Source organism: Moorena sp. SIO3E8 (assembly GCF_010692445.1).
GTDB lineage: Bacteria > Cyanobacteriota > Cyanobacteriia > Cyanobacteriales > Coleofasciculaceae > Moorena > Moorena bouillonii.
In genome coordinates this window covers 1-57671 of record NZ_JAAHHM010000004.1, presented here as the reverse complement: position 1 = coordinate 57671, position 57671 = coordinate 1, and the positions used below count along the sequence as shown (strand labels likewise).

At 43.7% G+C, this 57671-nt stretch carries 45 protein-coding genes (1 of these 45 running past the window's edge); 15 read left to right on the top strand and 30 right to left on the bottom strand.

Features of this window, described 5'->3' with window-relative positions:
- The 8 genes from F6K46_RS03125 to F6K46_RS03090 all read right to left on the bottom strand — a co-directional run.
- Positions 1–280 carry the start of an ABC transporter ATP-binding protein gene (locus tag F6K46_RS03125; RefSeq protein WP_364305586.1) on the bottom strand. It extends 470 nt beyond the left edge of the window, so 280 of the gene's 750 nt are visible here — the first part of the coding sequence; it begins with the start codon at positions 278–280; its stop codon lies off the left edge, out of view.
- A gap of 714 nt (positions 281–994) precedes the next feature.
- Positions 995–1519 carry a chemotaxis protein CheW gene (locus F6K46_RS03120; protein WP_293055261.1) on the bottom strand — a complete coding sequence of 175 codons (525 nt, stop codon included), beginning with the start codon at positions 1517–1519 and terminating at the stop codon, positions 995–997.
- Positions 1520–1817: 298 nt separating this feature from the next.
- Positions 1818–5603, bottom strand: a complete 3786-nt coding sequence (locus F6K46_RS03115; RefSeq protein ID WP_293055259.1) for a response regulator — start codon at positions 5601–5603, stop codon at positions 1818–1820.
- Between the two features lie 88 nt (positions 5604–5691).
- Complete coding sequence (locus F6K46_RS03110) at positions 5692–8733, bottom strand: methyl-accepting chemotaxis protein (RefSeq protein WP_293055257.1); 3042 nt, start codon at positions 8731–8733, stop codon at positions 5692–5694.
- 205 nt (positions 8734–8938) lie between these two features.
- On the bottom strand, positions 8939–11983 hold the full coding sequence (locus F6K46_RS03105) for a methyl-accepting chemotaxis protein (protein WP_293055255.1): 3045 nt from the start codon (positions 11981–11983) through the stop codon (positions 8939–8941).
- Between the two features lie 133 nt (positions 11984–12116).
- On the bottom strand, positions 12117–12662 hold the full coding sequence (locus F6K46_RS03100) for a chemotaxis protein CheW (RefSeq protein WP_070393289.1): 546 nt from the start codon (positions 12660–12662) through the stop codon (positions 12117–12119).
- Positions 12663–12691: 29 nt separating this feature from the next.
- Complete coding sequence (locus F6K46_RS03095) at positions 12692–13057, bottom strand: response regulator (protein ID WP_070393290.1); 366 nt, start codon at positions 13055–13057, stop codon at positions 12692–12694.
- Positions 13058–13160: 103 nt separating this feature from the next.
- Positions 13161–14369, bottom strand: a complete 1209-nt coding sequence (locus F6K46_RS03090; protein WP_293055252.1) for a response regulator — start codon at positions 14367–14369, stop codon at positions 13161–13163.
- A 672-nt stretch (positions 14370–15041) separates the two neighbouring features.
- Here F6K46_RS03090 and F6K46_RS03085 point away from each other — a divergent pair.
- Positions 15042–16295, top strand: coding sequence for an FtsX-like permease family protein (locus tag F6K46_RS03085; RefSeq protein WP_293055250.1), 1254 nt, complete (start codon positions 15042–15044; stop codon positions 16293–16295).
- Between the two features lie 227 nt (positions 16296–16522).
- On the opposite strand, the gene F6K46_RS03080 is transcribed toward F6K46_RS03085, so the two are convergent.
- The 5 genes from F6K46_RS03080 to F6K46_RS03060 all read right to left on the bottom strand — a co-directional run bounded on the left by F6K46_RS03080 (position 16523) and on the right by F6K46_RS03060 (position 22087).
- The gene (locus tag F6K46_RS03080; RefSeq protein WP_293055248.1) at positions 16523–17872 is read right to left on the bottom strand and encodes an NB-ARC domain-containing protein; all 1350 of its coding nucleotides are present in this window, start codon (positions 17870–17872) and stop codon (positions 16523–16525) included.
- Positions 17873–18844: 972 nt separating this feature from the next.
- A complete protein-coding gene (locus F6K46_RS03075; RefSeq protein ID WP_293025335.1) occupies positions 18845–19423 on the bottom strand; it encodes a hypothetical protein in 579 nt (192 codons plus the stop codon).
- 72 nt (positions 19424–19495) lie between these two features.
- A complete protein-coding gene (locus tag F6K46_RS03070; RefSeq protein ID WP_293025336.1) occupies positions 19496–19645 on the bottom strand; it encodes a hypothetical protein in 150 nt (49 codons plus the stop codon).
- A 107-nt stretch (positions 19646–19752) separates the two neighbouring features.
- A complete protein-coding gene (ftsZ, locus tag F6K46_RS03065) occupies positions 19753–21024 on the bottom strand; it encodes a cell division protein FtsZ (RefSeq protein WP_075900138.1) in 1272 nt (423 codons plus the stop codon).
- A 220-nt stretch (positions 21025–21244) separates the two neighbouring features.
- A complete protein-coding gene (locus F6K46_RS03060; protein WP_075900140.1) occupies positions 21245–22087 on the bottom strand; it encodes an FtsQ-type POTRA domain-containing protein in 843 nt (280 codons plus the stop codon).
- Between the two features lie 436 nt (positions 22088–22523).
- On the opposite strand from F6K46_RS03060, the gene F6K46_RS03055 reads away from it, so the two are divergent.
- The 3 genes from F6K46_RS03055 (at position 22524) to ctpC (ending at position 31857) form a co-directional block, all read left to right on the top strand.
- Entirely contained in the window at positions 22524–23843 is a 1320-nt protein-coding gene (locus F6K46_RS03055) for a P-loop NTPase fold protein (RefSeq protein WP_293055245.1), read from the top strand.
- A gap of 1037 nt (positions 23844–24880) precedes the next feature.
- On the top strand, positions 24881–30085 hold the full coding sequence (locus F6K46_RS03050) for a hypothetical protein (RefSeq protein WP_293055243.1): 5205 nt from the start codon (positions 24881–24883) through the stop codon (positions 30083–30085).
- A gap of 476 nt (positions 30086–30561) precedes the next feature.
- Positions 30562–31857 carry a carboxyl-terminal processing protease CtpC gene (gene ctpC, locus F6K46_RS03045; protein WP_293055241.1) on the top strand — a complete coding sequence of 432 codons (1296 nt, stop codon included), beginning with the start codon at positions 30562–30564 and terminating at the stop codon, positions 31855–31857.
- Between the two features lie 1200 nt (positions 31858–33057).
- On the opposite strand, the gene F6K46_RS03040 is transcribed toward ctpC, so the two are convergent.
- Positions 33058–33276 (bottom strand): hypothetical protein, encoded by a 219-nt coding sequence (locus F6K46_RS03040; RefSeq protein ID WP_293055239.1) that lies wholly within the window; start codon positions 33274–33276, stop codon positions 33058–33060.
- 301 nt (positions 33277–33577) lie between these two features.
- Between F6K46_RS03040 and F6K46_RS03035 the strand changes: the two genes are divergently transcribed.
- Both F6K46_RS03035 and coaBC read left to right on the top strand, forming a co-directional pair.
- Positions 33578–33790 carry a DUF2555 domain-containing protein gene (locus tag F6K46_RS03035; protein ID WP_070393300.1) on the top strand — a complete coding sequence of 71 codons (213 nt, stop codon included), beginning with the start codon at positions 33578–33580 and terminating at the stop codon, positions 33788–33790.
- Positions 33787–35031: a bifunctional phosphopantothenoylcysteine decarboxylase/phosphopantothenate--cysteine ligase CoaBC gene (coaBC, locus tag F6K46_RS03030; protein ID WP_293055237.1), complete on the top strand. Its 1245-nt coding sequence runs from the start codon at positions 33787–33789 to the stop codon at positions 35029–35031. The genes F6K46_RS03035 and coaBC overlap by 4 nt, the downstream gene beginning before the upstream one ends.
- Before the next feature lie 44 nt (positions 35032–35075).
- On the opposite strand, the gene arsC is transcribed toward coaBC, so the two are convergent.
- The 7 genes from arsC to purS all read right to left on the bottom strand — a co-directional run bounded on the left by arsC (position 35076) and on the right by purS (position 38992).
- Positions 35076–35471: an arsenate reductase, glutathione/glutaredoxin type gene (gene arsC / locus F6K46_RS03025; protein ID WP_293047623.1), complete on the bottom strand. Its 396-nt coding sequence runs from the start codon at positions 35469–35471 to the stop codon at positions 35076–35078.
- Between the two features lie 212 nt (positions 35472–35683).
- Complete coding sequence (locus tag F6K46_RS03020) at positions 35684–36400, bottom strand: MIP/aquaporin family protein (RefSeq protein ID WP_293055235.1); 717 nt, start codon at positions 36398–36400, stop codon at positions 35684–35686.
- A gap of 17 nt (positions 36401–36417) precedes the next feature.
- Positions 36418–36873: an ArsI/CadI family heavy metal resistance metalloenzyme gene (locus F6K46_RS03015; RefSeq protein WP_293055233.1), complete on the bottom strand. Its 456-nt coding sequence runs from the start codon at positions 36871–36873 to the stop codon at positions 36418–36420.
- Between the two features lie 186 nt (positions 36874–37059).
- Positions 37060–37410: a metalloregulator ArsR/SmtB family transcription factor gene (locus tag F6K46_RS03010; protein WP_293055231.1), complete on the bottom strand. Its 351-nt coding sequence runs from the start codon at positions 37408–37410 to the stop codon at positions 37060–37062.
- 14 nt (positions 37411–37424) lie between these two features.
- On the bottom strand, positions 37425–37727 hold the full coding sequence (locus F6K46_RS03005; protein ID WP_293055229.1) for an MSMEG_0570 family nitrogen starvation response protein: 303 nt from the start codon (positions 37725–37727) through the stop codon (positions 37425–37427).
- A 291-nt stretch (positions 37728–38018) separates the two neighbouring features.
- On the bottom strand, positions 38019–38714 hold the full coding sequence (gene purQ / locus F6K46_RS03000) for a phosphoribosylformylglycinamidine synthase subunit PurQ (protein ID WP_293055227.1): 696 nt from the start codon (positions 38712–38714) through the stop codon (positions 38019–38021).
- Entirely contained in the window at positions 38711–38992 is a 282-nt protein-coding gene (purS, locus tag F6K46_RS02995) for a phosphoribosylformylglycinamidine synthase subunit PurS (protein ID WP_075900164.1), read from the bottom strand. Before purS ends, purQ begins: the two co-directional genes overlap by 4 nt.
- Positions 38993–39262: 270 nt before the next feature.
- On the opposite strand from purS, the gene F6K46_RS02990 reads away from it, so the two are divergent.
- Complete coding sequence (locus F6K46_RS02990; RefSeq protein ID WP_075900166.1) at positions 39263–39673, top strand: transcriptional repressor; 411 nt, start codon at positions 39263–39265, stop codon at positions 39671–39673.
- A 255-nt stretch (positions 39674–39928) separates the two neighbouring features.
- Positions 39929–40141 (top strand): hypothetical protein, encoded by a 213-nt coding sequence (locus F6K46_RS02985; protein WP_075900168.1) that lies wholly within the window; start codon positions 39929–39931, stop codon positions 40139–40141.
- A gap of 386 nt (positions 40142–40527) precedes the next feature.
- Here the strand turns inward: F6K46_RS02985 and F6K46_RS02980 are convergent, their stop codons facing one another.
- Both F6K46_RS02980 and F6K46_RS02975 read right to left on the bottom strand, forming a co-directional pair.
- Positions 40528–41526: an SPFH domain-containing protein gene (locus tag F6K46_RS02980; protein WP_293055223.1), complete on the bottom strand. Its 999-nt coding sequence runs from the start codon at positions 41524–41526 to the stop codon at positions 40528–40530.
- A 318-nt stretch (positions 41527–41844) separates the two neighbouring features.
- Positions 41845–42276, bottom strand: a complete 432-nt coding sequence (locus F6K46_RS02975; RefSeq protein WP_075900172.1) for an NfeD family protein — start codon at positions 42274–42276, stop codon at positions 41845–41847.
- A gap of 726 nt (positions 42277–43002) precedes the next feature.
- On the opposite strand from F6K46_RS02975, the gene F6K46_RS02970 reads away from it, so the two are divergent.
- Both F6K46_RS02970 and F6K46_RS02965 read left to right on the top strand, forming a co-directional pair.
- The gene (locus F6K46_RS02970) at positions 43003–44997 is read left to right on the top strand and encodes a protein phosphatase 2C domain-containing protein (protein WP_293055220.1); all 1995 of its coding nucleotides are present in this window, start codon (positions 43003–43005) and stop codon (positions 44995–44997) included.
- 229 nt (positions 44998–45226) lie between these two features.
- Positions 45227–45454 (top strand): ferredoxin-thioredoxin reductase variable chain, encoded by a 228-nt coding sequence (locus F6K46_RS02965; protein WP_075900176.1) that lies wholly within the window; start codon positions 45227–45229, stop codon positions 45452–45454.
- Between the two features lie 177 nt (positions 45455–45631).
- Here F6K46_RS02965 and F6K46_RS40000 read toward each other — a convergent pair whose 3' ends face one another.
- The 4 genes from F6K46_RS40000 to F6K46_RS02945 form a co-directional block, all read right to left on the bottom strand.
- Complete coding sequence (locus F6K46_RS40000; protein ID WP_366510689.1) at positions 45632–46105, bottom strand: hypothetical protein; 474 nt, start codon at positions 46103–46105, stop codon at positions 45632–45634.
- A gap of 177 nt (positions 46106–46282) precedes the next feature.
- Positions 46283–47128, bottom strand: a complete 846-nt coding sequence (locus F6K46_RS02955; RefSeq protein ID WP_075900182.1) for a YdcF family protein — start codon at positions 47126–47128, stop codon at positions 46283–46285.
- A gap of 122 nt (positions 47129–47250) precedes the next feature.
- A complete protein-coding gene (locus F6K46_RS02950; RefSeq protein WP_075900184.1) occupies positions 47251–47568 on the bottom strand; it encodes a hypothetical protein in 318 nt (105 codons plus the stop codon).
- A 182-nt stretch (positions 47569–47750) separates the two neighbouring features.
- Positions 47751–49070 carry a DUF2252 family protein gene (locus tag F6K46_RS02945; RefSeq protein WP_293116760.1) on the bottom strand — a complete coding sequence of 440 codons (1320 nt, stop codon included), beginning with the start codon at positions 49068–49070 and terminating at the stop codon, positions 47751–47753.
- Here F6K46_RS02945 and F6K46_RS02940 point away from each other — a divergent pair.
- Together F6K46_RS02940 and F6K46_RS02935 are read left to right on the top strand one after the other, a co-directional pair.
- Positions 49060–49296 carry a hypothetical protein gene (locus tag F6K46_RS02940; RefSeq protein WP_293055214.1) on the top strand — a complete coding sequence of 79 codons (237 nt, stop codon included), beginning with the start codon at positions 49060–49062 and terminating at the stop codon, positions 49294–49296. The two genes, F6K46_RS02945 and F6K46_RS02940, sit on opposite strands and share 11 nt — an antisense overlap.
- 287 nt (positions 49297–49583) lie before the next feature.
- Complete coding sequence (locus F6K46_RS02935; protein ID WP_070393351.1) at positions 49584–50063, top strand: DNA phosphorothioation-associated protein 4; 480 nt, start codon at positions 49584–49586, stop codon at positions 50061–50063.
- A 55-nt stretch (positions 50064–50118) separates the two neighbouring features.
- Here the strand turns inward: F6K46_RS02935 and F6K46_RS02930 are convergent, their stop codons facing one another.
- Together F6K46_RS02930 and F6K46_RS02925 are read right to left on the bottom strand one after the other, a co-directional pair.
- The gene (locus tag F6K46_RS02930) at positions 50119–51720 is read right to left on the bottom strand and encodes a DGQHR domain-containing protein (protein ID WP_293055211.1); all 1602 of its coding nucleotides are present in this window, start codon (positions 51718–51720) and stop codon (positions 50119–50121) included.
- A 143-nt stretch (positions 51721–51863) separates the two neighbouring features.
- Positions 51864–52085 carry a hypothetical protein gene (locus F6K46_RS02925; RefSeq protein WP_293055209.1) on the bottom strand — a complete coding sequence of 74 codons (222 nt, stop codon included), beginning with the start codon at positions 52083–52085 and terminating at the stop codon, positions 51864–51866.
- A gap of 228 nt (positions 52086–52313) precedes the next feature.
- On the opposite strand from F6K46_RS02925, the gene dndC reads away from it, so the two are divergent.
- From dndC to dndD, 3 genes are all read left to right on the top strand, one after another.
- On the top strand, positions 52314–53864 hold the full coding sequence (dndC, locus tag F6K46_RS02920) for a DNA phosphorothioation system sulfurtransferase DndC (RefSeq protein ID WP_293055207.1): 1551 nt from the start codon (positions 52314–52316) through the stop codon (positions 53862–53864).
- Between the two features lie 32 nt (positions 53865–53896).
- Positions 53897–54484, top strand: a complete 588-nt coding sequence (locus F6K46_RS02915) for a DUF924 family protein (RefSeq protein WP_293055205.1) — start codon at positions 53897–53899, stop codon at positions 54482–54484.
- A gap of 411 nt (positions 54485–54895) precedes the next feature.
- On the top strand, positions 54896–56896 hold the full coding sequence (gene dndD, locus F6K46_RS02910) for a DNA sulfur modification protein DndD (protein ID WP_293055385.1): 2001 nt from the start codon (positions 54896–54898) through the stop codon (positions 56894–56896).
- Here the strand turns inward: dndD and F6K46_RS02905 are convergent.
- Positions 56886–57404, bottom strand: a complete 519-nt coding sequence (locus tag F6K46_RS02905; protein WP_293055203.1) for a hypothetical protein — start codon at positions 57402–57404, stop codon at positions 56886–56888. The two genes, dndD and F6K46_RS02905, sit on opposite strands and share 11 nt — an antisense overlap.
- Positions 57405–57671: the final 267 nt, after the last annotated feature.

The window sequence follows — 57671 nt, the reverse complement described above, 5'->3', positions numbered from 1 at the left end:
CTTGACCCAGTAAATAGACTTTTCCGAGTGTCGGGGTCAGTAATCCCGCCAATATTGACAAAAGGGTAGTCTTGCCAGAGCCAGACGGTCCCATTAAAAGTTGGATATCACCACGTTTGACTTCCCAGTCTATTCCTTTGAGAACTGGAACACGGTTTTGTCCTGACTGGAAGTCCATCTGCACCCCTTTAGCCAGAATGGAGCGTACACCATATTTAGGTAAATCTATAACTTTAGATACTTTAGAGCCGCCCTTAATCAGTTTTTTGGGAAACACCATATATTAAACTTTAGCAGCACCAGTTGACTAGACTCTTAGGTCGTACTGCTGGAAATTGACGACTCCCCATCGCTAAAGCTAGGGGATTTTGGCAGGTTGATCGGTGAACCGGCGAGCTAGACCCAATAGAAACGTTTTGTTTCACATCAGAGGGACTCGCCATAAGTCCTACTGCCAGAGATAACACTTACTATGCTACATCTTATCTCTAGATGCGTTTTGTCGGATACTTGTTCCGACTGCTTCTACTTCACCCTTATATTGCTAAGCATCGTAGATAAAAGCGTGGGTGGAAGCTAAACCTGTGAACTACCATAGGCTGAGCTTACGCTACAGCAATCTATTCGGAATTCACAAGCAACTGCCTAAATTTAGTTGCCCAAACCCAGGTCTTATATTCCTGCCCTCACCAGCAGTCCTAGTTTCTAAGACCGATGATTCTGCTTGGTTGTTTTTTTGCCAACGAAGCTTTTTGACTTGGTTATGGTCAAAGCGCGTTTTTGATGCTACCAACTTCTTAGCACAATTCCCAGAAAAAGGCTCTCCCATACCACGATCACCAAGCACGGATAGAGTGCGGTACTCCCTCCCTAGCCCTTATTCTGGCAGATAGCTATTACCTAATTTTAAGTATAACAGAAATCTCCTCGACTAGGACTATTCCCATGCCATAAAGCTAGGGGAAAAGATAGCTGATTGCTGATTGCTCAATGCTTAACCCCTTTTCGCGCTTTGAGAAACCCAAGGCAGGAATTGATTAACATCTAGCAAAAAGACTGTCAAAGATAAATTTTCTTGGGGAATCACTGCCACATGACTAGCAATTCCTAGGGTATCAGCTTGACGAAAAGACTCTGGTAGGGTACGAATATCACTCACGGAAACCTCTATCAAATTCGGTGTTTTGAGTACAGGGATACCAAATCCTTCACCCATTGTATTTTGAGCAATCAGCAGGAAACGTGCTGGGTTAGAAGTGCTGATTTTGCTAGATTTAAATAACCGGCGATGCAAGTCGATAATAGGAATTTCGTGGTCATCGATATGGGCAATGCCTATATCATTAAGTCCACTGCTATAAACAGTTGTGTAATTAATTACTTTGTTGACACACTCAATCGGAAACGCGAAATTGATGCTGTCTATTCTAAAGACCACTAATTTCAAGAATGATGTAGCCTTATGATTTGGCGATAGATGAGTATCATTAAGCTGGGAGTAAATTAAGTTATTTTTCATGATGTCGAATTCATCGTGTTAGGATAAGCCTTAAGTATAAAAAAATATAACTATTCTGAACAGGATTTTGCAGTAATAGGAATTGAATGGAGTAACTCACCAGACTAAGTTTGTAAACTTAGGATTAAAAGTATAATGATGGAGGATAATTCAAGGATATGTTTGCAAGTAACTGATTAGTCGTGGGCACCCCTCAATAAGCTAATTGCTTATTGCTTTGAGCTAAACGCTAATGTAGGAATTGCTGATAGCACATCAAGTAGCAACATCTGTAACGGATTAACTGATAGATTAATACTTAAAATTCCGATTTACTTTGTTCAATAATGTTTTTGATTTTTCCAATAAAATCTTGTTCAATATAAGGTTTAGTAAAGTAATCGTTAGCACCCAAATGCATTGCCAAACGCTGATGTTTTTCACTGCTACGGGAGGTAAGCATTGCTATCGGAATTTTTGATAACTGAGGGTCTTGGCGACGTTGACCAAGAAACTCAAAACCGTTCATATTCGGCATTTCAATATCACAAATTATCATCTGGACTTTGGAACTTTGCCGCAATTGTTCCAAGGCTTCGTGTCCATCCCGAGCTTGTAACACTCGGTAACCTGCTTTTTGCAAGCTCATAGCCAAGGTTCGTCGTAAACCTGTCGAATCATCAACAATCAAAATTGTGGGAACTGGAGGAGTTTGAGCAGGAGTTTGAGTCCGGTTAACCGATGACTTTTTCTTAGTGGTAGCTTCGAGTATATGAGACAAGCTTCTCAGTTTAGTCTCTTCATGGCTTTGAGCTAAAAATTGCTCTAGCAGGGTGTTACCATCTATTACCGGAATTAAACTACCATCCCCCAAGATGGTACAACCATAGGTATAACTGGGAGCCGCAAGCACTTTGCCAAAGGGTTTAATCACTAGCTCTTGCTCTGTGATCACGCGATCGATTTCTAACGCAAAAGCCTGCTGGTCTCGACGCATTACTACCATAGGTAACGCCCAATCTTCAGGGGTCGGAACATAAACTAAAGCTTTGCTAGGAGTGCTTTCCCTGACTGGACAGTTATATTCCAAAAGATCAGACATGGTATAAGTGGGAACCATTTGTCCGCGCCAGAGCAAAAACCGTTTTGTCCCAGATTTTTGCATCTGATCCCCCTTGGGAACCACAATTTCTTCAATACTGTCTGACGGTAAAGCGATAACAATTGGACCGACTGTAGCAATTAGTAATTTAGCAATGGTTAGAGTTAACGGCAGGCGTAGGGTAAAGGTTGTACCCTTACCTGGGGATGAGGTTACAGAGATTTTACCTTTGAGAGCTCGAATTTGAGAGCGTACTACATCTAAACCTACTCCCCTACCAGACAGTTCACTGACTTTAGCTGCGGTGGAAAATCCTGGTTCAAAAATCATCTTTAACAGGCGGGATGGGGGAGCTTTAGCAATTTGTTTGGCTGACAACAATCCCTTGACCAATACTTGGTTACGAATGCGTTCAATATTGAGACCTTCACCGTCATCCTTGACTTGAATGATGGTTTGATTGCCTTTATGGCAAGCCCGAATTTCAATTTGTCCTTGCTCTGATTTACCTCGTTTCCGCCGAATTTGAGGGGATTCAATGCCATGATCAAAAGCATTACGGAGTAAGTGTAGTAAGGGGTCATAAAGTTTTTCCAAGACTGCTCTATCCACCAAAACCCCTGTACCACTAAGCTTGAGTTTGGCTGGCTTGTGGTGTTGGGTAGAAAGATCCCGTAAAGCCCGGGGAAAGCGGTTGAGTACTTGACCCAGAGGCAACATCCGCGCCCACATCAGCTCGTCTCGTAGTTGAGAAAGCATTTGCCGCTGTTGTTCCAAGGTCTGATCAGACTGCTGAGCAAATAGGGTTATATCCCCCACGGCTTCTTTAAGCAGCATCATTTCTTCTTGTAGTCCTTGGATCAAAGAATGGACGTTGCTATAGCTATCCATTTCCAAGGAATCAAACAGGGGTTTGTTCAATGGGTCTGACTCACTCTCTAGGCTCTTTTGGCCTGACCACGTTACCGATTCCTGGGGTGAGTTTCTCTGACCAACAGAATTCTTCCCTTGCTGATTCCATTCATTCTTACTAAGGGAGGCAAAGCTAGGATGTGAGGCCATTGATCCAGCACTTGAGGCACTCGCTAGACTCTGATCAGATAACTCTTGTAATTGACTAACAATGGTTTGACAAAGGTGAAATCTTTGGGTAAGCTCCCGCACTGCTGCTTGTAATTGTTCATTTTGCAGGCCAATACTATTGCGGTTGATCACCAGTTCCCCGACCTGATTGTTCATCCGTTCTAGTCGCTTTAAGTTAACTCGGACTGAACTCTCAGGGGAAATAGAGGTTGGACTTTGGCTGGGATGCTCTGATGGCTTAGGAGTAGCTCGATTAGGTTGAGTAGGTTGATGCTGCTGGGATTTAGCCGATTGAGTGGTTTGGTTAATAGCTAATTCATTGGCTAGGAATGCCGCTGCTGGTACCGTTGGTGGTGATGGAACATCTGCTTTAGGCATATCCTGGAGCGGTGGCAGGCTTTCAAAGATTTGTTCAATCTTTTCTACTGCGGCTTCCAGGGTTTTTGGTACCTCTAGGGATGAGTTCTTGCGGGGAGCAGAAGCAGTGCTTGATGGATTAGGCGAGTTCGCTACTGGTTTAGATCCTGGGGTAGGGTCAGCCTTAGAGTTACTCAGGTCTTGCTGGTCTTGCTCCGAGTGTGGAACAGTTTCTGCAGTGGGGGAAATGGTTTCCTCTCGGAAAGATGCTTCTGCCTCTTGGACTGGGTTAACTTGATCCTCTGAAGGCGTAGATTGATCAGATGTTAGGTCTTGATTGACTTGCCCCAAGTCACTAGTTCTGAGATCAGCAAGAATCGGTGGGGTCAGAGGAACTTCCTCAGCTGGCAGGTTCACTTGGGGCTGCTGGCCAGTGGTTTCCTGGGCTAGAGCAACATCTTCAAAGAGTAAGGTCTGTTGATCTTGGTTAAAGTTGTTAAAAATATCAGTAAAATCAGCTGAGTCGGTAACCTTCCAAGATGGTGAGTCTTCAGTTGCTTGATCTAGCTCAGTTTCCTGATCGGCAAGGGTGGGTGAGGTCTCGAAAGTCTCTTCACCTAGTGGATTGAGTTGGGATGGTTGGGTAGCGGTTTGCTCGGATAAGGTAAATTCTTCAAAGGCATTGGTTGCTTCGCCTAGGTTAAAGTCACTAAAGATATCTTCAAATTCAGAGGTGGTATTAAGACTATTTGTAATGTCATTAGCTGGAGCGGCAGGGGCTTGTGTTAAAGCCACTAAAGCAGTCGAGGGATTTCCCCCTTGAGTGCGATCGCCTTCTAGTACAGCAGCTCGTCCTGTTGTAAAATCAGCTAGGGCGAGTTCAATAATTTTCAAGACTTGGTGGGGATTTTGCTCTACTGCCGCTACAGCCGTTTGGGCAATCGCTCCAAATCCAGACAAGTTCAGTAACTCAGCAAAGCCAGCAAATACGTCGGCTTGTGCCTTTAATTCCCCCACGACCTCATAATTTTGGGGATTGGCTAAGACAGCAGCAAGACGTTCTAGTCCCTGAGCTACATCAACCTCAAAAATAGAGGATACAATATCAATACCCAAATCACCGGAACTAGGAATGTAGTTATGAACCTGTGTCAGGGCATCACCGAGTCGTTCTTCAATCTGGGCATAAGTGGATTGAGCCCTGGCAAGGGCTTGTTCTGGGTCAAAATAGCCTTGCTCAATTTGCTGGATGAGGGGGTTCCGGAGGCAGTCATAAGCTTTGAGCAGCAAGCTTTCTAGCTCAGTATCAAGTTGTACCTCTTCGCTGTAGAAAGCCTTGAAGATATCTTCGAGACGATGAGCCAAAGTTTTAATTGCCTCTAGCCCAACACTGGCAGCACCTCCCTTAATGGAGTGAGCGGCTCGCATTAAATCGTGGATCTTAGCCGTGGTTCGTTCTTGCTGGAGAGTCAGTAAGCCTGTCTCGATCAGTTGCAACAGCTCTGGTGCCTCTTCGATAAAAAACTGATAGGCTTGGTCTTGGATCTCAGAGTGAGTTGCCATGGTTGTTAATTGGTCATTGGTCAAGAGAAAATTGCAAATTGGTCATTGGTCATTGGTCATTAACAAAATACTAATAACTAAAATGACGCTAGCTCACCTTGAACTTGCCCACACTATCTTGGAGTTGCTCAGCCACTTTGAGCAGTTGTTTGAACGAGTTAGATACTTGGGTGACTTCTGTGGAGGTTCTATTCGCGATCGCTGCTACGTCAGCCATAGTTTCAGTAACTGATTCGCTCGCTTGGGTTTGTTCAACAGCTGTGATGGCAATTGCTTTGACCAACTCATTGATCTTGACCGTTACTGCAGTAATTTGATTCAAACTCTGCCTGGTGTCATCCACCAGTTGAGTCCCAACTACCACTTGCTCAGTTCCCTCTTCCATAGCGGCTGCCACCTCATTGGTTTCCGCCTGAATGTCTGCTACCAGCTTTTCAATTTCCGCCGTTGCCTCCGCCGATTGATGGGCCAAGGCTCGTACTTCATCAGCAACTACCGCAAAGCCTCGACCGGCTTCCCCAGCACGAGCTGCCTCAATAGCAGCATTGAGGGCTAACATATTGGTTTGCTCAGCAAAGCCACTAATCAGGTTGACTACCTTAGAAATCTTTTGGGACGATTCCCCAAGACGTTTGACCTTCTTAGCCGTACTACCTACAGTTTCCCGAATCGCCATAAAACCTTCTACAGTGAGGTTCATAGCAGCATCTCCGGCTTCTACCGTTTGAGCTGCTTGTTTGACTGCGGCTTCGGCTTCAGAGGCACTGACAGCCACAGAGCGAGTTGAGACTGTCATGTCATGAATTTGTTGTAAAGCATTAGCAATTTCCTCCGCCTGTCGTAAAGCTTCTGTGGATAGGTCTCGGATCGCTGCTTCATCTTGAGTAGTGGTGGTAGTGACTTGCTTGGTTGCCTGTTGCACTTGCACTACAAGTTTCCGCAAGCTTTCGATGGTAGCATTGTAGGAATCGGCAATAGTTCCCAATTCATCGGCAGTCACCTGGGCTCGAATAGTCAGGTCTCCTTTACTGACTGGCTCTACTTCCATCAACAGTTCTAGAGCACGCTTTTGGAGCTCCTCTTTGATATGGCGCTGTTCCTGAGCAAGATTTTCTGCTTTTTGGCGGGCTGCCTCCATTTGTTCTAAGGATGTGGCTCGCTCCATAACATTGCCCAGCTGAACAGATAACTGCGTCAGGAAAATGATTTCAGACTCTTGCCACTGGTGTGGAGCCGTACAATGATGAGCAATAAGTAAACCGTAGAGTGTTTCTGCATGAACAATTGGTGTCACTAAATTTGCTTTGATTTGCAATCGTTCCATCAACTTCTCGTGGTCACGATGAAAACTTGCTTCAAAGACATTATTGGTGGCAACGACACGCCCATGTTTGTAGCCATCAATCAGCTGCTCTGGAATACAAGCATCTTCAATTTTTTTCTTAAGCATATTGTCAACTGCTTTGGGCCAACCGGGTTGAACTGCCTCGAATCCAATGTAGCCACTACCATCAGGATTCAGGCGGTAGATAACTACCCGGTCAGCATTCAATTGATTGAGGGCTTTTTCGACCGCTTCTTGGAAGAAAGCTTTGAGGTCAAGAGATTTGTCAATCGGGGTAGTAGCAAAGTTAATAATGACCTCTGCCCGATTTGCCTCTCGACTGACCACCTTTTCCTGACTGGTAACACTGTCAGCCATTTCATTAAAGGTCATCGCCAGCTTACCGATCTCATCGTTAGTGATCAGATTGCTTCGGAGGTGACGTGACCCTTGAGCAAATTGCTCGGCTAAGTTTTGTAGCTGTTGGATCGGTTTAGCAATGGCTCGTCCTAGCAGAATAGCTAGTAATATATCAGCAGTCAAAGCCAAGATCACTACTACCAACTGTAACAGTAGGTTGTCGGTGAGCAGGAAGTTTAGTTGAGCTTCTGAGGTTCCCCTTACCAAAAGGGCAACTGGCTTACCATTAAAATTATTTAACGTCTTGGCAGCCACTGTATAGGTTTGCCTCCCTATCTTGATGCGTTTGGTAATTGGATTACCCTGAGCTGTTACCGCTTGATTCAGGAAAGGGGTATCGGGCAAGAAGACGTTCGGTTGAGCTTCTCCTAAATTGGTACTTTTACCCTGGTCTAAGGCAGTTGCCAAGAGGAATTGACCATCGGGTTGACGTAGATATACCGCACTATAACCTCCGCCAAAAGACTTTAGGGTATCCTCGACGATAGGCAGCTTGTCATTGACAATATCCCCAGAAACCAGTACTCCCAAAACTGCTCCTGTATCGGTGGCTCTAACCGGTGTCACGGTATAGCGAATCAACAGATTGTTTTGCTCGTCAATCCCAGCAGGTAGGAAGGGAGACTCTTGAGCAACCTCAGACCAGCTGACCAGTTCACTGGTTTTAATTTGCTGAGGATTTTCCAGAACCTGACTGACTAAGTCATTGGGATCGAAAAACTCCCCAGTTCGATCAGAATTAGCATTGACAATAATTCGCCGATCCTGTCCCACCAACGTGGCATATTCAATCCGACGAGTCTGAATTTCTTGCTGAAGAATATCTTTAACTTGTTTGAACAACCCGGGGGTTAAGGCTTTGCCTTGAGCATGGGTTTGAACCGCTTGAATAATTGCGCTATTGTCAGATTGTCCCCGAAAACCAAACCCCATCTGATTAATTTTGATATTATATATAATATCCATAACCGCCAATTCTGATTTGGCTTGGTTGATTAACTGAGAACGACCTCCTGTAACAATCAAAAAAGCCCCCACACCTGCTAAGCCAACCACGGAGATCACTTCTGACGTGAACAAGGCTAGAAGCTGCTTCCCTTGTATGGGCAGGTTATAAAACCATTTCAAAAATAAAGATGGAAGTCTTTGGGGTGGTGCAAGCTTTGACTGGATTAACTTAGGTAGTGGTAGCAGTGATTTACCCAGTTTGCTTTTCAGGGTAGATGTTGACAGGTGAAAAGTTTTGTGAGTTCCAGTATGACCATTATCAGATAAATTATCAGATAAATTGTCTAATAATTTATCTGATAATTTAATATCATGAGTATCAATCTGGTGACCATTGTGATCCTTAAGGGAGTTATTCTGAGGAGGAATTTGAGTCATGGAATACGCCCAATTAATTAAAAATAGGTAGTTTCTCGTTGTGAAGACACCCAGGGTTTGGACATCGCTGCCACCATTGCCTAACTCGGGGTGACTGAAAAATTTCAGGAGTTACAGTCACAGAATTCCCAGTCAATCTTGTTGAGTTCACAGTTACTTTGAAAATGGCAATTAATAATTAACAATTAACAATTAACAAAGAACACTAACTCACCTTGAACTTGCCTACACTATCTTGCAGTTGCTCGGCAACTCTGAGCAGTTGTTTAAACGAGTGGGATACCTGCAACGCTTCTATGGAGGTATGATTAGCGATCGCTGCCACATTAGTCATAGTCTGAGTCACTGAAACGCTTGTTTGAGTTTGCTCAACAGTTACCGTAGCGATCGCTTCGACCAACTCATTAATCTTGACCATTACTGTAGTGATTTGATTCAAACTCTGCCTGGTATCATCCACCAGTTTCGTTCCTCCTACCACTTGTTCAGTACCAGCTTCCATGGCAGCTACCACCTCATTGGTTTCCATTTGGATTTGTGCCACAATTTTTTCGATTTCTGCGGTTGCTTCTGCTGATTGATGGGCTAAGGCTCGCACTTCATCCGCAACCACCGCAAAGCCTCGACCTTCTTCCCCAGCACGAGCTGCCTCAATAGAAGCATTTAACGCTAGTAAGTTGGTTTGAGCGGCAAAGTTACTAATCAGGTTAACTACTTTAGAAATCTTTTGGGAGGATTCCCCAAGGCGTTTGACCTTCTTGGCAGTACTGCCTACAGTTTCCCGAATCGCCATAAAGCCTTCCACAGTGCGGTTCATAGCAGTATCCCCAGCTTGGACTGTCTGAGCCGCTTGTTTGACTGCAGCTTCAGCTTCAGAGGCTCTAGCAGCCACAGCTTGAGTTGAAGTGGTCATGTCTTGAATTCGTTGTAAGGCTGCAGTAATTTCCTCCGACTGTCGTAAGGCTTCTGTGGATAATTCTCGAATCGCTGCTTCATCTTGAGTAGTGGTGGTGGTAACTTGCTTGGTTGCCTGTTGCACTTGCACCACAAGTTTCCGCAAGCTTTCAATGGTAGCGTTGTAGGAATCAGCAACAGTTCCCAATTCATCGGCGGTTACACGGGCACGGATCGAGAGGTCTCCTTTACTAACTGGGTCTACTTCCATCAGCAATTCCAGTGCTCGTTTTTGAAGCTGCTCTTTAGCAGTCCGTTGCTCGGTTTCAGCAATTTTTTGCCGTTCTAAGAGGTTGATCCGGTCAAGGGTTAGTCCCACTTGGTTAGCTACTTGGGTTAAGAAATCGATTTCCGAGGCTTGCCAGGCTCGAGGTTCACTGCATTGGTGAGCAATTAATAAGCCCAAGAGTTCCCCTTCAACCACAATCGGGGTAACTAAATTGGCTTTGACCGCAAAGGGTTCTAACTGCTTCAGGTAACACGGGGTCAGACCAGCTTCATAAATATTCGGTGTTGCCTTAACTCGACCTTGGATGTACTTATCCACGTAATCCTTTGCAAAACAAGGGTCAGCAATTTCCGCACCGAGAGCCTGGGGCCAACCCGCAGCCACCGATTCAGCAATGACAGTACCTTTCCAATTGGGGTCAAAGCGATAGACAACCACTCGATCCGCATCCAGCCCTTGTCGGCTCCCTTGGACTACCATATCCAGGATCTCTTGGAGGTCAAGGGCTTGAGTTAGCTGAATCGTAATATCTTTCAGTTGCTTAGCACGCTTAGCCTCAAGGCTTTGGTCTTGTAGCAGAACTTTAATCCTGGCTACTAGGTTATTAAAGGTATGAGCTAGGGTTTGGGTTTCTGCGGTACCACTTGGTTGAGCAATCGCATCTAAATTACCCGCAGCCACTTCCTTGGCTGTATCAGACAATTGACTTAGAGGAGCAGATAGGCGGCGGGATAAAAGCAGAACAACGATCAGAGTCACTGCTCCCAAGCCTAGGGCTATGAAGAGAAACGCTACAATTAACTCATTACCAGCGCTTTGCTGTTCTGATTTGTCCACGGAAGCAACGGATACCCAATCCGTGTGTGGATTAGTGACAATGGTATAGAACTTATTTTTATAGAGCAAGTAAACAATTTTTACCTGCTTCCCCGTTTTATTCGTATAGGTCGAAAGTCTTGCTTCCTTTAATGAATACTTAGCTTTGAAACCATTGAAGTCTTGCTTAGTATTAATAGTTAGCTGCCTTGGTGCCTTGACTAAAAACTTAGCAATTTCCCAAATCGCTTCACCCCCAATGATATTTTCCTCATCCAGACTACCTTCAGGGGTGAGGGTACTAATTACCATGCCTTGGCTAGTGTCTATCAGCTGCACTTGTTGGGAACCCATCAATCCGATATGTTCTAGATAAGGGAACAGTTGCTCTAATTGATTCATGGGTAGCACAGCTTTAATCACCCCAAGAAATTCTCCTGATTGAGGATCCTTGATGGCCTGAGCAAGATCAAAACCAAAGACATTAGCTGAATCATCAAAGTCCAGTTCACTGACCCAACGCCCTTGACGCTTTGCTTGTTGCCACCAGTCTTCATCACTTTGCACAAAGTCAGAGGTGGGATTACTATAAGCAATGTTGTACCCATAGCGGTCAGTGACAAATAATTCCCCTAGACCTAAATCCTTAACGATTCTCTTTAAGTAACGATTGAGTTGTGGATTGGGTTGGAGGAGCTTTGTGTTTTGAAAACGCAATTCAATCTCGTGAATAGCCAGTTTCTGAAGTTGTTGCTGTTCTGCGGTTTTGCTACCAGCATGAGCTGCATTGATGACTAAGGGATTACTAGCTAATAAGGTTGGTACGGTAAAGGTATCCTTAATCAGTTGGCTAGCTGCTTCACCAGCAATTAGAGCTTGCTCCTGCTGCTGTAATTTATTTCGCTCTTTGTCATGCTCGTGAACAATTCTGTAACTTACTAGGCTAGCCAGAGTCAGAGGAATCAATACCGTTGGCATAATCGTTGTCAACAACTGGCGGCTGAGAGTATTTTTATTCCTCTGATTTTTTTTTTGAGTTTTGAGCACTTCCAGGAGCTGATCTCCTGCATTGATATCTTGGTCTGCCCAATGAGTGACTTCGGTCTCAGCTTCTGTTAACTCTTGAACAACCCGCAAGTTAACGTTAGAAATAGTTGAATCAGGCAAGAGTGTTTTAACCAGCGCATTTTTTGTTTTTACAATCTCACTATTATTGCCATTTAAATTAAAATTATTCGTTTCTTTTTTCATGATGCAACACTTAGTTTTTATCTCCGTTTTTTTAAATTAACTTTATAATTAATTAACTAATAATTATCGATAATTAGTTTTGATAATTTATTATGAAATAATAGGTTCAGGTTACCGTCCCTGAATAGTATAATTAAAACTTGGTATCAAAAATTAGTTGGCCATCAAAAACTACTAGCATTTCCCCACCATGTTTTAGCCAATATCCCTGTAAAAACTTTGCCAATTCTGGATTCATGCTTGATGATGGCAGAGGTTGAATCAAATCGGGATTGCACCATTCAATGTCCTCTACCCGGTTGACAACCAACCCTAGCATTTGGTTATATTTAATGGACTTAGGATCATGAGACTGGATATGCAACACTAAGGAGGTGTAGTGTGATGTGTTTACCGGTTGCTGATGCCAAGGAGTTAATCCCACAATGTGTCCGAGATCGACCATCCAAAGAACTTCACCCCGCCAGTTGTAAACACCCATGACCCAAGGTGGCATATGGGCAATTGGAATAATTTGACCAACACCAATAGTCAGCACTTCAGTCAGCTGATTAATTGGCATTAAAGCAGTAGTATCAGGTACTAGATGAAACCGGAGAAACTGCTGTCTAATTTCATTCGCAGCCGTTTCAGTCGCTGATGATGGGGAAGCTGAAGCTGGGACAAACTTGGACACCATGATGATCTCTGTTTTTTTATATCTGAGATTTAGCCCTTGACCAGTTGTTTAATGATTTTTAGGAGTTCTGCGTGATCAACAGGCTTATACAGGTAAGCATCTGCTCCCTGCTTCAAAGCCCAAAATTTATCCATTTCAGTATCTTTGGTGGAGCAGATTATCACAGGTATTTGGCTTGTCTTAGCTTCATTTTTAAGGGTTCGACAAATTTCAAAACCACTGCGATCCGGAAGGACAACATCAAGCACAATCAAATCTAGCTGATTACTGCTAATTTTTTCTAGGGCTTCTGAGCCATTATTGGCAGTTAATACATTAAACCCATTTTGCTTGAGATAACCTCTGAAGATTTCTAGATCTGTTAATGAATCTTCAACAATTAATGCGGTAACCATTTTTCTCCGATTTTTTAAATAACTATAAAATTATAAGCAGATAAGCAAGTGTTTAAACGTATTTTTGTAAATACTTACTTAAATTTCGGCTATCTAGTAAATTCTAATTAATTTGTTTAAGATGTTTAATGATAACTCTCAATACTTCTTCAGGATTGATGGGTTTACTCATGAAATCTGAGGAGCCAACCATCTTAGCTCTCACACGGTCTATAATGCCGTCGTTACCCGTTAAAATTACGATCGGAGTATTGCGGAAAAAGGAGAGCTTACGCAATTGACCACAAATTTCATAACCATTAGCATTTGGCATGACCAAATCTAAAAATATCAAATCTGGCTTAGTCGCTAACAAAGTAGCGATCGCCCTAAGTGCATCATTAATAGCCACAAAGCGATAGCCTTCTGAGGTAAGAATTTTTTCCATGCTTTGGCAGATCAGGGGACTATCATCCACACAGGCAATCAAAGGTTTCTGCTCAGGAACAGTTTTTACCGATGTTTCGTTCGGAGGTAGTGAAACTGGAGCAGGTAAATCCGGAATCTCTATCAGTTCCACTAATCCTGATTGCAGGTGAGGTAGAATCGAGAGGGTAACTGCCCTAGTATCCCGTTTCATTAGTATGGCCAAGTCTCGTAGGGTATATTGTCCATTCAACAGCTTGGTCATAGTTTGGTAAGCCTGAGGGGATGTTTTAATTCTCAGTTGCTTGGGCTGCCTGATGATTGGTGCCCGATTAGGGCAGCGGTCTGCTACACGAGCACTTTGCCAAGCTTCCCAAACTTGATCAGCGTCATGGATGACTTGCTCTGCGTCAATCAAGACCAGTGGTTTAAATAATGATGATAATGATGATGAGGAATCTGGTTTGATTTGATAGGTGATCTGCATGCCTTGGGTAACATCAAAAAGTATTTCTACTATGACAGACTGAATCATTTTGATAGCTTGATCACGGGTAACCTTGTGCAGATCTACCCATAGGCATAGCAAATGATAGTCCCAACAGACATTGACATCTTCCCAATTGGTATTAGCTAGATCGTCTTGCAGTGATGAAAGCTGAGCAGATGTCTGAGGACAGTGAATGAGTAGGTTTCTACGCCACCGTCTGACTGGATGAGTCCCTCCGGTAGCATACATCAGGCGACCCATATAAATGTGAAATATCCATTCTTGTTTACTAGGATCACTTAGAATGAGTTGACCGCTAAACCGAGGCTGCTTTAAAATTTCAAACAACCCTGCTTGTTTGACGGAAGTAAACTCTTTGATTGGAATTAGAGGATAATTTTGTTCTATCGCCATCATTGCCTTTGGTTTACCTGATTGCCGTTGTCAGCAAAACTCCGAAGTCCTAGTGCTGCCATTACCGGAATAATTTGCCGATTGGCGTGAGACTCTCTTAACCATAGGCAAGAAAAAACACCGGGAACAGTTAAAGACTTTCACCGAGATGCACAAGTAAAATATGATTGATCAGGTAACTGCTAGCTCAATGCTACAGAATTTTATAAGGTTGACGTATCCGTGAGTTTACACAAATTACAAGAGATAGACTATGGGGTATTTACGCATTGACTGAAGTTTTTGATTATTTATGACCTTCTATGCCAGAAAACTACTGAAATGTATCACTCTTGCCACTGAGCCATGTTGCCATCTTGGCAGGGATTTACAAAAATTTACTGGTTCGTTAATGTTAGTTAATTAAAAGTCTATGAGCTACACTGCCTTTATGAGGTTGACTGTAAGCATTCACCAAGGACGGGCTACAGTTGTGAAACCCTTGCCCTATTCAGTTCTAAAAGCTTTTTCAATCAACAGAGTCAGCCCATAGACTAGTTGTAGTCGCTGACGCTTGCGATCAGGCCTTCTTCGTACCAAGGTTGGGAGAAATAACAATTACCAAAAACCCACACCTTACAATTTATAACTTCTCGGACGTTATATTACTTAACAGTTCTCTCGGCATGATCTCCTATGGTCTCTATTGCTCGCAAAAACCTCTGGGCAGACATCCCTCGCTTTCTGGTCGCTCAAGCAGGAATTATGTTTGCCGTTAGCCTAGTCACCATTCAAACTGGTCTACTCAACGGGTTCACTCGCTCTACAGTTCTTCTGATTGAGGGGTCGGAGGCAGATATATGGGTAAGTTCTGAGCGAATGGTTCAGTTTGAGCTAACCGAGCCACTTTTAAAGAATCAGCTGGATCAAGCTCAACGAGTCAAAGGTGTGGAGCGAGCAGAAGCACTACTGATGGGGTCAGGTCGATGGCGTCCTCTTAAGGGAGATACCAGTCCTGTGAAGTTGATTGGATTTGACCTAGGGGGCACACTGTTCCAACCCGGAAAAATCACTCGGGGTAGACTGAAGACCCTTAAGGAGCCTTACACGGTTATGGTGGATCAAAGCAGATTACCGACGCTCAATGTGACAGATATCGGTGATACTGCTACGGTTAACTTCTTGCCTGCTCGCTTGGTCGGCCTAACCACAGAGAGTCAATCCCTTGTAGCTAGCCCATTTGTATTTGCTTCCTTAGAAAATGCCAATACCTATATCAACACAAGCTATACCTCTAAGCTTAACTGCACTGTAGAATCTTCAGATAATTTGCAGTGTACCACTATTTACGAAAAGTCAAAGTCTTTGAATAAGTCTGATGAGTCGGAGATTCCTGAACCTACACCTTTGACCCTGACAGACCCCATTACCTATATCATGGTAAAGGCTAAACTAGGTCAAGATCTTGAGCAACTCAAGCAGAATTTAGAAGCTGCTTTACCCGGGACTCGTGCTTATACAAAGGTTGAAATGGCACGCAGGACCCGAAATTACTGGCAGGTGCGAACAGGTCTTGGTTTTGTATTGGGTCTAGGTGCTGCTGTGGGAGTGATTGTTGGCATGGTAGTTGTCACTCAGATTCTCTATGCCTCAGTTTCTGACCATATCAAAGAGTTTGGTACCCTAAAAGCAATGGGCGCACCAGATCGCTTTATTTATAGTGTTATTGTCGAACAAGCCTTGTGGATGGCTGTTCTTGGTTATGTGCCTGGTATGCTCCTTTGCTGGGGGTTGAGTGTGTGGGTTAAATCAAAAGGAATTATCCTTTTGATCACGCCAATATCTGCAACAGGTGTTTTTGGTATAACTGTGGTAATGTGTGTAACTTCGGGTTTGTTCGCTATCCAAAAGGTGACTCGTATTGATCCAGCTATTGTATTTAAAGCCTAGAAACCCTTTTGAGTCATATCATGTCCAATTTAATACTTATCATTCTTGGTTGTTTGTGAATTGTTAATTTTTGTGAATTGTAAAATGTTAATTGACCCTAGACCATTAACAATTTACAATTAACGACTTCCTTGAATAGGAAGTGATTAACTGGAATCGATATCACCCAGTTATAAAATTAAACTATTAATAGTTTAAAAAAAAATTAGTAAACTGGGATATTATGACTATTCTCGCTCAGCAATTAATTGGTTAGTAACTTCCATGACTGCAGGAGGCAAGGTGAATCCGCCTTCAGATTTTTCCACTAGGGATCGCTGTCTGAGGGAGGCTAGAGCCCTGAGTAATTCCTGAGGCGATATCTCCAGTAATTCATCCTGTAATTGAGTTAGCATTACAGGTTCTTTGTGACTAGCCATGGTATATATAATTTTATGTTCCAAATCTGATAACCTATCTAAGATTTCTTCGATAAAGTCACTAACGTCATGAGTAAATAGGGTAGTTGCCAAAAAATCAGTCACACTGCCATCAAAAACTTCTTTGATGGTTATGGCAACAAGTTTTAACATCAAGGGATTACCACGATACCCATGAATTAAATAGTCCCAGTTTTTCTGCCCAGACAATCCTTTTTCCTGCAAAATATACTGAGCGGCTTCCCCTAAACCTTCAAGTTTTAAGGAACGCACAGGTGAAGTCTCTCCTTCTTGTAACGAAATTTCGCTGAGTTTCTCCTGACTGGTAATCAACAAACAGCTTTGATGGGGTTCTTCTCCCCAGCGTCTGAGGAATTCACCATAGCCTTCATACCCTTCTCGGTAGATGCCCGCAAGTGTACCAATCTGTAGAATAGATTCGGCACCGTTGAGGACTATCAAACAACGGTGTTGGCGGCAGTACTCAATTAGTTGGGAGATCAGCTCCTTGGCAGTTTTAGGACTAGGGAGTGGGTTTAACCCCCCTGCGGTTTCATATCCTACAGTTTCTAGGGAGCCAGATAAAGATTGGAGCAGTGCTGCTAGGATATCCTCTAACCGGGGTGCCTGACGTAAGGAACGCCATACCACATACTTGAACTGATCCTGAATTTGTTTAGCCAGCTTCACTGACAAGGTGGTTTTACCAATCCCTGCCATACCCTGTAGTGCCACCAATCGGCAACGATCTTTAACAATCCATGTTTCTAACTGGCGTAGTTCTTCAGTACGACCATAGAAAACAGAAACATCTGGTGCCTCACCCCAATCCATCTGCTTGGGGTTTGAGGATTGGACAGTAGAGATAGGGGTATAGCTTCTGCAGTTAGAGGAGATATCCTGGGTTTCTAGATCACTCTGATAGCGATTGACCAGCAGCTGTTGCAGTTTGGTTAGCTTTACAGGCCCTGTCCCGGATATAGGAAACTTTTTGTAGACCTCGCTGAGTCTTTTGCGCACTGCATGTTCACTAATGTCGAGGATTTTTGCGATCGCGTTTGTCGATTGACCCTCCATCGCCAAAGCCACAACCTCCAGCTCGGCTTTAGATACACCGTGTTCATTTGCGATCGCTTTTAGAAAGTCATAGGGAATCACAGTTGCACGCTCATACTCATAGAAACCTGATAGTTCATTGTAAATCCTCTTTCTGAGAACTGCTTGCCATTTTGGTCATTAATATGAGTCTTACCTTGTTGTTGTGTCCCGATCAATTCAAACCCATCTCTGGCAGAAACACTTTTTCAAACCCCTATCGTTGATGGATTTGCTGCCGGTTCGTGTTTCTTAAATCCATTCTTGATGCAAAGGGCGAGTGGGGGTTTCCCCCAAGACCAAGCTGGCTCCCCTTTTCCCTTGCTGCATCGCTAACAGATATAAGTCTGTTCGTCAGATCTTCCTAAGAAACTATGGCTACCGATATCAATATTGTTTTAGTACATTGCGGTGCAACCCAAGGGCGCGAGCAACCCCTCGCGCCCTTGGAGGCGCGCACCGTGATTTTTTCTGGAGTGTACCCTGATATCGAACTCAGGTGAAGAGAGCACTCACAACCAATCTAGACCATGCCTTGCTGTGTACGACCAGTTCTACTTCCCATTAAATACTCACTCTGCTAAAATTCATTGTTATGAGTTATACATAAGAATGAATTTTAACCTGAGTTCAACGTCACGCTCAAAGCCTTAATCTAGCGCCTTAATCTAGCCTAGTTGCCCAAATCTTCTATCCCTTACTCGTTCATGGAGCGATCGCTTATATCGAACTCAGGTTGAGCAGGTTTTTTCTTGCCCTTCACCACTGACTAATGACTGTAGATTTGATCTAAGTAAACAGATCTGTGATCAGCCAATGTTCTGGGCACAATTGACCCTGGCAAACCTTATAGACCTGGCCATTAACTGCTACAAACCGATTTCCCTTGACAGTAATGATGGTAATTTTCCAATTAATGGTGCAATGCGGAGGCGAAAATAGCGGTAAATACAGCCGAGGTTTAGTACAACAATAGATTGGCGGATGAATCTCAAAGAACCCGCCATTAATCGATTAATCAAGCAGCAAAATGGTTCAACGATTACTATCTAGTATCGGTTTCACCACCAAAAAGCCAGCACCAAATGCGCTCAAGACAATTCCCAAGATAGCTATAACCAACACCCAGCCATTGACATATGAGACTGCCTCTGGCTGCGAACTTCGCAGGGAGCGATTGTTTTCTTGTTCAATCACTAAAGTTTCTCGATAGGAAGAGGTAGGGGTTTGAGGTTTCCTCTGAGGTGGGGAAAATTCACCCCCTGGGATAGTTGTAGAGGTGCGCTGGGGTGGAATTGGTGGAGCTTGACGGGGTTCCGGCGGCTTTACTGGCTGAGGTCGATGGACTTCAGCTGGACTCACTGGTTCTAAGGAATTGATCACCTGCTGTAGATGCAGAGCTGAATTAATAACTTTTTTAACTTCCTGTCGCAGCTGCTGGTGTTGTTTAACTAAATGCTGATTTTGAGAATGGAGAGAGTCCAACATCGCCTGTGTTGCTTGCAACTCAGCTGCTAGTTCCCGGTAGACAGAAATTGGTACTGATGGACAGTATGTATTCGATTTGTTTGCCGATGTTGAACTAGGGTAACGATCGCTACTGGATTTGGGCATAGGGGGGTTGGTTCGGTGATTAGAAGTCATAAGTATAGCTAAACTTCATCCAAGGCAAGAATAGTTGAAATTTTAATCTGTGGGCAGCCCTTGTTGGCTAAAAGCTAGGGAGATAGTCAAAAAAAACTCCCGCTCCATAGTCTGGCTGACTATTGATAGTGATAACCGAAAAAAGTTTCCCATGGGTTCAGGCTCAGGAGCAATCTCTAGGGAAGTTTTCACGCCTAGTAGTAAAATCAGCAATTACCAAGGGGACCGACAATAGTCTTGCCTTGGCTATAGGTTGCTTTGCTTTACTTCCATGCCATTTGGTTTCCGCCAGTTTTTTTCTACTCCTTTGGTCCTCTAGGAAAACGACGCCGTTGCAGGAATTCTGGAATATCTAATCCTGGTCTACTCTTAGGCTCAACCTTGGGAGTAGGGGGCATCGGTGTAGGAGCAATCGGTCGCCGATTCAGGGGAGTTTCCACAGATTTAGGTGCAGACTGGGCTTCTCCGGTAAATCCAGTAGCAATCACAGTAATTCTAATTTCACCCTGGAGCTTATCATCAATTACTGCTCCAAAGATGATATTGGCATTGGGATCAACCACTTCATAAACAGTTTCTGCTGCTGAATTCACTTCATGGAGGGTCAGATCACTGCCACCAGTAATATTTAAAACTACCCCTCTAGCCCCTTCAATAGAAGACTCCAGCAGAGGAGAAGAAATGGCGGCTACTGCTGCCTCTCTGGCTCGGGATTTTCCAGAACCCATCCCGATGCCCATCAGAGCCGAACCAGCATCTGCCATCACCGCTCGCACATCGGCAAAATCCACATTCACCAAGCCAGGAATAGTAATAATATCAGAGATCCCTTGCACCCCCTGACGCAGGATATCATCAGCTACTTTAAATGCTTCTTGAACAGGAGTCTGTTCTGAAATCACTGATAAAAGTTTATTATTGGGAATAACAATTAGGGTATCGACTCGACTCCCCAGAGCGGCAATTCCTTCCTCGGCTTGGGAAGTACGGCGGCGTCCTTCAAAGGTAAATGGACGAGTGACCACTCCCACGGTTAAAGCACCCATCTCTTTAGCAACTTCTGCTACAATCGGGGCAGCTCCTGTGCCAGTGCCACCCCCCATCCCAGCAGTAATGAAAACTAGGTCAGTGTCTTCTAGAGCCTGGGCAATTTCCTCCCGGGATTCTTCAGCGGCTTTTTGACCAATGGCTGGGTTCCCTCCTGCTCCCAAGCCTCGAGTCAACTTCTGCCCCATTTGTAAGCGCTGGGGTGCTGCTGATTGGGCTAGTGCTTGAGCATCTGTGTTAATTGACCAGAACTCTACTCCACTGACATCACTGGCAATCATGCGGTTAACTGCGTTACCACCACCCCCGCCAACACCAATGACCTTGATTTTTGCAACGCTACCTGGCACGATATTGTCACTCCTAGTTTCTTCCCTGGGTATGCGATTAGAATCATAAGTTTGACCGAATTGTAATACAGAGTTACTAAAAGGATGTGTATTGTCGGATCCTAATGAAAGATCTGCTTCTGCGATGATTTTAGAACTTTGAGCAGCAAGCCCTAGTTGACTATTAAGCGTCATTGCAAGAGGTGAGGGTAAGTGTTTATCTTTATCTTTATAAGTTATATGTAGCAGTCTGAGTTAACTATAGAGTAAGTTGATTGAAAAACCAAAGACCCTGGCAACGGCTGGCTCTATACCCGATAACTGACCTGAAACAAAACATAGGTTGCTGGAAATATCACCTCGGTTTAGCTGTCAGAGTAGGGATGTAGACTTGTCTGACCTTCAACGCTTATCGTTATTTAACTCTGGATTCCACACTGTTATGGTCTGTGATCATTTGAATCGATGGTAAGTCTGGGTTTTGCAGGTCAATGTAAGCTATTTTGCTCTTTTGTGTGCGCTTCGGCAATTCTCGCATCTGATCTAGAACTCTCAGTTGCGTGGAAAAGTGTTCACTGTAAGGACCTAAATGTACATTTCCTAACTCGGTTTTCAGAATTAAGTTGGCTGGATTTCGCCAATCGATCTCGAAAACTGTGACAGCCGAATGACTCACAGCTTGATAAACATCGAACCAGTAAGGGCGATAATCGGAATTTTGACCAATCACTTTCAACTTCGGCAACTTCAGGTTGGCCGAGAGTGGTTCGTAACTGCTCTTGGGGCTCCAGATCCCTTGCTCATCGACTAAACCCAAGGTTGGGGTAGAGTTTTTAGTTTTTTTGGTTTGGAGCTTACTCTGGTCAGCAATAGCCACTGGTTGACGCTCTCTAACTTGTATTGTCAATCCTGGTGGTATTAGTTGACGGCTAACATTAGCCGAAGCAATAGGAGCTTCAGATTCCAAAAACTCGGCAAGGACTTGGGGTTGTACTTGTAGTAAAGACTGGGGATAGGATAAAGGCAGCAGGGAGCGTATCGCTTCAGCAGAAAGCCAATAATTCCCTTGAATCTCGATTTGTTCTGGGTGACGAATCATCCAATCTGGTAAAGTTATTGCCCAGAGTAAACTTCCAGCGATACCGCCCACCAAAAGTGTACGCCAAATCCTTTGATAAAATTGAATCCGGCGTGTCCGTCGCAGTTGTTTGCGTCGATTAGACAATTGTGATTGAGAGACTGATGCGATGTTGGTCATCTACTACCGATCAATCGACAGAGTACATTTATGACTTGAAGTAAGCCTAACAATTGGGGCGTGGGCGTTTTTTGCGCATTGCGCGATCGCTTCACGCCAATCTACCCAAAAATCTGGGTAACGACAAGGTTTGAACTTTGCAATTGCTGACTGAGCACCAAATACTTTTTTTAATTTAACCACTACTAGGTTCCCACGTTTTATACTTAACAGGTTCCATCAGTCTGATGGGAAAAGGCATTGGTGCCTAATCAGTCCTCTATAGTTAACTCATCCCACGACTAAGGTACGTGGGATGGGTCAGTGATTAATGATTAGTCTTTTACAAAAGACTAATCACTGGCGACGCTTTCTATATCACCCTGTTAAAGGAGTGGGCTTTATAACCGCCTTCTGTAAACCATAACCATCACCACAGGGAGTGGGAGGTTCATTTATGGAACTGCATCTACCAAGATTTTTCAAAGCGTGTAACCCAGCTAAAACCTTAGATATGGGGAATCCAGAAGACCATCCATACTATATCGATTTTTCCGCTGTCAGGGGAGGAAAGATTATCGAAGCTTTAGGACGAACCATTACCCGTCTGTCACCAGATGAACCTACCTGTCAATTGTTTACTGGTCACATTGGCTGTGGTAAGTCTACTGAGTTGTTAAGACTTAAAGCCGACTTGGAGAAACAGCAATTTCATGTTGTTTATTTTGAGTCCTCTCAAGACCTAGACATGGTGGATGTTGATGTCAGTGACATTTTACTCAGCATCGCTAGGTCAGTCTGTGAAAGCCTAGAAGCGATCAGCATACAGCTCAAACCCAGTTACTTTAGTAAATTATTTAATGAAATCAAAGACTTTTTGCAAACTCCTATTGAGTTTTCAACAGAAGCCGAATTTTCGGTAGGCATTGCCAAGATTACAGCCAGAAGTAAAGACAGTCCTCAGCAACGCCAACTGCTACGACAGCATCTAGAACCCCGCACCCAAAGCATTTTGAATGCCATCAACGAAGAAATTTTACAATCAGCGATTCAGCAGCTGAAATTGCTTGGCAAAAAGGGTTTGGTGGTGATTATTGATAATCTTGACCGAGTTGATAATCGCTCCATGGCTTCAGGTCGCTCCCAGCCAGAGTATCTCTTTATCGACCGTGGTACTCAGTTAAGGCGTTTGAACTGCCATGTGGTTTACACTCTACCCTTATCCTTAATGTTCTCCAATGAGTACGAAACTCTCAAAAATCGAGTCGGTGGTGGTGTGGCTCCCAAAATTTTGCCCATGGTGCCCATACAGTTACGGGATGGTCGTGACTATCCAGAAGGTATGGCACTGCTGCGACAGCTCTTGCTAGCCCGAGCTTTTCCAATGGTTGATCCTCAACAGCGGCTAACCCTGATTCCACTAGTATTTGATAGCCCAGAAACCCTCGACCGGATGTGTCGCATTAGTGGGGGTCATGTCCGTAACTTGTTAGGGTTGCTCTATAACTGTTTGCAACAGGAAGACCCGCCCTTTTCCAGGAGTTGTTTAGAGCGTGTGATTAAGGGATACCGAGATGATTTGACTCTGGCTGTTGAAGAGGAAGAGTGGAAGTTGCTATCTCAAGTCGTCCAACAGCAGTCCGTCAAGGGGGAACAAGAATATCAAACCCTGTTGCGCAGTATGTTTGTCTATGAATACCAAGATGAACAAGGGCGCTGGTTTGGGATCAACCCAGCGTTAGCAGAAACAGAAAAGTTTCGGTCTCTAGCTCTGTGACAAGGCTAAAATCCCTTGGAAGCCAAGGGATTTTGCCAGAGAAGGGGGTGTAGGGTCTAGGGTTCAGCGTGCAAGGTGTGAGGTGTTCTAGAAAATTAAGCGAGACTATTGACCTACAAATTAAAACTCAACAGGTGCGACCCGTGGCGAATTTAATAATTAGATGCGGAAAGCGCACCTATGGAATTTATCAGTTTGCTAAGAACGCTTTTGGCCATCATCTTGTTACCTGAGCTGTTAATCACCCTTTTCCTTTTGAGGGAGAACTTTCTCTCAAAGCTTGGTATCACATTAGTTTAGCCTTCAGGTTCACCCTCGTCAGGTCGTCAGGTCAGGTACATCCCCTCATCTAGAACCTACAACCTACGACCTACTACTTGGCTCAAAAGGACAAATTTTGTCCCTAATTAAGTTAAAAACTGATCTAGTCAAAACTTCGGCAGTAACTCTAGCTGTAGGGACTCACCCGCGCGCCTACAGCTAGAGTTTGGTGCCCAGTTTTGCGGAAGTCCTAATATCCTAATAGTTTAACTGTTTTACCTATTTTCGTCTAGGAAGTTAGAAGGGCGTTTGTATCTGGGTTGTAAACACATGTATTGCAGAAATTGGCTGGCATACAAGAGGCAAAAGGCAAGAGCAGAAAGAGCTCCGGAATTGTATTGGACAATAAAAAAAGACCATACAGCTTTACATCTCATTTATAAACCCTATACTTCCACCCCACTATAGAATCATAAAAATTCCGGGAAATCACTGATATCGAAGCTATGGACTTGAGGCTCAATAAGTGAATTTATCATTGCTATTCAGTATTTAAATTAACTATATTTATAAACTAAGTAGTAGTAATTACTGAACTATTTATCAAGGTACTTATGAAATATGTTTTTATTACGTAAGACCTGATTATGCTTGTTGTTTTTTATAATTAAAAACCCATACTTACCGATAAGTTCTGATAGTAATATTACTATCTATATGGAAAATAACCCTAGTAATAAGTAATTTCTACCAGTAGGGGTCAAAAGGTTAGTGACATGAAGCAGCAAAATCCCCCAGAAACACTAGCCCCATACAGTGCTCGCTCTCTATTAACCCTATCCCGGGCAATAATGTTCTCCCAAGGAGAATTTGCACTGATTTTGGTGCGATGCAACTACGAGTTATTTAGGAAGCAAATATGGCAGTACGTCCGAGAAATTACAGAGCTCACCATAGGTGAGCTAGTTTTTAACAAGTCTAGTCAAACTCTATTTAGTAATATCTTTACCACCCAACAGTATGGGACAACATCTGCCCTCATGGTATCGGGTCTAGAGTTAGTTGATGGCATCAACCAGGTACTACTTTCAGCTAACCAGGTGCGAGATGAATTGCCCAAATGCTTAACCTGTCCCTTAGTGGTATGGGTAACTGACAAGGGACTTCAAAAGTTGATCAGGCTTGCTCCATATCTTAAAAATTGGGCTACTACCTCGATTCGGTTTGAACTTACTATTGAGCAATTACTCACTTTATGTTACAACACGGCAGATGAAATCTTTGCCAATATTTTGGCTAAAGACTTGGGAGAGTTTTTGCCCAACAAGGTGCTTTCATTGTCTCGCGATTGCCACCGACGCCAAGAATTTGAGTGGGCATTACAGGATTTGCAATCTCGTGACATCAGCATAGATTCTGTCCTACTAGCTACCAAGCACTTTATTCTAGGGCGAGATGCCTTTGAAAATGACCAGATTAATCTGGCCTTGGAGCATTATCAGCAGAGTCTAAATTTTTGGCAGCAGGATATAGGAGAATGGGGAGGCTGGTTGGGCAGTGAAGCTCCCCATTCAGATGAGCAATATTATAATAATCCGGTTAAACAGGTAAACGGATGTACAACTATCCAAGGCAGAGCTTCTAGGAAGAGAAAAGAAGGCACAAGGGAGACAGGTAAATGTTTCGAGCAACGTCTTGGGCAAACTAACCACTCAATCCCTCCCTTGTCTGATCCCTCCCTCACCCCTTCAGGTTTAGAACGGCTTGGTTTAGTGTTCCATCACATTGGCTTGTGCTATTGCCGTCAAGCCCAGTTACAAGACTCCATCGGTTGCTATCAGTGGGAGCAAGCCCAGAAAAACTTCTGTACTGCCATTGACCTGTTTACTAAAACAGGACGCTTGGACTTGGTGGCTCAGTTGACCATAAAATTGGGAGAAGTCCTACAACACCTGGAACATTGGACAGAATTAGAAGCTTTAGCGCTAGCGTTTCTGGCACAGCCTCACACTCAAGATAATCCAGTTCAGCTCTCTCGAGCCTATGGCTTTTTGGCAACAGTTGCCTATGAGCAATCGAATTGGAACCATGCTATAGACTTAGCCCTCACAGCTGTGCGCACTCTGGAGACATCTCAGCCGACTCTCAACGCTCAAAAGCTTTGCCACCGAGCTTCCTATCTGCTGCTAGCTGCTAGATCTGTGCGCCAGCTGGGCAAGCCAAAATCTGCGATTAATTATCTTGAACAAGCCATAAACCTCAAAACTATGAAGCCCAACCCTCTACAGCAACAGCCTCAGCTGTTCATGGAGCTGTTGGAGGAATTGCGTTCGCTCTACTTTGAGCAAAAAGCATACCAACGAGGGTTTGAACTTAAGCAACAAAAACGCTTAATAGAACAACAGTTTAGGTTTTCTACCTTTGCTGGTATGGCTCCGTTACAGAGTGTCGGGCCAAATCGAGAAACTGACGCAACAATTACCAAGAAAGGTTTTTGTCCATCAGCCCTAGAAATCGCAGCGGCTGGACGTCAAACCGATGTCAACGGCCTGCTCGAACGCATTAGCCGCAATGACCACAAACTAACCGTGATTCATGGGAATTCTGGCGTTGGCAAGAGTTCCCTGATTAACGCTGGTTTAGTTCCTGCACTTAGCTCCAGAATTATTGGTGCTAGACAAACCTTGACGGTGGTGCAAACCGTTTACAGGAATTGGCTCGGTGAGCTGGAAAAACGTCTAGACCTTGAATTAGCAAGTACAGTAGTCTTCAAGTTTAAAGATGCCAACGTTTCACCTTTAACCGTTCAACCTACGCGAAGGGAACGCCTACGGGGAACAATCTACGCGAAGGGAACGCCTACGGCTAACAACTTACCCGACTCCAACGCCTGGGCTGAAAAACCTTTAACCCTTAAACCAATTCTCGATAAGTTGTATCGGTGTTCCCAGCATAACTTATTAACCGTCCTGATTTTTGACCAGTTTGAAGAATTTTTTTTCCTTGCTACCGACTTAGAACAACGACATCAGTTTTATAATTTTTTAGCCCAGGCTCTCAATCTCCCCTTTGTAAAAATAATCTTGTCTATGCGAGAAGATTATCTACATTACTTGTTGGAGTTTGAGCGATCTAAGGATCTTAGTGTGATTAACAACAATATCCTAGATCAGAAGCTGCGTTATCACTTAGGTGATCTGTCCCCAGAGAATGCCAAAAACGTTATTCACTCCTTAACAGCAGTATCTCAGTTTAAGTTAGAACCTGCTCTAATCGAAGCACTGGTAAAGGATTTAGTCACCAATACGGGAGTGGTGCGCTTAATTGAGTTACAAGTCGTGGGTGCTCAGCTACAAGCAGAAAAAATTACTACCCTTGAAGGATACCGAGCTTTGGGAAATGACCCCAAGACAGTTCTAGTCGAGCGATCGCTTTCCCAAATTATTTATGATTGTGGGCCAGAGAATGAAGATGCCGTCTGGGAAGTTTTATTCTCCTTAACCGATCAACGAGGTACCCGTCCGTTGAAAACTCAAGCTGAGTTAGTACTGTCCAATTGGGACAACTCCACACTAACTCAAATCCCCTTGATTTTGGAAATTTTGGTCGGTTCCGGTTTAGTCTTCCGAGTGCCAGAAACACCACAAAACCGATATCAGCTGATTCATGATTATCTAGTTCTACCGATTCGTCAAAAATATAAGCAACGTACCCAATCTAATATTAAAGTACGGCTAAAACAAAGTGAGAGTCAACTGTTGCGGGTTCGTAAACAACGACTGCGTGCTATTGCCATTAGCACAGTGATGGCACTTTTAGCAGTGACCAATGGTGCCTTGAGATGGCGAGCCGAATCTCAACGAGTCAATGCTATGCTTAGTGCCCTGAGTGCCTCTTCAGAAGCTCTTTTCGTATCCAATAAAACCTTTGATGCTTTGCTCGAAGGGTTAAGAGCGGCAAAAAAACTACAACAGGAAGAGCAGCAATATCTACCATCTCGAACAGTAGAGGCAGATACCCGTCTACAAGTAATCACAGCTCTGTCCCAGGCAGTTTATTCAGTTTCCGAACACAATCGACTCGAAGGACATAGTGATATTGTTTCCAGCATCAGTTTTTCCCCAGATGGTAAGTTTATTGCCTCCACCAGCCGCGATAAAACGGTCAAACTGTGGCATCCTGATGGCAAGTTGATCCAAACCCTAGAAGGTCATCAAGATAGTGTAACCAGCGTATCTTTTAGTCCCGATAGTCAGTTAATTGCCTCTAGTAGCTGGGATGGCACAGTCAGACTATGGCGTCAAACTGGCGAGCTAGTCAGAATAATTACCCCTGATGCTGGTCATATATACAGTGTCAGTTTTAGTCGAGATGGGCAGATGATTGCTGCGGCTGGCAAAGATAAGAAAATTCGATTATGGACTGTTGATGGCAAATTAATTAAAACCTTTTCCGGTCACCGGGGTGTAGTGCGGTCGGTAAGCTTTAGTGGAGATGGCAAAATTATTGCTTCTGCTAGTTCCGATAACACCATTAAGCTGTGGAGTCAAACCGGAAAATTGCTAAATACTCTTAAAGGACATAGCGCTCAGGTTAACTGTGTAGTATTTAGTCCAGATAGTCAGTTAATTGCCTCCGCTAGCGATGATCAAACCGTAAGGTTGTGGAGTGCCAATGGCAAGCTAATCAAAACCTTTCCCAAGCATCAGCGATGGGTTAATGGTGTTGCTTTCAGTGCTGATGGTCAGCTGATTGCCTCTGGCAGTGATGATAATACAGTGCGGCTATGGAACCGTGAAGGCACTTTAATAAACACGTTTAAGGGACACAGCGATGGGGTTAGTGCTGTCAGTTTCCGTCCTACTGAGCCTTTTAGTTCTCAAGACAACCTAGCCCACAGCAATTATCATATCCCTCTACAACCATCCAACCCTCAAACTGACCAACTGATTCTGGCTTCAGCCAGCCACGATAAAACTATCAAGCTCTGGAGTAGTATTAATCAGTCTCACGTGATTTTAAGAGGGCATCAGGATGATGTACAGGATGTCACCTTTTCTCCAGACTCTCAACAGATTGCGACAGCTAGTAATGACAGAACTGTTAAGCTTTGGGATCGCAACGGTAAGCTGCTCCAAACCTTAACAGGGCATCATGATATGGTCTATAGTATTAGTTTCAGTCCTGATGGTGAGCTAATTGCCTCAGGTAGTCGAGATGGCACCGTGAAACTCTGGCATCGTAGCGGTACCTTAATTAAGACAATAAAGGGACATCAGGACTGGGTATTGAATGTTAGTTTTAGTCCTGACTCGGAGCGCCTCGCGTCTGCCAGTCGGGACAGGACAGTCAAAATTTGGGATCGCACTGGTAAATTGATTCATACCCTCACTGGTCATAGTGAGCGGGTTAATGCAGTTAAGTTTAGCCAGGATAGTCAGCGATTGGCATCGGCCAGTGATGATAAAACTGTAAAACTGTGGAGTGCTGATGGGAAACTTCTGAAAACACTACCAGGTCATCGCAATTGGGTTTTGGATGTCAGCTTCTCACCCGAGAACAAGTTCTTGGCGACCGCTAGTTATGATAATACAGTGAAACTCTGGCACAAAGATGGTACTTTACAATCAACCCTCAAAGGCCATACTGATAGTGTGGCCAAAGTCCGTTTTAGCCCCAAGGGCAAAATTTTGGCAACCAGCAGCTGGGACAACCAGGTTCAGCTATGGCGCTTCGACGACACCTTGATCAAAACCTTGAAAGCTGGTGAGCATCGCGTCACAAATCTTAGCTGGAGCCATGATGGAACAGGCTTGGCAGTGGCTAGTGAAGATGGTACAGTGGCAATCTGGAATTTGAATTTAAACGATCTGCTAGATAAAAGCTGCCACTGGCTAAGAAATTATCTCCAAAACAACCCAGAAGTCAGAGAAAGCGATCGCCAACTTTGTCAGCTGATCACAAACAGCCATATCAAATAGAATAATTAGTAGGTCTTTTGCGGTAATGTTAGACTGGGAAATGGTGAATGGGTAATCATTGAACAAATAACGATGAAAACCAATGACCACAATAATTTTCCGGAGGGGAAGTTGGGTGGGAGGAAAATTAATAATATGGGACTGATACCCCCAGCTTCCTTATCCTTAGTAAGGATAGTTTATTTCTTGAAATCCTAGCTAGATAGGATTATGGTGGTGTGGTGTGGTGGTATGATGGCGTGATTAGCTAATGAGGTTAGTATGGATAAATAAGATCCTCATGACCCTAATCAACAACACAGATCACCCCTAAAAGGCTATAGCCATAGGGGTATCTTAAAAGGGTTAGACTACCCAAAATTGAACAAGGGGGTGTCAGTCTCAGATTGATTTGCATAGGAGCTGTCTGACATCCCCGTTCGTTAGATTTAGCTTAGCTCCTTTGCATTAGTTTCCCGACCTTAAGCGAAAGGATTATGGTAATTACAAAACGTGGCCTGGTTCTTGGTGCGACAGCAGTAGTCCTAACAACTGTAGCAGTTACAGGAGCTGGTCTTCATCTATCTCAAAGTCAGGCTTTCTTTCGCGAGAGTCCTAAGGAGCTAGTTGATGAAGTTTGGCAAATTATTAACCGCAGGTATGTAGATGCTACCTTCAACCAGGTTGATTGGGAAGAAGTTCGCCAAGATTATCTGAATCGGTCTTACAGTAGCAAGGAACAAGCCTACAAGGCAATCCGGGAAATGCTAGAGCCCTTGGACGATCCTTACACCCGGTTTATGGATCCCGAAGAGTTCAAGAATATGCAGATTGATACATCTGGGGAATTAACTGGTGTAGGTATTCAGATTGCCCTGGATGAAGAAACAAAAAAGTTGATGGTGATTTCCCCCATTGAGGATACCCCAGCTTTTAAAGCGGGAATTCTGGCGAAGGATATCATTATCAAAATTGATGGCAAGAGTACCGAAGGTATGGATGTCAACGATGCAGTACAACTGATCCGAGGCAAGCCAGGGACTTCCGTGACTTTAACCATTCAGCGAGGCCAAAAGGTAGTTGACTATCCGATTACACGAGCTAGGATTGAAATCCATCCTGTAAAGTATAGCTATCGGGAAACTTCAGATGGTTATGGCATCGGCTACATTCGCCTTTCTCAATTTAGTGCTAACGCGGCAAAGGAGATGGGGGAAGCCATCCGAAAGTTAGAAGAACAGAAGGTTAGTGGCTATGTTTTAGATCTCCGCTCTAACCCTGGGGGGCTACTTTATGCCAGCATTGAAATTGCTCGGATGTGGTTTGATTCCGGTACGATTGTGTCAACAGTTAACCGAATCGGCAAATCCGAATACCAGAAAGCAATTAATCGCTCTCTGACTGATAAACCATTAGTGGTACTGGTGGATGGTGGTTCAGCCAGTGCTAGCGAAATTCTTTCGGGTGCTTTACAAGACAATCAACGTGCCATCTTGGTAGGAACTCAGACTTTTGGTAAGGGCTTAGTCCAATCCGTCCGAGGGCTTGGAGATGGCTCAGGTCTGGCAGTAACCATTGCTAAGTATCTTACCCCTAGTGGTCGCGATATTAATAAGTCCGGAATTGAACCAGATATTGTGTTTGAGCTTTCGGATGAACAGCGTAAGGACTTGCAGAAAAATCGTGACAAAGTTGGCACCTTGGATGATGCTCAGTATGCTAAAGCGTTTGATATTTTGATCCAGGAAATTGCTGCAAAACAAGGGTCAAGGGCAGAAAGGAAAGCTCGTTAAGCCTTAAACCTTTCACTGATTGAGAGTGGGTCGAATGTGGCAAGAGATGGGAGATTTTATGTTAGCAATTCTCCCAACTATTTCTAATTGTTAATTGGTAACGAGTAATTGGTAACGAGTAATTGGTAACGAGTAATTGGTAATTGCCAAACGCAATATGGTTATAAGTTTAAATGTAATTAAGTTAAGATATCTTAGAGGTTGTCTGAGAAGTCTCATTTGCTACATCCAAGCCCCCTAAATCCCCCAATCTTGGGGGACTTTTAGAAGCAAATGGACTCTTTTTCCCCCCAAAGTTGGGGGGCTAGGGGGGCAAAATTCAGTATAAAAACACTTTTCAGATATCCTCTTACTGATATGAGGTGAACCTTCCCCTTTCCCTTTCAAGCAAAGTATGATGTTCTAAGTCCATGTAGTAGTGATAGACTTGGTAAGTGATCGGGCTTTCCAAGTAGTGTATTCCGATAAAAATTTTTGCTATTCCGGACTTAGTATACATTGAGTCAGCATTTTTTTGATGGAGCGGTCTTGTTGATAATTGAGACCGTTTTTTTTGTACCACAAGTCAGAATAATTACCAAATTATGAGGATCCTAGCCCGGTTACCCATCAGATAAATTTCCTTGAAATTTCCTTAGTGACAAAAAAGTAGAAACGTATAATGCTAAATCTATACTGGTCTGAAACTTTACTGAATCTTGATCAAAAGCTAACTGATTTCGTATTAGTCTCTGTAAGTAACGTGAGTTAGGAAAAATGTCTAATTCCGTAAAGGAATAGGGGGTTGAGCAGATTCATTTGATTTAACCTCCTAGTATTTTTTTATCTCAAAAATCTACCACTTAATGTAGGGCTTGCTGATTAACTCTCAAAGCCTTTACAGATAAAGGTTTTAGCCTTTTTGGTACGAAACAAGTGCAAGCAAATCGGTCGAAAAAGCTCATTTAATTCACATTTTGGGCAGACAAGAGCAGAAAAATCAAGGGACAATTCTTCCGACTACCTCCTATATAATTCCCATTTCTCCACACTCGCTGACTCCACACTCGCTGACTCCTACCCATACCTATTGACTTTTTCAGCAAACCCTAATGTAAGCATTCAGCCCTCAGCTAATGCACTACTTGAGATGCTCTTGAGATGCTACTTGAGGTGCTATCACCCATCTGAGCCTACTGATAAAAGACGCTAGACTATCAATTAGCCAACGATTAGCAGTAGTCCAGCTGAATACAACTGCTGGAGACTGCGGAGGACTTGGGAAGAGCTATCGCTATTGCCAAAAATCCGTGCCACCCAATCAGGGCCAGGGAGATGCAATAAATCTTTACTAAGGTTTGCCTTGTAACTAACCAGGCTTTCGACTTCATCACCCAACCAGGATTCAATTGATTGGGGTCTGGTAAGGGTAGCAGCCATAACCCTAAGAGTTCATGGAAAAGTCACTCTACTTTTATTGTGACAATTTCTGATTGGGAAAGGGGCTTTAATAATGACTAATAATAAATCACTAAATATAGTTAGTTTTTGGATAATTTGTATTTCTATAGTAAGCCTCCATACAAATGACCCCTAAAAACTGATAAAAAATTTACGAATACTTCACGCTAAAGCTGGTATTATCTATAGTCAGTCGTGTCACTAAATAGGGATAATAGAAGTAAAGTTGTCGAAGACGTACAACTGTTAACAAAAAAGCTAACCAAGAGAGGCGTGAGCAATGGCAACTACGACCATTTCCCAACGTGACCTTTCAGCTCTCAGTGCAGAGGACGTTGCCAAGTTGGCTGCACGTCTAGAGCTGGATGATTACTCTGGCGCATTTGAAGGACTCAAAGATTGGCATCTACTGCGGGCACTGGCGTTTCAGCGTCCAGAGTTAGCACAACCCTATCTCTACTTACTGGACATGGAAGCTTACGACGAGGCGTGAATAAGGGTAGAAGAGTTTTAATTGGTGTATGTGGGGGCATCGCTGCTTATAAAGTTTGTGAGGTTGTTTCTACCCTATTTAAGGGGGTTGCTGAAGTAAGGGTAATTCTAACCCAGGGAGCTGAAAAATTTATCACTCCTTTGACTCTAAGTACCCTCTCTCGCCATCCAGCTTATACAGACAACGTATTCTGGCAAGCAAAGCACGAACGCCCGGTGCATATTGAATTAGGGGAATGGGCAGAAGTATTGGTGATTGCTCCTCTGACGGCTAATACCCTAGGTAAGTTGGCTTATGGTTTAGCCGATAACTTACTAACCAATACGGTTCTAGCGTCTAGTTGCCCTATTTTGTTGGCACCAGCTATGAATACAGATATGTGGAAGCAGCAGTCAGTGCAACGAAATTGGCAACAGCTGTTAAGTGACCCCAGGTATCATAGTGTTGGTCCAACGGCAGGACGGTTAGCATGCGATCGCATTGGTGCAGGACGGATGGCAGAACCAGAGGAGATAATCGCCTCTATCCAATCCCTGCTGTACACTGGTGGCAAACGAGACTTAACCGGTAAACAAGTCTTAATCAGTACTGGTGGCACTCGGGAATATATAGATCCAGTACGCTTTATCGGGAATCCCTCCACAGGCAAGATGGGACTAGCCCTAGCCCAAGCTGCCAGAAATCGGGGAGCAGTTGTTACCCTAGTTCATGGACCAGCTACTTGGGAAGCACCGATGGGTATCCGGACAGTTCCAGTAGTGAGTGCTACTGAGATGCACCGGGCGATGCTAGCCAATTTTCCCAATGCTGATTTGATTGTGATGGCAGCAGCGGTAGCCGATGTAACCCCTGGAATCTACCAGGAGATGAAGATACCGAAGCATGGACTTCCTGCTGCTCTACCTTTAAAACCAGTGCCAGATATCCTAGCTGAATTGGGACGACTGAAACAGCCCAATCAGTACTTAGTTGGATTTGCAGCACAGACTGGAGATATTATCAAGCCTGCGTTACAAAAATTAAACAAGAAGCGATTGGATGCAATTGTAGCTAACCCAGTTGACAAACCAAATGCTGGTTTTGGCAGTGATACCAATCAGGCAATTTTGATTGATAAAAGAGGACGGCACCAACAGATTAATCGCTGCACTAAATTAGAGTTAGCTCACCGTTTATTTGATTTTATCCAAAATCCTCCGGAAGGTAATAGTAATGTAAAGTATCAAATAATTACTAGATAAATAGGCTGTTTATAAGTCCTTGAAATTAACCGTAAACCAACTAATTAGCTCAAGGTTTCTACTAACTTAGCTACTCGTTCTTTAATTTCATCTCGGACACGGCGAAACGTCTCTAGTGGTTGCCCATCAGGATCATCAAGCTGCCAATCTTCAAACACATCTCGTAACACCCAGGCTTCTGGTAAATTAACACCACAGCCGCACAAGGAAATTACAGCATCATAGTCTTCAGCCTTGAAATCCTTTAAAGGATTAGACGTCTGGTCAGTAATATCTATATTAATTTCATCCATGACTTGAATTGCCGTAGGATGAACTCGGCTTGCTTCTAGTCCAGAACTAGTAACAGAAATCTTCCCTTCTCCTAAGGTTCTAGCAAACCCCTCTGCCATTTGAGAACGGCAGGAATTTCTTTTACAAACAAACATGATTTGTTTCATAGTTATTTTTTTTGTTAGTTGTTATTTGTTAGTTTTTAGCTTAAATTTTATACATTTAAACTGTATATTATTAAAATTAACTAAAAAAAATATAATCCACTATTCTTTTGCCTTTTGCCTTTTGCCTTTTGCCTTTTGCCTTTTGCCTTTTGCCTTTTGCCTTTTGCCATTGCTAAAACCCATTTTAAATGCGTTTTAGCTTAGCTATGCTTTTACTGAATATCCCTAAATCCATGGGAAAGTTGCCGATAGGCAATCACAGCTAATTGCGCTCCTACAATTGGGGCAACCCAATAAATCCATTGATGTTGCCAAATTCCAGCTACTAGGGCTGGCCCTAATGAACGGGCTGGATTCATGCTGGCACCGGTAATTGGTCCGAAGCAAGCTGCTTCTAATGCTACGGTTAAGCCAATAGCCAAACCAGCAAAGCCAATGGGAGCACGGCGGTCAAGACCAGAGCCTAAGATCACAAACATTAAGATAAAGGTGAGTACTACTTCCAGCACTAAGGATTGAAACCAGTTACCTTGTAGAGGCAGAGTTGCGCCAAGATCAGCAACATACCCCAGTGTCAACAACAGTAATGTTGAAGCAGCGATCGCACCAATGCATTGAGCCAGGATATAAGGTAACACTTTGCGAGCGGGAAAAAAACCACTAGCCCAGAAAGCAAGAGTAACAGCTGGGTTAATATGGGCATCGCTAATATGTCCTGTGGCATAGATTAAAGCAGCGACCACTGCTCCAAACACAAAACTGACGCCCAGATGAGTTAAGGCTCCACCAGTGATGTGATTAACCATAACAGCACCAGTGCCAACAAAGACTAAGATAAATGTAGCCATGCCCTCAGTTACTGCCTCTCGCCAGCAATGGGATATTAAGGGCCAGAGAGTTTGTTTGGGTATCAGTTTGCGGATTCTCATTTAACGGTGATCTAAATTTATCCACAGCAGGAGGATGTCACAGTATTAGATTCCTGCTGAGAATTGTCGGTAATCTTCAGATTCATCTCGGGTGCAGTATCTTCGATGTTCACCACAAATACTTCCCAGCGGTTACCATCTGGGTCACTTACCCACACCTTATCCTGGATGGCATAGCAACAGTGAGTGTTCTTTTCCTCTAACACCTCTAGTCCTGCAGCTTGAAAACGCTTGATCTGAGCTTGTACGTCTTCTGTCGTTTCAACCTGTACACCTAGATGAGATAATGTGCCACCAGAGTGCATATTGGGGTTTAGTTCTAGGGTGAGATTGAGGGGCGGATTTGCCAAATCAAATTTGGCGTAGTCAGCTTTGTATTTAACTGGAGACACACCAAACATTGCCTGGTAAAATGTCACAGATTTGTGAAGGTCAGTGACATTCAGGGAGACATGAGTTTTGAGAGTAGCCATGAATATCCCTCCTGTTTTTCTAATTAGTTAATCCTAATATATCAAAAAAAATTGATTTATTGCTTAAACAATAGTTAAGCCATCGCCTGAATTGGCTAACGGTATTGGCCTAATGGTATTAGGTACATCAAAAGCAGTTGACAGGGTCTGTGGTTTAAGCCGCTTGATACTGTGATCAGAAGACCCTTAGCCATTCAAGCTAGACCCTAAGCTAGTCTGAGAACAACTACGGGCAGGTACCATCACAGCTGTGCGACGAAATTCTGCCAAATATTGCTCTAAAACCACAAACTGGGGCAAATTCAGGCTGTAGTACATCCACCTTCCCTGTTGACGGGGGCGAATCAGACCAGCTTGTTTAAGGGTTTTCAGGTGAAATGATAGTTTTGATTGCTGGACATTTAAGCGATCGCATAAATCACACACACATAACTCTTGCGATCGCAGTAGCTCAATCACTGCCAGGCGCAGGGGATCGGAGAGAGCATGGAAGCCAGCGAGGATAGTAGTGGAGTCTGGAGCAGAAGTGGCTTGCATCAATTTTTATTGAATTATTCTGTGGGTTGGACATCGATAAATTTTAGCAATCGCACTTTTGGATCACATAGATTACTATACTTCTTCGCTTTGTCTTCTATTATCTTCAGTTGTCCTAGTGCTTTGCTACAAGGGAAACCAAATTGAGCTTTGACGCGATCACTACCATCGTTAAGCGCAGTCCGAGACAGTGCGACAAATTCCGAAAGGGAATAGTCTTGATCAGCATTAAAATATTTCTTGACCACTAGAGAAGGAGAATAACAAAGTTCCTGAGAACCATCAGGCCATTCAATTTTAAAGTGAGTTTCAGGCATTTTTTCATCTTATTCGATTTTATATTTATATTTTTTTATTTGACTAAATATAACAATAAATTTTAACAAACACTCCCTGTACACTCAACGACTAACCTCTGCTTATTTTTACTTTTTAAAATACTTTTTCGAGCATTAACAGGCACTAATTTTAAAAAGTATAAACTTCCGTTTATGGCAATATTTATCAGTCAACCATATCCCGTATAATTGGAATCTTTGGCACACAGATAAGGTTTAGGGAACCCATGTAGCAGTTGCGGTTATCGGTAATTTGTGGTACCGAAAACACTAGCAATTGTTAAAAGTCTTTAACAAACTCTGAAACAATCTCATCCCATCGATATTGCCTAACATCGGATCAGCTGCTCGTTCTGGATGGGGCATCATACCCAAAATTTTGCCAGTGGTATCACAAATTCCGGCAATGTTATTCAGGGAACCATTGGGATTACCTGTTGTCTCTATCTCTCCTGAAACAGTAGCGTAACGAAACAATACCTGACCATTATCTTCGAGAGCTTTGAGAGTGTCAGCATCAGCGTAGTAGCGCCCTTCACCATGAGCAATAGGTAGAGTTATAATTTCTCCTGGGTGATAAGCTGTAGTCCAATATAAATCAGTGCGCTCTACTTTAACTGGAACGCGATCGCAAATAAAATGTAAGTCCCGATTTCTGACTAATGCCCCTGGTAACAGCCCCATTTCGGTCAGCATCTGGAAACCATTACAAATGCCCAGGACAAATTTACCCTGTTTAGCATGGTCTACCACCATTGGCATCACCGGAGAAAACTGGGCAATTGCGCCACAGCGCAGGTAATCCCCATAGCTAAAGCCCCCTGGGAGTACCACCACATCTAAGTCAGAAATATCGGTTTCCTGATGCCAAACCATCCTGGTTGGACATTGGAGTAAGCTAGTTGTAACATAGGCCAAATCGCGATCACAGTTTGACCCAGGAAAGACCACCACCCCAAATTTCATGCTTCCACTCCTAGTTTTGCTGAAATCTCAACCAATTCAAAGCGATAATTTTCAATAACTGGGTTGGCTAAGAGCTGGTCACAGATCTGATTCAATTGTTCTCGCGCCATATCTTCATTAGCAGCACTCAGGCTAAGTTCGATATATTTACCAATACGCACCTGTTCTATACTCTCATAGCCTAGCTGCTTCAGTCCTGACTCAACAGCTACACCGGCTGGATCCAATACGGAATTTCTAAGTGTAACATAAATAGAAGCCTGATATTTGTTAATCACAACTCTCCCCTTTCACTATATAATGATAATGGATATAATATCAAGGATGAAGGATCAAGGATTAAAAAAGTCTATCAGCAACTAGTATTTTTTGAGCTAGTATTTTTTTGAGCTGCCACAGCGCGTAACTAGCGATAGCCTAATCCTGGGATTTGGGCACAGCCGCGCTCATTGTTGCTCATGATCCGTTTATCATTCATCCTTCTTTACAGTTTGAACCAACAAGCACCATTAACATCAAAAAAATTCTAGGATATTAAAAAAAGATTAATGAAAGGCCAACGCACCCGCTCTCAAGAGCGAATTCTGAAACTGCTCACAACCTTGAATCGGGCTATGTCGGCCCAAGATCTTTATGTAGAGCTGCGCAAACGTAAGCAATCTATGGGTTTGGCTACAGTTTACCGCGCTTTGGATGCTTTAAAACTAGAAGGAATGGTGCAAGTCCGGACTCTTGGTAGTGGAGAATCCCTCTACAGTGGTGTACAAAATGATCAACATCACCTCACTTGTCTCAATTGTGATATGTCTATTCCCATTGAAGAATGTCCCATACCTCAATTACAGAAGAAGTTGCAAGATTCTTATCAATTCACGATTTTTTACCATACCTTGGAATTTTTCGGATTATGTGAACAGTGTTCTGTAACCAATGCTACAGAATATCAAGAGTCAGAATGAGATAATACCGTAATCACCTACAACAGCAATGCTAACAGAAGCTTGGTGATTCTTCCTTAGCGGCTTAGCTAGCCAAAGACACGATCCCAGTACAATGTACAATTTTCAATGGAACATTGAACAGGGATTCAGTGTCATCAAAATAATCAAAAGCTTAAAAAAGGGTGATAAGTACTTTAGAGGCATAGTCCAAATTGGCTTTTGCTAGACTTTCAGCCTCGAAGGTACATTCTGATTCTAATAGGTGCTTGTGTTATGGCTAATATCAGGGAAGTTGTACAAAAAGCACTCAAAACTGGCTATTTGAGTGTGACAGAAGAAGACAAGCTACGGAAGCTTCTAACCAGAAAATATCCACTGGAAGACTTAAATGCCTTCATGAAGCTACAGCTAGCTGTGATGAATGGTTGTGTTAAGCAAGAATCTCGTGAGATGTTCTGTTCCAAGGAACTTTCTCAAGGGATTTAGGTGTCCTGTGGTTATACCAGCGCCAACCAGTTAAAACTGCGTTGGCTAGAATCGCTGTCAACAGGCTCCTATATCCCTTGGCTATATTAACACCTGTGGATTTACTCTGTTTTTACTTTCACCATTCAACCGTCATACTATCGATTAGTGTGGTGGTGGCAAAACCAATCAAGAGTTACATTGTTTAGGTCTGGCGGGGTAATGGTAAGCAAGAATAATCCTTAATTTTCCATTACTGTCAATTACACTAATTTTACCATAGAAAAAATCGAGGAGCTTGCAACTCTGCCATCGGGGATGGCGCTCCTCGGGCTAAAAGATTTTTTAAGCCTAGACATAAAACCTACCTAAACGGGGATACCCGTCTAGGTATGGGTGATTTACTCTCAACTACCCCTTTGATTCACATTCATGCCTAGGGAATTGGGGTTAACCTGGTCTCCATCACCGACAATCGAACGCATCCCTTCAATGGTTGCCGGAATGCTGCGAGGATCCATAAACATAACTTTACTACTCTCGCTAGTGCCAACTTGCATACCCATATCGATATAGTTCTGAGCCAGTAAAAACTGGAGGGCATCACGAGCATTGGGGTCATTATTAAGAGTCTTAGCCACAATTTTCAGAGCCTCAGCAGTGGCTTGTGCCTTGAGAACCTGCTGCTGTCGTTCTGCCTGCGCTTTGAGAACGATTGCCTGTTGTTGGGCTTCAGCATCCATAATCGCAGCTTTTTTACGGGCTCCAGCATCTAACTCTAGTGCCTCAGCTTTACCTCTGGCAGTGTTAACCGCAGATTCTCGTTCCCCTTCAGAGGTCAGAATTGCCGCCCGCTTACGGCGTTCTGCCGACATCTGTAACTCCATTGAGTCCTGCACTGCCTGAGACGGCACAATATCCCGCAGTTCAACCCGCGTGACTTTAACCCCCCAAGGATCAGTGGAAATGTCTAATTCCCGCAGTAGGGTTTCATTGATTTGAGAGCGAGCGGTAAAGGTTTGATCCAGTTCCAGTTTACCCATTTCAGCTCGAATCTGGGTCAGCACCAAGTTCTGCATGGCGGAGCGCAGGTCTTCAACCTTATAGTAGGCTTTCTCCATATCCATGATCCGCCAGTAAACTACAGCGTCAACGGTAATGGAAACATTGTCGGAGGTGATACAAGGCTGAGGTGGCACATCAAGGACTTTTTCCCGAATGGTTTGCTGGTAAACCACTCGCTCAATCACGGGAATGACAAAGTTGAGCCCAGGTTCGAGTTTTTTGCCACTATATTTTCCTAATCGTTCCACTAAGGCTTGGTTTCCTTGATTAATAATCTTGACGGAACCGAGAAGACTTGAACCGCCCAAAGCCAAAAAGACAAGCAAAAACCACTGTGACACGCTCTTTCCTCCCTTTCGGGTAGTGTTTTACAAATTTGTTGTTAGAGGGGGAGCGGATGGGTGGGGAAGGGCAGAAAACTTAATTTAGACTGATTTAGTCTGATTCTCAAGTGCTTGAAGCTGACTTTATGACCCTCTGTCCAACCTGACTGTTCCACGTATCTTTTGTCAAAAAATACTGGACCCGGTGAGCAGGGAGACTCCCAACAACTAGTAACTAGGGGGACTAATAGATCTAACGTTGACTCTATTACTCCATCACCCTATTAACCCATCACTATCCCCTGAAGCTGGCAGAGCACCCTTGGTCGATCAGCTTCAGTCATGCAATAGGTGATGAGGCACAACAATCAGGGTAGTGCCTTCCCTGCGCACTACGTAGACTTTTTGGTTGGATGCGATCGCATCTGCATAGTCTTCACAACGGGCACGCCATGAGTTGCCTTCATAGAGTACCCGTCCAGTTCCCCCCGGCAGAATTTCTGTCAAGGTTTGAGCTTCCATCGCATCCAAATTTTTGCCCACTCTAGCAGGGGGCATCAGGCGACGGGATAAAAAGACTGAAGCAGTGGAAAGCAGCAACCATAACCCCACTTGTAGGGTATAAGATATGGGCAAAATCGAGATCAAAAATGCTACCACCAAAGCACTGATGCCCATTATGAAAGCAACAAATGCTGTTGGCACAAACAGCTCGACTAAGCACAGCATTGACCCGGCAATTAGCCAAAGCATCGAGGAACTTACCATCGGCTCATAATATACAGGGTATCGGTTGACACTCCCCGGCCTAAAGGCGCGGGGATTCCTAGATCAACGAGCCGCCTTAAACCATGGAGTTCTCATCTTTGACGCCGCCAAAAACAAGACAATACTCAACCGAGAATCCGTCAAGACTAAATTCCTAGTTAATTCACCATAGACCCAGAGGGCAGTTCTCCTGAGGCGTTTAACTACTCTTTGGAAGTGCCTTAAAAAGTCTGTTTCTCTTCCTTTCGTTTGGTTCCGGTGTGCCCCACCGTACCGTTTTTTTCTCAAAGTGTGATTCTTCTGGGTTCACACACCAAATGTTAATTGATGATTGGGTTTTTAAGGAGGAGATTCCCTACCCTCCGGGCATTACTACTTTAAGGTCGATAAGTTACGGGTCTCTCTCCCGGCTCAGCCTACGGTTTTCCAGCCTGTACCCTATATTTTAATTATAACCTGGCGCTAAATAAGCGTCAACTTAAAAGCCGTCCTAGAAGGACGGGGCGCGATTACCCCTTTTTTTGGTAAGTAGTTGCAGGTAACTCTACTTTATTTTGTCTAACCTCAGACAAAGATCGCTCGTTGCTGAGTTATGTTAATTTTCTTGAATCTACTAGACAACTTTGAGAGAAAATGTTTAAAAGCTCAAACACTCCTTTTTCTAATTTATCTCAGCCGTCTAGAATTTGACCGTATAGCCGTAAATTAACTTCATAGGTATTAGCCGTGGATCGTTATCTTTGGGCAGTGGGTTCTGCTGCCGTAGAGCTACCAGTTGGAGAACAAGTGGCAGACCGCTACCAGGTAGTTGCCCCGCAAATTTGGCAGGATATGCAGCCAGAACTGCCACCGGATTTTCCTGAACAACTCAACGGCCATATCCTTCCTTACCTACGCTTGTATCCCCACTGCCTCCATGTGCCAGAGGTTTATGGGATATGCCAGTTGCCACAGCAACGGAATTTTCTGTCTACACCTGGTCAAGATGTAGTCATTTTGCTTGAAAATGCCCCGATTGATGCCAATGGCAACTTATATCCCTCAATGGAGTCGATGTGGACATCTGCGACCGCAGTGCGTCAAGTCTATTGGCTTTGGCAAATTTGGGAATTATGGATACCCTTATCAGAATTGGGTGTGGCTTCTAGCCTTTTAGTGCCAACTAATTTGCGAGTTCAAGGGTGGCGGCTGCGACTACGGGAATTATATCGGGATACCATGGCTGATACGAGTATATCACCAGTTGTACCGTCTAATGGTCTAGAGGATAGGGGATTTGATACATTGGTTTCCCGAGACTCTCCTGCCGAACCGACTTCTGTGAGTGAACCCTCTGTGGATGCTAGTCTTAAACAGCTAGGAGAGTGCTGGGAAGCTTGGTGTCGCAAAGCCTCAGTGTCTGTAGCGGATCCGCTACAAGCTATTGCCCAACACCTGCAAACTGAACACCCTTCCTTAACTGCGATCGCATCCCAACTTAACCACCTATTACTTGAGCAAGCTGCTCACCAGCCGTTACGCTTACAAATTGCTGGTATCACCGCAACTGGTTCAAGTCACAGCCACAATGAAGACAGTTGCTATCCTACTAAGGCTGACTTGATTAAAGACCCAGAGCAATCCCAAGACCCCTTGATTCCCCACCTGTCGATTATTTGTGATGGTATTGGTGGTCACGAAGGGGGGGAAATTGCTAGTCAGTTAGCACTACAGTCGATTAAATTACAGGTTCGGGCATTACTGGCTGAGTTGAACGAAGATCCGGAGCTGATGACACCAGAACTCGTAACCGAGAATCTATCAGCAATTATCCGGGTTGCCAATAATATGATTTCTTCTCGTAACGATCAACAAGAACGAGAATCCCGGCGTCGCATGGCTACTACCTTAACCCTAGCGCTACAACTTCCCCAAATGGTGAATACACCAGAAGGGAAAACCAATGGTCACGAAATCTATATCGCTAGTGTAGGAGATAGTCGTGCTTACTGGCTTACTCCTGACTATTGCCAGCAGCTAACTGTGGATGATGATGTAGCTACTCGGGAGGTCAGGCTTGGTCGTAGTCTTTATCGACAAGCGTTGCAGCGATCTGATGCACAAGCACTCACTCAAGCCTTAGGGACAAAGGAAGCTGAATTACTTCGTCCCACTGTGCAACGGTTTATTGTGGAAGAAGATGGTTTGCTGCTGCTGTGTTCCGATGGGTTGAGCAACAACAACTTGATTGAAAAATTTGGTCGAGATTTACCGCAAAAAGTCAATAGCCACCGAATTTCCGTCGAATCGGCAGCTGAGTCTTTAATTGAGCTAGGGTTTAAACATAATGGTCAAGATGACATTTCGGTGGTGCTAACATACTGTGCTGTCTCTCCCCAATATCCGACAGTGCTAAATTTGGGAGACATCTCTAGCTCCAAAGAACTACAGGTGGTTAATCTGGAACAGCAAACTGCTCTGACTCCATCACTACCAGCGGAAATAACTACAACCAATGACAAGAAACCTGAAACCACCCGCTCATACCGGGATTGGATTAGAGCCTTGTTTGGGCTGCTGGGGGTAGTCGGTATACTTGTTGGGGCTGGTGCTATTTTACTGGCTACTCAATGGGTACTAGCTCCTGAGGGCTTCCAGAAAATGCGCGATCGCTTTTTCCCATCACCGGATCCAAATCTACCAGAGTCTTCACCTACCGACCAGGAGCTGCCAGATAACTAAGGGTGAAACTAAGGGTGAAAAAGATTTACATTATAATCTATTCTTAGAATTTTAACCAAGAATCATCGGCATCAGACCAGGGAACTAATGCCATTAAACCTAAATTTTGTTTATGCTCACAACTGTGCTCAATGTAAACAACCCACTCTGTGAGACAATAAGAAGGTTGCCTGAGCCAACCCTAGCTTAGGTAAGGGATGTCTGTATAATAGTTAGAGTTACTTATCATATGAAAGTTGGCGATCGCGTCCGAGTCAAAGAATCAGTTGTGGTATATACCCATCCCGAACACAGGAATAAACCTTTTGATATTAAAGGTCTCGAAGGGGAAGTTACCGGAATAATTTATGAGTGGCAAGGTAGGCCAGTCAGCGCCAATTTACCAATACAAGTCAAGTTTGACAAAAAATTTAAAAAAGTTCACTTCCGTGAAGATGAACTAGAAATTATCCCCTAGGCGGCTATATTATTAGCTATAGCAATCATAATCACCATCACAGGGATTTTTAAACAGGTCGGCACGGATAGCACAAAGTTAGATGATTACTGTATCTATTGATATCTATTACTATCCGTGTTAAATTTAATTTTTTCAACCATATTTTAAGATAATAAGCTATCCGTTTATTCTAATCTACGACTTGCGGCGACTGAACCAACCAAAAAGGTTGATATCACCACGCATTTTTTCTAATTCCTCTCGATGGCTTTGTGCTGTCAAATAATACCACTGACAATAGTCTTCAAATTCTTGTCGATGCTCTACTTCTTGGCTAAACTCATAAGCTAGCTGGTAAGTGGCAAACATATCGGCTGCTGGTGGTGGTGCTGGGACAATCCGTTGGAATTCTTCTGGCATAGTAACTAGGAAAATATAGCTATTTTCAAACTCATGAGGTACAAATTCAGGGGTTTTAGGGAGCAGGGAACAGGGAACAGGGAACAGGGAACAGGGAGTAGAAATTAGGGAAAAGGGAAGAGGAAAGAGGGAAAAAATCCTGTGTACCTCATAGCTATGATAAAAGCTATTATCAAGGATAATATTTGGTTCTTCAGTACCTGCTATGCTAAATTTAAATTCAAAAAACTCATAAAGCTTACTGTACAAGGGTTATGAGGCTATTTAATTAACCAAATTTTCTAAATACTGCCTCTTTCCCCTGCTCCGAACGCGCCCCGCGTGGCCAACGGCCTCAGTCCCTGCTCCGAAGTCCCTTCGCCAAAGTGTTTATTTAGCATAACAAGTACGGAAGAGCCTAATATTTCAGCAACAATAATAATCTTATTACACCCAACCGCGAATGCGATAAGCTACTATTCCAATGTATTCCTTGATAGCACGGGTAATCCTAGACAATTGATCAGCATTTGGCAGAGAATGTAGCAAAGCAGCTTGACTACTACTGTTAGGTTCATCCAGTTCATATTGAGACACTAGAAAATCTGTTGGTGCTGGGATCACATCAATACCCTGACGCCGGAACACTAGGACAGAACGAGGCATATGGATGGCCGAAGTTACCAATAATACCTTGCGCAAATCCCGCTGATCCAAAATTTTCCGCACATTGACCGCATTTTGGTGAGTGTTGAAAGACCTAGACTCTTGTATGATAGCGGCTCTGGGAACACCCAAGTCTTCTAATATCTGTGCCATGTCTTCTGATTCAGGGGCCAACCGTTGTGAGGATTGAGCACTTTGGGAAGAAAGTCGTTGGCTAGAGTTATTACTACTGGAACCCCAAACAATCCGACCACCAGCAGGAATCACCCAGGGAGCTTTCCCTTCACGGTATAGCTGAGCACCATAGAGAACGCGATCGCCTGCTTCATCCACTTCTGGAGTAGGTCGTGGTGGAAAAGGCGGTTTAGTCGCTCCCCCCAAGATCACGATCACATCAGCCTCAGGTAATTCTGAGGTAGGAAGATATTGCCACTCCAGAGAGCGTATTAAGCTGTTAGTTACCCAAGTATTACTTGAGACCAACAACACAATTAATGCCAAAGCCACGGGTATCGGTACCCAGCGAGGGTTGCGCCACGACATTACCAAAGCTACTACCAGTAGCACACAAGCCAGGCCCAAGGGGTACAGAAAGAGTGGCAATAGCTTTGAGAGAAATAAAAACATTTTAGATTTTAGTGACGATCAAACCACATCTATTCCATAGAGTGGTGTAGCAGTTGCCACTAATCTATCTCAAATATCTTGGTATTTACCTTTGACCAATAGCAATAACTAATTCCTCTTGCTTAACGTCTAAAAAATCTACTAATAGGATTGAGTAACCCTTGTGAGCGCCTCTTTTCTCTAACTTTTCGTTCCTGTACAGCTAAACGGATGCCAGTTAAGTCAGAAGTACCTTCCTCGGGATACTCTGCTTGCTGGGGTTGTAAGTCCCTGGGTTTGTCTGGGTGGTGCCACCAGTCAACTATCAAACCACCGGCTAAAGCGCCGATGCCACCAAATAGTAAGCTGAATTGGATGTCGTATCCCAGCAAGGCAAGGGCTAAGATAAAAAACACCAAAATTTGAAGCCCGCTTAAAAAACCGTCTTTCTTACCGTTCATCTGATTAAATATAAGGTATGTAGCTGTTTTGTTTCTAAGTTAGAGGTTAGAGGTTATAGATTATAGGGGCTAGCTCGCCACTGTCCAATTACCCTCCCTTTGCCGCTTATCCTGTTATTCAACCTTTCCCCTCTGCCATATCAACGGATTACATTCTACCAAAGCCAATTAAACTAAAAGGATTAGTCACAACTGCCGCTAGAGCAGCTATCGGGTTTCAGCTTTTCGATAAAGTAACCATAGTCCTTCTTAACTTGATCAGCATAAGTCAAAGCCACTTCCCTTACCAATTGTCGAAACTCCTTGTGGCGACCGTCAGTCAACTTATCCACCTGTTTGTCTATGGAATAAGGCACTAAGGTGGCATCGAAATCTTTGTCAGCTCGTGCGTGAGCTGTTGCCAACACTTGACCCCATTGTTCAGCTAGCTTAACAAAGCGTTTCTCTTTGGTTAGCTCAGTGATATCAAAGGTTTCCTTAAATGGCGATCGCTCTCGTACTGAGTAATACCCATCCCCTAGTTTCATCCAGCCCAGGTGATTATCGGTGTACTTGGTTAAGGCTCGATAGGCTAAAGCGTGACGTTGACCCTCATTGTTAAAATTTTTATCATACTTTTCCCGTTCCTCCTGACTCAAGTAATCATAGGCAGTAGGGGAAGATTGGAGTTTAATGTCCAATATCCGGTCATCCTTCTGGGAAGGAGTCTCACCCTCAATTAGGACATAATACCGGGGCACTCCTAAGGAACCAGTGCCAGCCAGTAAACGTTGCGCAATATCTTTGACTCGGAAGTAATCTTTATCATATTTAAATTTTTTTGTCAACGTTTTCTTATAATCTGCGATCGCATTCTGAATATCCTGTCGCTCGGAAGCAGTAGGTTTGCCTAACTTAACCTTGGATAGATTGAAGCGACGCTGATTTCCTTCCAGTTCTGTCCATTTTTTCAACATTTTTTGGCGGCTTTCGCTGGCTTCCACTTCTTCTAGGAAGTCATCCAACTTCCCATAAGTATTGTCTTTAGTGAAGTAAGTCTCCAGTTCACGATCATTACCGCGATAGGAAGCCATAGTATCAAGATAGGATTCACTAAAGGCATCAATCCCCTTGTTTTGTTCCTCAGCAGACAAACCATTCTGACGACCGACCAATGCTAAACTAGCTGCCATGCGCCAGACATCATATTGGTAATCAGCAATAATCCCATCATCAAAGTCATCGAGTGCGTAAACGATTTCCCCTCGATTATTATCATATGCCCCAAAGTTCTCGGCATGCATATCTCCGGATAACCAAATCTTGGTTTTGGCATTTCCAAAATCCTTGAGGCGGCTATCGCCAGCAAAATCTTTCCAAAATAGTTGGTTAGTGCCACGGTAGAAGACAAATTCAGAACAAGCCATTTTGCAATATTTAGTTTCTCGATCTTGATTGGAAATGTCAGTGTTTGCCTCCTGAATCGTTTTCACAACTACCGTTGCGCGATCCTTGGTTTTCATTGGGGGGTCCGGTCGGTCGGGGGAAGAACAGGATAGGTTAGTCAGTATTAGTAGGATTGCGATCGCACTCACATATACTGGTTGTTTACAAGTCTTCATCATTGAACTCAATAAACTCAAAATTACGTTAATCTATGAAACATCAAGCAATAGATCTCTAAGAGGCTATTCCGTCAGCCGTCAGCCGTCAGCCGTCAGCCGTGAGCTAAAAGCTCACGCTACTTGAGGTGCTTAAAATCAACCTAGAACGAGATAATTTAATAGTTCTAGATTAATGAAAATTGAAAGTCTGGGGAAAAGTCCATTGACTCGTGGCACAGACTTCGACGCTGGGAGGCATTAGCTGATAGCTGATAGCTAATAGCTGATAGCTGATAGCTAATAGCTGATAGCTGATAGCTTACGCTATTCCTTTACTCTTTTTATTGATGGTATAATAAATAGATTACCGCACTTTAAGGTTTTTGCGCTTAGCCTTGTGCATAAGATTTATTAAAACTAGACACCAAGACAATGGCTGGAAACAGAATCAGGGTTGCTAAAGATAAGGCGGCTTTGGTGAAAGACCTAACCGCTTCCGATGGAAAAACTGGACCGTTTCAGACTTATGCTGATGTGATGGTGTTTGCAGCTGCTTTAGGCGTAAAGCATAAAAAGCGATCGCCCCTGAAGGTAATTTCTAAACGAGAGCCTGGTCCGATTGGATTGGAAATTTTTGTCTCAAGGGGATATGAGGTAGTAATTAAATTAATTGCGATCGCTGAGATTAAGGATACAAAAATTCTTTCCTCTATCGATAAAGAGTCTGAGGAAAAACGTATCTATATTTTTGAGGAGTATGCCAATGGAGGGCTTGATATTTTGCGCAATGAGTTGCGGGGAGCAGTAGACTATTCCGAGCGACTTTTGTTAATTTTAAATAATGATAGGTATAAGAAGAAAGAATATAAAGAAAATGAGCAACAGGAGTTTGATTTGAGTCGATTTTTGTGACAACTAGCGCCTACACTTAAGCGATAGGGAAGTGTAGGCGCTGTCACTAATTCTGTTATAATTGAGGTGGTAATCCTACTTCCTTCAGTTTCACAAATTTACCCTCAAAGCTAATACCTTGATCTTTGCCAACACTCCTGGCATTAGCCACAGCGATGCGCAGTTGAGCACGTTCCATACGCTCTGTAACACCACCCAAAAGATATAACATCACTTTGGAGGCTAACTCTCGTCCAGAAACTAGCACTCGCTTTCGATTTGGGTCATACAAAATGCCGTACCAAGGGGATTGTGGGTGATCGATCTGACTAAAGCCACCCGAACCATCGTATTTTTGAAGTTTCTCGAAGATGGTTTTGAGGGAGAAATCCTTATTAAATACTAGGATAGCCAAAGCTTGAACGAGGGCGATTTGTCCTACTGGACGGAATAGCATGTTTCCTTCTCCTCCACCCCTTTCATGGTTAAACCGACGCAGCTGTGGTGTTTCTTTTCCATGGTCGAGCTTTTGATAGCTGGGTAAACTAGCGAGATAGTCGAAAAGCTCTGTCAATGTTTTAGTTCCCATCTCTAGCTCTTCATCTTCAGGACGCATGGGAATTAGACCTTTCTCACAGGGTTTCCAGTGACAGAATTGGTAGCCCAAATAGAGCTCAGATATATGTTTGAGAGCTTGTAACGTAGTCAAGACGGTTGACTTAGCGGAAACCGTAGCGCTATCCCAATTCACCCGAGGATTACGATTTTCCATCTCCCTGAGCAGAGGATGAGTCATGGCAATTTTTCTAGCAACGATTGAAAAGCCATCGTCTTCATTGAGCAACGCTAGTTGTCCTTTGCTCAACCTTACTGCCATCAGATTGACGTGAGCAAAAATCGATCGGATCCGTCGCCGTGCTTCTTCACGGGTTTCTCCCTGAACGACAGCAGGAATAAACTCAATACCAATTTTTTCTGTGGCTAGACTTTGGAGATAACCTGGCGAGATGTGATATTCCTCAATCAAGTCATCAACTGTAATCAATGAGCCGATTGGCTTTTTGCCTTTGCTATATTTCTGGAGCGTACCAATTTTAATCAATTCCATCAGAGCCTGGATTCCCATCAGTCGATGCTGACCGTCTAAGGCAAAAATTGAAACATGGTCTGAAACATCAAGCAGTCCGACTGTGCGATCTTTATCTAAACTGGTGAACTCAGCTGCCGACTGCCGAGCGCGTTGATTCTTATCCCACTGAGCAGCTTGGGCATTATCTACCCACCCAGAGCTAAGCACTACTAGGACTGGGGGAAACTTGTGAGTTTTGCGGGCTGCTAGATATTGAGCCAGAGCAGCTTGACGTGACCAATCAAGGGGACGCTGCTGAAGCGCTTCGATGGTATCGGCATCTCTGACGATATTGTTTGTTTGTTGATCAAACTTTTGTTGAAATAGCGGCAGTTGGGAGGCGTAGCGGACGCGAATCGCTAACCATTCCAGAGTGACTGAGCCAATAAATGCCTCTGTAGTGCCCATGTGAGTTTTCTGCACCAAGATTTGGTCGTTTCTCGCCAGATGCCTATCGAGCAATAACGCCAGCGCTTGTCGATCTCGGCTTTCTTGTTCAAGAATTTGCTTAGCGAGGTCATTAGGATGATTTTCAGTTTTGATCACCATAGTTTTAAACCCATAATGCTGCGTTGTAGAAGCTATCGATAAATAGTAAGCATATGCGCTACGCGCACGCTACGCGAACAGCATTCAGCATTCAGCATTCAGCATTCAGCATTCAGCATTCAGCATTCAGCTAATGCGCTACCTCACAGCGTCGTTCGCACAGCGTGGCCCAAAGGCCAAGGCCAAGGCCAAAGCCTGTGCCACGCTACTGTTCGCGCAGCATGCCCGTAGCGCAATCGGTGCTTTTGAATAAAATAAGCTGTTCCCGTAGCATGAGCCTTTAGCTGACGGCTGACCGCTGACCGCTGTTCGCGTAGCGTGCGCGTAGCGCATATGCTTACGATAAATATTTTTAAGACTAGCACAAGTTTTTAACAATCAAATTAGCTGATTTACCTATACTCGTGGTTCGATAGAGTAAAACTATTAATCATACCAATTTAGGAAGAAAAACGTTAGATCCACTGTCAAGAAATTTTTTTAAAAACTTGGGATAAGCTCGAAAAAAGGACTAATCTGTCAAGCCTTGTCTTAGCAGAGAGTCAGTACCCCGCTCTTGCCTAGAGGGGGTTTCCCTACTGCCGTGAAGACTGATGAATCAGGTAAAACTCTCAGAAAATAAGCCAAAAAATCGCACTGTGGCTGAGCTGGTGGAAGAGATTACTGCTCTGACCACTGAAATTCAACAGTTATACTGCTTGGATGCAATTCCCTGGGTTATAGGGTATAGTGGTGGCAAGGATAGCACCGCAACTCTACAGCTGGTATGGAATGCGATCGCAGCTCTGCCACCAGAACAGCGAACTAAGACTATCTATGTCATAACTACAGACACGTTAGTAGAGAATCCCATTGTTTCAGCTTGGGTTCGCAATTCTCTAAAACAGATTAAGTTAGCGGCTGAAGCTCAAGGATTGCCCTTTGAACCCCATCTCTTACAACCGGAGGTCAAAGAAACCTACTGGGTAAGTTTAATTGGCAAAGGTTACCCAGCTCCACGAGGGAAATTTCGTTGGTGTACTGAACGTTTGAAAATTAAACCGTCTAACCGTTTTATTCGGAATGTTATCCGATCTAGTGGAGAAGCTATTGTTGTTTTAGGGACTCGCAAAGCGGAAAGCCAACAACGGGCAAGACGGATGAAAAAAATGGAAGCTAAGCGAGTACGTGATCGTCTAACTCCTAATATGAATTTACCAAACTCGTTGGTTTATAGCCCCATTGAAGATTGGCAAAATGATGAGGTTTGGCTCTATCTCATGCAATGGCAAAATCCCTGGGAATACAGCAATAAAGATTTATTTGCTATGTATCGAGGGGCTAGTGCTGATAACGAATGTCCATTAGTTGTAGATACCTCTACTCCTAGTTGTGGTAGCTCTCGTTTTGGTTGCTGGGTTTGTACACTGGTGAGTCAGGATAAATCCCTGACAGCAATGATTGATAATGACGAAGAGAAGGAATGGCTGGAACCTCTACTGGATTTGCGAAAGGAGTTGGAGCCTGGAGAAAACCGTGAGCGACGAGATTTTCGACGTAGCAATGGTAATGTCCAACTGTATGAACGGAATTTAGATGGACAAATCTCTGTTGAGCCAATTCCTGGTCCTTATACCAAAGAAGCACGGGAGTATTGGCTTAGGCGATTGCTTACTGTTGAAACTGACGTTCGTCAGAATTGTCCAGAAAATATGCGAGACATCACCTTGATTAGTCAAGAGGAACTTAGTGAAATTCGTCGCATTTGGCTAGAAGAAAAACACGAATTTGATGACAGTTTGCCCCGTATTTATGAGAAAGTTACTGGCGAACCCTTCAAAGACATCCGTCCTGGCGCTGAAAACCGTCTCCTTGGTGGTGATGAGTGGCAGGTCTTAGAAGAAATCTGTGACAATGATGCTATGCATCTGGAACTAATGGCAAAACTGCTAGACACAGAACGCCAGTATGTGACTAGGTCTCGTCGTATTGGGATCTATGAGGCTTTGGAGCGGTGCTTTGACACTAGTTCTCGGTCTAAAGAAGATGCGATCGCTAATGCTCACTTGAAACGAGATTTAAAAACAGCTGCTGATGAAGGGGATGTTGACACTGTCAAGCAGTTGGCTTGGGCAAATTTAAAATTTCCAGTCCAAAATTCGTAATCATTCAAACTAGAGGGCTCACTTAGTAACTTATGATCAAGGCGTTGGATAGATCTAATGAGATATTAAATTTCTGGTTTGGTAAACCGGATGAACCCGATTATGGCAAATCCCGCAAAGTCTGGTTTACTAAGAACCCAGACTTTGACCAAGAAATGCGATCGCGTTTCCTCGACATCTATCAACAAGCGGCGGCTGGGGAGTTAGATCACTGGCAAACATCACGCTATAGCTGCCTAGCGCTAATTATCTTACTCGATCAGTTCCCTCGTAATATGTTTCGGGGTCAACCCCAAGCTTTTGCTACTGATTCCAAAGCCTTGTCTACTGCCCAGTATGCTGTTGATCGAGGCTTTGACAAAGAACTTTTACCAGTTCAGCGCTGGTTTATCTACTTACCATTTGAGCATAGCGAAAATCTCGAACATCAGCGCTACTGTGTTGAATTATTCTCGACTCTTAAAGATGATCCCGATAGTGCCAGTACCATTAATTATGCCTATCGTCATCTAGAAGTGATTGAACGTTTTGGTCGCTTTCCCCATCGCAATAAAATCCTTGGTCGGCTTAATACTCCAGAAGAGGAGGAATTTTTAAAGCTGCCCGGTTCATCATTTTAGGGTTAATTATTTACAGTTAATCGTTGATAGTTAACGGTAAACGATTAACAGCAACTATAACGTTTATCATAGTTATGATGTACACAGATTTTTTTCTCTTTTCCCGTCTTGATGCAGTCGCTCATGGGGGAAACCCCCAAGGGTGCATGTCAGTTTTGTTAATACCTGATTCAGATCCCCCTAAATCCCCCTTAATAAGGGGGACTTTTCAATCTAATTCCCCCCTTTTTTAAGGGGGGTTAGGGGGGATCTATGTACCTAATTACAAAGTTGACATGCTCCCAACCCCCAAGACCGCGCTGCATCGCTGTTCTCTATTCCCGATTCCCGATTCCCGATTCCCGATTCCCGATTCCCGATTCCCTGTTCCCTGTTCCCTGTTCCCTAGAAAATTCATACTTGATAAATCCTGTGATTTTCCTTGAACTTGTCCTAGAAAACTTTGGCCCCTATCTCGGGCGTCAGGTGATCAATCTCTGTCCAAAAAGGGATGATAACTCTCGACCTATTATTCTAGTCGGTGGTATGAATGGTGGCGGTAAAACCACTATGATGGATGCGATTCGTCTGGCTTTATATGGACACCGCGCTCAATGTTCCACCCGTGGCAATTTGAGTTATAGCGACTTTCTAACTCAGTCAGTCAATCGCAATGCTTTACCCATGGACAACACCCGAGTGGAATTAGTTTTTGAACATATCGAGAACGACCAGCCGATGGAGTATCGGATTGTACGCACTTGGACAAAAAAACCGAAAGATGGTAAGGATAACTTAGGGATTTTAGAGGGAGACTGGCTGGATTCTGCCCTAACCAATACTTGGGACGAGTACATTGAAAATCTGTTACCCTTAGGAATATCAAACCTATTTCTTTTTGATGGGGAACAGGTTAAAGAACTAGCAGAAGTGGAAGCACCACCCCCGGTTGTTGTGGAAGCGATTCGATCCTTACTTGGTCTAGAACTTGCTGACCGCTTAGCCATTGACCTTGATATTTTAGTGACGCGCAAACGCAAATCTATGGCGAATCAACAGCAACTTGCTAATTTGGAAGATATCGAAAAAAAGCTTTCCTCTCAACAATCAGACTATGAGCTAGCTAAACAAGAGTTATGTAGTATTCAAGAACAGCTAGAACAAACCAGGGAAAAACAGCAACAAGCTTTTGATAAATTTGTCTGTGATGGTGGTAAAATAGCAGCCCAACGGAACCAACTAGAGAGTCAGCTAAATTACTACAATACTAAAGTTGAACAAATTCGTGAACAGATGAGGGAATTAGCAGCTGGTATTTTGCCTCTATCGTTAATTGAACCCCTACTCACCCAAGCCCAAGCTCAAGCAGAAAAAGAATCGCGGGCATCACAGGCTAAACTAGCTAGAGATATTTTACAACAGCGTGATCAACGTCTGGTAGATTTATTGACTGCCCTCAAGTTACCTGCTAAAAAATTTGATAAAATTAAAGCGTTCTTGGGAAAAGAAAATCAACAAATAGAGCAAGAGGCTGGGGAGGTTAAAGACCCTTGGTTAGGAGCTGAAGAAGAAATGTTTCATTCCCTAACTAATCTCTTGACTTACTACCAACCAACTCAAAAGCAATTAGCTGAAGAGCAATTAGCTAAGCGCAAAAATCTGGAAGCAGATATTAATGCTACTAAACGACAACTAGCAACAGCTGCTCCTCCGGAATCCTATCAAGAACTCGAAGATGCACTAAAACAGGCACAAACGGAATTGGCTCAAGCTCAAGCAGCTTACGAAATTGCTAAACGCCGCTGTGATAAATTAGGATATGCGATCGCACAAACTAAAAAAGACTTAGCCAGGTATGGTGAAGAAACCATTGACCGCAAAAATGATCAGCATATGCTTACCGCATCTGCTAAAGTCCAACAGAGCCTTAAGGTTTTCCGGGAACAGTTAACTCTGAGAAAACTGAATAAATTAGAACATGAGGTAACTGAATGCTTTCTCTATCTCCTCCATAAATCTGACCTAGTCCATCGAGTTGCCATCGACACCAACAGCTTCAGCCTATCCCTGTACGACCTACAAGGAAAACTTGTACCGAAACATCGTCTATCGGCTGGGGAAAAGCAATTATTAGCGATCGCATTATTGTGGGGACTCGCCCGTGTTTCTGGACGTAATCTACCGGTAGCGATTGATACCCCCCTCGGACGATTGGACTCGTCCCATCGCAGCAACCTAGTGGAACGCTACTTCCCCGCTGCCTCCCATCAGGTGATTCTGCTGTCTACAGATACGGAAATTGGTAAGGTCGAAGCTAAACAATTACGAGAAGCTGATGCGATCGCACAACAGTATCTCCTAAATTATGACCCAACTAAACATCGGACAACCGTGGAATCGGGTTACTTCTACTCAGAACAAGTCACGGCATGACCAGAAATGTTGTTGACTGTCCATGTAATTTTTCTTGGAGTGCTTCTGGGACAGAGTCTAACTTAATTGTGTATTCTCCTTCTTGCTCCAAGGTGATGCTAGGGCCTGGTTGATAGGGCTGACTAGGATCCGCAGTAGGATCCAAACCCACCCTCGGATAGTTACAAGAATCGTCTTCCCCTGGTATGGGATCACAAGGGTAATAGACAACTGGACTTTGCAAATTGGCCATGAACTGTTGTTGGCTACCATCTGGTAGATAGAGAGTCATTGTCAAGGGAATCGGGTCTAAGATCTTGACAGGCTCGCTAACAGCTTTAAAAGCGAATTGGACAGTTTCCCCAGCAGTAATTGGTTGGTCTTTATCTAGTATTGCCCGGATGGTAAGAGGTTTTGACAGTAACTGTGGTTCTTCTACTAACTCTTTTGTCTCATTATAGCCGCAAGCAGTAATCAATAACGGGCTAATCAATAGGGCAATGGCGAAGACAGTTTTACGAATGTACATGGTTGTTAATTTTATCGCTATTTGCTATCAAAGACGCCAAGTTGTCCTAAAAAGTTCTACTGACTGCTGAGTACTTATAGCAGGGTAATCGCATCTTAATCCAGTTCTAAAATTACTCTAACTTGACCATTAATTTGACTGTACACTGCAAGTTATGACATGCACAAAGCTGATGTATTTAGTGTTCAAGTCCCGCAAAGTGCTTTGGATATGTGGCTTGAGCTATATGAAGAAGTCCATGACCTGATCAAAGTTGTCCTCAAACTT

What these genes read in the sequence shown, in the direction of transcription:
- F6K46_RS03120 (WP_293055261.1), bottom strand. Translation starts at nt 1,519, where the DNA reads ATGAAAAATAACTTAATTTACTCCCAGCTTAATGATACTCATCTATCG.
- F6K46_RS03115 (WP_293055259.1), bottom strand. Translation starts at nt 5,603, where the DNA reads ATGGCAACTCACTCTGAGATCCAAGACCAAGCCTATCAGTTTTTTATC.
- F6K46_RS03110 (WP_293055257.1), bottom strand. Translation starts at nt 8,733, where the DNA reads ATGACTCAAATTCCTCCTCAGAATAACTCCCTTAAGGATCACAATGGT.
- F6K46_RS03105 (WP_293055255.1), bottom strand. Translation starts at nt 11,983, where the DNA reads ATGAAAAAAGAAACGAATAATTTTAATTTAAATGGCAATAATAGTGAG.
- F6K46_RS03100 (WP_070393289.1), bottom strand. Translation starts at nt 12,662, where the DNA reads ATGGTGTCCAAGTTTGTCCCAGCTTCAGCTTCCCCATCATCAGCGACT.
- F6K46_RS03095 (WP_070393290.1), bottom strand. Translation starts at nt 13,057, where the DNA reads ATGGTTACCGCATTAATTGTTGAAGATTCATTAACAGATCTAGAAATC.
- F6K46_RS03090 (WP_293055252.1), bottom strand. Translation starts at nt 14,369, where the DNA reads ATGATGGCGATAGAACAAAATTATCCTCTAATTCCAATCAAAGAGTTT.
- F6K46_RS03085 (WP_293055250.1), top strand. Translation starts at nt 15,042, where the DNA reads ATGGTCTCTATTGCTCGCAAAAACCTCTGGGCAGACATCCCTCGCTTT.
- F6K46_RS03075 (WP_293025335.1), bottom strand. Translation starts at nt 19,423, where the DNA reads ATGCCCAAATCCAGTAGCGATCGTTACCCTAGTTCAACATCGGCAAAC.
- ftsZ (WP_075900138.1), bottom strand. Translation starts at nt 21,024, where the DNA reads ATGACGCTTAATAGTCAACTAGGGCTTGCTGCTCAAAGTTCTAAAATC.
- F6K46_RS03060 (WP_075900140.1), bottom strand. Translation starts at nt 22,087, where the DNA reads ATGACCAACATCGCATCAGTCTCTCAATCACAATTGTCTAATCGACGC.
- F6K46_RS03055 (WP_293055245.1), top strand. Translation starts at nt 22,524, where the DNA reads ATGGAACTGCATCTACCAAGATTTTTCAAAGCGTGTAACCCAGCTAAA.
- F6K46_RS03050 (WP_293055243.1), top strand. Translation starts at nt 24,881, where the DNA reads ATGAAGCAGCAAAATCCCCCAGAAACACTAGCCCCATACAGTGCTCGC.
- ctpC (WP_293055241.1), top strand. Translation starts at nt 30,562, where the DNA reads ATGGTAATTACAAAACGTGGCCTGGTTCTTGGTGCGACAGCAGTAGTC.
- F6K46_RS03040 (WP_293055239.1), bottom strand. Translation starts at nt 33,276, where the DNA reads ATGGCTGCTACCCTTACCAGACCCCAATCAATTGAATCCTGGTTGGGT.
- F6K46_RS03035 (WP_070393300.1), top strand. Translation starts at nt 33,578, where the DNA reads ATGGCAACTACGACCATTTCCCAACGTGACCTTTCAGCTCTCAGTGCA.
- arsC (WP_293047623.1), bottom strand. Translation starts at nt 35,471, where the DNA reads ATGAAACAAATCATGTTTGTTTGTAAAAGAAATTCCTGCCGTTCTCAA.
- F6K46_RS03020 (WP_293055235.1), bottom strand. Translation starts at nt 36,400, where the DNA reads ATGAGAATCCGCAAACTGATACCCAAACAAACTCTCTGGCCCTTAATA.
- F6K46_RS03015 (WP_293055233.1), bottom strand. Translation starts at nt 36,873, where the DNA reads ATGGCTACTCTCAAAACTCATGTCTCCCTGAATGTCACTGACCTTCAC.
- F6K46_RS03010 (WP_293055231.1), bottom strand. Translation starts at nt 37,410, where the DNA reads ATGCAAGCCACTTCTGCTCCAGACTCCACTACTATCCTCGCTGGCTTC.
- F6K46_RS03005 (WP_293055229.1), bottom strand. Translation starts at nt 37,727, where the DNA reads ATGCCTGAAACTCACTTTAAAATTGAATGGCCTGATGGTTCTCAGGAA.
- purQ (WP_293055227.1), bottom strand. Translation starts at nt 38,714, where the DNA reads ATGAAATTTGGGGTGGTGGTCTTTCCTGGGTCAAACTGTGATCGCGAT.
- F6K46_RS02990 (WP_075900166.1), top strand. Translation starts at nt 39,263, where the DNA reads ATGAAAGGCCAACGCACCCGCTCTCAAGAGCGAATTCTGAAACTGCTC.
- F6K46_RS02985 (WP_075900168.1), top strand. Translation starts at nt 39,929, where the DNA reads ATGGCTAATATCAGGGAAGTTGTACAAAAAGCACTCAAAACTGGCTAT.
- F6K46_RS02975 (WP_075900172.1), bottom strand. Translation starts at nt 42,276, where the DNA reads ATGGTAAGTTCCTCGATGCTTTGGCTAATTGCCGGGTCAATGCTGTGC.
- F6K46_RS02965 (WP_075900176.1), top strand. Translation starts at nt 45,227, where the DNA reads ATGAAAGTTGGCGATCGCGTCCGAGTCAAAGAATCAGTTGTGGTATAT.
- F6K46_RS02955 (WP_075900182.1), bottom strand. Translation starts at nt 47,128, where the DNA reads ATGTTTTTATTTCTCTCAAAGCTATTGCCACTCTTTCTGTACCCCTTG.
- F6K46_RS02950 (WP_075900184.1), bottom strand. Translation starts at nt 47,568, where the DNA reads ATGAACGGTAAGAAAGACGGTTTTTTAAGCGGGCTTCAAATTTTGGTG.
- F6K46_RS02945 (WP_293116760.1), bottom strand. Translation starts at nt 49,070, where the DNA reads ATGAAAACCAAGGATCGCGCAACGGTAGTTGTGAAAACGATTCAGGAG.
- F6K46_RS02935 (WP_070393351.1), top strand. Translation starts at nt 49,584, where the DNA reads ATGGCTGGAAACAGAATCAGGGTTGCTAAAGATAAGGCGGCTTTGGTG.
- F6K46_RS02930 (WP_293055211.1), bottom strand. Translation starts at nt 51,720, where the DNA reads ATGGTGATCAAAACTGAAAATCATCCTAATGACCTCGCTAAGCAAATT.
- dndC (WP_293055207.1), top strand. Translation starts at nt 52,314, where the DNA reads ATGAATCAGGTAAAACTCTCAGAAAATAAGCCAAAAAATCGCACTGTG.
- F6K46_RS02915 (WP_293055205.1), top strand. Translation starts at nt 53,897, where the DNA reads ATGATCAAGGCGTTGGATAGATCTAATGAGATATTAAATTTCTGGTTT.
- F6K46_RS02905 (WP_293055203.1), bottom strand. Translation starts at nt 57,404, where the DNA reads ATGTACATTCGTAAAACTGTCTTCGCCATTGCCCTATTGATTAGCCCG.